34 protein-coding genes and 2 pseudogenes (1 of these 36 running past the window's edge) are annotated in these 57,671 nt (G+C 43.5%); 34 read left to right on the top strand and 2 right to left on the bottom strand.

The window, feature by feature from the left end; genetic code table 11:
* Positions 1-279 carry the start of a tetratricopeptide repeat protein gene (locus tag N5O98_RS03405; RefSeq protein WP_008642433.1) on the bottom strand. The gene continues 1,416 nt to the left of window position 1, outside the view, so 279 of the gene's 1,695 nt are visible here — the first part of the coding sequence; the start codon lies at positions 277-279; its stop codon lies beyond the left edge, outside the window.
* Between the two features lie 135 nt (positions 280-414).
* Positions 415-1,374, bottom strand: coding sequence for a site-specific tyrosine recombinase XerD (gene xerD, locus N5O98_RS03400; RefSeq protein ID WP_022199412.1), 960 nt, complete (start codon positions 1,372-1,374; stop codon positions 415-417).
* Between the two features lie 62 nt (positions 1,375-1,436).
* Between xerD and aroQ the strand changes: the two genes are divergently transcribed.
* The 34 genes and pseudogenes from aroQ to N5O98_RS03230 all read left to right on the top strand — a co-directional run bounded on the left by aroQ (position 1,437) and on the right by N5O98_RS03230 (position 57,392).
* A complete protein-coding gene (aroQ, locus tag N5O98_RS03395; RefSeq protein WP_004311171.1) occupies positions 1,437-1,856 on the top strand; it encodes a type II 3-dehydroquinate dehydratase in 420 nt (139 codons plus the stop codon).
* 36 nt (positions 1,857-1,892) lie between these two features.
* On the top strand, positions 1,893-3,350 hold the full coding sequence (gene pyk / locus N5O98_RS03390) for a pyruvate kinase (RefSeq protein WP_004311172.1): 1,458 nt from the start codon (positions 1,893-1,895) through the stop codon (positions 3,348-3,350).
* A 20-nt stretch (positions 3,351-3,370) separates the two neighbouring features.
* Positions 3,371-4,027 carry an O-methyltransferase gene (locus tag N5O98_RS03385; RefSeq protein WP_004311173.1) on the top strand — a complete coding sequence of 219 codons (657 nt, stop codon included), beginning with the start codon at positions 3,371-3,373 and terminating at the stop codon, positions 4,025-4,027.
* Positions 4,028-4,042: 15 nt separating this feature from the next.
* On the top strand, positions 4,043-4,375 hold the full coding sequence (gene rbfA, locus N5O98_RS03380; protein ID WP_004296522.1) for a 30S ribosome-binding factor RbfA: 333 nt from the start codon (positions 4,043-4,045) through the stop codon (positions 4,373-4,375).
* A 17-nt stretch (positions 4,376-4,392) separates the two neighbouring features.
* Positions 4,393-5,619 (top strand): FtsX-like permease family protein, encoded by a 1,227-nt coding sequence (locus N5O98_RS03375; protein WP_004311174.1) that lies wholly within the window; start codon positions 4,393-4,395, stop codon positions 5,617-5,619.
* An 868-nt stretch (positions 5,620-6,487) separates the two neighbouring features.
* Positions 6,488-7,039, top strand: coding sequence for an RNA polymerase sigma factor (locus tag N5O98_RS03370; protein ID WP_004311175.1), 552 nt, complete (start codon positions 6,488-6,490; stop codon positions 7,037-7,039).
* A 161-nt stretch (positions 7,040-7,200) separates the two neighbouring features.
* The gene (locus tag N5O98_RS03365) at positions 7,201-8,319 is read left to right on the top strand and encodes a FecR family protein (RefSeq protein ID WP_004311176.1); all 1,119 of its coding nucleotides are present in this window, start codon (positions 7,201-7,203) and stop codon (positions 8,317-8,319) included.
* A gap of 162 nt (positions 8,320-8,481) precedes the next feature.
* Entirely contained in the window at positions 8,482-11,868 is a 3,387-nt protein-coding gene (locus N5O98_RS03360; RefSeq protein ID WP_032849369.1) for a TonB-dependent receptor, read from the top strand.
* A gap of 12 nt (positions 11,869-11,880) precedes the next feature.
* The gene (locus tag N5O98_RS03355) at positions 11,881-13,827 is read left to right on the top strand and encodes a RagB/SusD family nutrient uptake outer membrane protein (protein WP_004311178.1); all 1,947 of its coding nucleotides are present in this window, start codon (positions 11,881-11,883) and stop codon (positions 13,825-13,827) included.
* A gap of 26 nt (positions 13,828-13,853) precedes the next feature.
* Entirely contained in the window at positions 13,854-15,155 is a 1,302-nt protein-coding gene (locus N5O98_RS03350) for a SusE domain-containing protein (RefSeq protein WP_050428039.1), read from the top strand.
* Between the two features lie 72 nt (positions 15,156-15,227).
* A complete protein-coding gene (locus tag N5O98_RS03345) occupies positions 15,228-16,799 on the top strand; it encodes a hypothetical protein (protein ID WP_004311180.1) in 1,572 nt (523 codons plus the stop codon).
* Between the two features lie 37 nt (positions 16,800-16,836).
* A complete protein-coding gene (locus tag N5O98_RS03340; RefSeq protein WP_374938877.1) occupies positions 16,837-18,375 on the top strand; it encodes a DUF4832 domain-containing protein in 1,539 nt (512 codons plus the stop codon).
* Between the two features lie 81 nt (positions 18,376-18,456).
* A complete protein-coding gene (locus N5O98_RS03335; protein WP_004311182.1) occupies positions 18,457-20,514 on the top strand; it encodes an alpha-galactosidase in 2,058 nt (685 codons plus the stop codon).
* 154 nt (positions 20,515-20,668) lie between these two features.
* Positions 20,669-22,462 (top strand): annotated as a pseudogene (locus N5O98_RS03330) (glycoside hydrolase family 2 protein).
* A gap of 93 nt (positions 22,463-22,555) precedes the next feature.
* Entirely contained in the window at positions 22,556-23,833 is a 1,278-nt protein-coding gene (locus tag N5O98_RS03325; RefSeq protein WP_004311184.1) for an alpha/beta hydrolase family protein, read from the top strand.
* Positions 23,834-23,853: 20 nt separating this feature from the next.
* Positions 23,854-26,583, top strand: coding sequence for a sugar-binding domain-containing protein (locus tag N5O98_RS03320; RefSeq protein WP_004311185.1), 2,730 nt, complete (start codon positions 23,854-23,856; stop codon positions 26,581-26,583).
* Between the two features lie 7 nt (positions 26,584-26,590).
* Positions 26,591-27,355 (top strand): hypothetical protein, encoded by a 765-nt coding sequence (locus N5O98_RS03315; protein ID WP_004311186.1) that lies wholly within the window; start codon positions 26,591-26,593, stop codon positions 27,353-27,355.
* A gap of 15 nt (positions 27,356-27,370) precedes the next feature.
* Positions 27,371-29,575, top strand: coding sequence for a glycoside hydrolase family 3 N-terminal domain-containing protein (locus tag N5O98_RS03310; RefSeq protein ID WP_032849403.1), 2,205 nt, complete (start codon positions 27,371-27,373; stop codon positions 29,573-29,575).
* 18 nt (positions 29,576-29,593) lie between these two features.
* Complete coding sequence (locus tag N5O98_RS03305) at positions 29,594-30,706, top strand: glycoside hydrolase family 88/105 protein (RefSeq protein WP_004311188.1); 1,113 nt, start codon at positions 29,594-29,596, stop codon at positions 30,704-30,706.
* Between the two features lie 241 nt (positions 30,707-30,947).
* The gene (locus tag N5O98_RS03300) at positions 30,948-31,490 is read left to right on the top strand and encodes an RNA polymerase sigma factor (RefSeq protein ID WP_004311189.1); all 543 of its coding nucleotides are present in this window, start codon (positions 30,948-30,950) and stop codon (positions 31,488-31,490) included.
* Positions 31,491-31,637: 147 nt separating this feature from the next.
* Positions 31,638-32,564 (top strand): FecR family protein, encoded by a 927-nt coding sequence (locus N5O98_RS03295; protein WP_004311190.1) that lies wholly within the window; start codon positions 31,638-31,640, stop codon positions 32,562-32,564.
* A gap of 147 nt (positions 32,565-32,711) precedes the next feature.
* A complete protein-coding gene (locus N5O98_RS03290) occupies positions 32,712-34,268 on the top strand; it encodes a DUF4832 domain-containing protein (RefSeq protein WP_195664343.1) in 1,557 nt (518 codons plus the stop codon).
* Positions 34,269-34,324: 56 nt separating this feature from the next.
* Positions 34,325-37,714: a SusC/RagA family TonB-linked outer membrane protein gene (locus N5O98_RS03285; RefSeq protein ID WP_004302517.1), complete on the top strand. Its 3,390-nt coding sequence runs from the start codon at positions 34,325-34,327 to the stop codon at positions 37,712-37,714.
* Positions 37,715-37,731: 17 nt separating this feature from the next.
* Entirely contained in the window at positions 37,732-39,453 is a 1,722-nt protein-coding gene (locus tag N5O98_RS03280; protein WP_004302516.1) for a RagB/SusD family nutrient uptake outer membrane protein, read from the top strand.
* Positions 39,454-39,473: 20 nt separating this feature from the next.
* On the top strand, positions 39,474-41,117 hold the full coding sequence (locus tag N5O98_RS03275; RefSeq protein WP_008646518.1) for a SusE domain-containing protein: 1,644 nt from the start codon (positions 39,474-39,476) through the stop codon (positions 41,115-41,117).
* An 88-nt stretch (positions 41,118-41,205) separates the two neighbouring features.
* Entirely contained in the window at positions 41,206-42,807 is a 1,602-nt protein-coding gene (locus N5O98_RS03270; protein ID WP_022199016.1) for a hypothetical protein, read from the top strand.
* Positions 42,808-42,827: 20 nt separating this feature from the next.
* Positions 42,828-44,708 (top strand): FAD-dependent oxidoreductase, encoded by a 1,881-nt coding sequence (locus tag N5O98_RS03265; RefSeq protein WP_008646516.1) that lies wholly within the window; start codon positions 42,828-42,830, stop codon positions 44,706-44,708.
* Positions 44,701-46,767 carry an alpha-galactosidase gene (locus tag N5O98_RS03260; RefSeq protein WP_004302512.1) on the top strand — a complete coding sequence of 689 codons (2,067 nt, stop codon included), beginning with the start codon at positions 44,701-44,703 and terminating at the stop codon, positions 46,765-46,767. Before N5O98_RS03265 ends, N5O98_RS03260 begins: the two co-directional genes overlap by 8 nt.
* Positions 46,768-46,792: 25 nt before the next feature.
* Entirely contained in the window at positions 46,793-48,094 is a 1,302-nt protein-coding gene (locus N5O98_RS03255) for an acetylxylan esterase (protein ID WP_004311196.1), read from the top strand.
* 28 nt (positions 48,095-48,122) lie between these two features.
* The gene (locus tag N5O98_RS03250) at positions 48,123-49,916 is read left to right on the top strand and encodes a glycoside hydrolase family 2 protein (RefSeq protein WP_004311197.1); all 1,794 of its coding nucleotides are present in this window, start codon (positions 48,123-48,125) and stop codon (positions 49,914-49,916) included.
* Positions 49,917-49,924: 8 nt separating this feature from the next.
* Entirely contained in the window at positions 49,925-51,745 is a 1,821-nt protein-coding gene (locus tag N5O98_RS03245) for a DUF4886 domain-containing protein (protein ID WP_118161541.1), read from the top strand.
* A 27-nt stretch (positions 51,746-51,772) separates the two neighbouring features.
* Positions 51,773-52,627, top strand: coding sequence for a DUF4886 domain-containing protein (locus tag N5O98_RS03240; protein ID WP_004311199.1), 855 nt, complete (start codon positions 51,773-51,775; stop codon positions 52,625-52,627).
* A gap of 67 nt (positions 52,628-52,694) precedes the next feature.
* Positions 52,695-54,902, top strand: coding sequence for a glycoside hydrolase family 3 N-terminal domain-containing protein (locus tag N5O98_RS03235; RefSeq protein WP_004311200.1), 2,208 nt, complete (start codon positions 52,695-52,697; stop codon positions 54,900-54,902).
* Positions 54,903-54,939: 37 nt separating this feature from the next.
* Positions 54,940-57,392: pseudogene (locus tag N5O98_RS03230) on the top strand (beta-glucosidase H).
* Positions 57,393-57,671 lie beyond the last annotated feature (279 nt).

The raw sequence follows: 57,671 nt of genomic DNA, 5'->3' as shown, positions 1-57,671 counted from the left end.
ACCTTCCACTTTTTCACCTTGGAAAGTAGCTGGTTGGCCTTTAGCTTCGCCGCCATTCCATTTCAAAACCGGAGTAACTTCTACAACCGCTTTCTTGTTGAAATACTTTTCAGGAAATTTACCATTGATGGTCGCAGGAACTTTACCACCTACTGCCTCCAGCACTTGCGGAGTAACAGTGAAGTAATCAGCTGATAATTCACCCATTTTTTTGCTGCAAGAAGAGAATAATGCAACAACCATTGCCATGAGTAAAGGCAAGTACAACTTCTTAGTCATTTTAGGTATAAATTAAATGTTTGTAATTGAAATATCGTCTATTTGCCAACCTCCTTCTGCTCACACAGAAAAAGTAACGCAAAGATATTAATTCTTAATATAATTATATAGATAAGGGGGCGATTTTATCATAATTTAATGAAATAACTCCTCTTTTTCTTTCCGGTACTTGATATTTCGCGGGTGATGCTCAATAATCTCACTACGAAGCATGTTGCGGTCAATGTGTGTATAGATTTCCGTTGTCGCAATAGATTCATGTCCGAGCATGCATTGAATGGCTCGCAAATTGGCTCCACCTTCCAGTAAATGAGTGGCGAAGGAATGCCGGAAAGTGTGCGGACTGATGTTTTTGGTAATGCCTGCTTTTTCCGCTAATTCTTTTATCATGTGAAAGATCATAATCCGGGAAAGGCCTTTGCCTCTCCGTTGGCTGACGAAAACGAAATCCTCATGCCCTTTTTTTACTTCAATTTGGTTACGGTCTGGTATGTAAAGTTTTATTTCATTAATAGCCCGGGGGGAGATTGGTACGAGTCGTTGTTTGCTTCCTTTTCCTTCTACTTTGATAAAGCCTTCATCAAAATAGAGGTCGGATAGTTTAAGGGTGATAAGTTCTGATACCCGAAGTCCGCAGCTGTATAGTGTTTCTAAAATAGCTCTGTTTCGCTGTCCTTCAGCTTTGCTGCGGTCGACGGCGGAGATAATCCGGTCAATGTCCTCCACAGTCAGTACTTCAGGAAGTTTGAAACCTATTTTAGGGCCTTCTAATAGTTCACTGGGGTCTGCTTCCAGATAGTTTTCGAGGATGAGAAAACGGAAAAATGATTTGATTCCTGATAAGATGCGGGCTTGTGAACGGGGATGAATACCGATGTCATGTAATCCGGCCGCAAAACGTTGAAGATCGGACAGGCATACGTCCAATACGTTAATCCCTTCCAATGTCAGAAAGCTCATCAGTTTGTCCAGATCCGTCAGATAGGCATCCAGCGTATTAAGAGATAAGGACTTTTCCAGTTTGAGATACTGCTGATACTTCCTGATTATCAGCTCTTGTTGTTCCTTCTTATGCTTTTTTTCGTTGATTTCCATTTCTTTTTTCTACCTTTGCACATTCTTTCAGATACAAAGGTATAAAAAAACAGGATTGCGCGATGAAGATACAAATTATTAATGGCCCGAATATTAATCTGTTGGGTAAGCGTGAACCTTCCATTTACGGAAGCGTTACATTTGAAGATTACTTGGCTGATCTTCGCAAAAGATACGTTGACGTGGAGATCGACTATTTTCAATCGAACATCGAGGGAGAAATGATAGACTGCATACAGCAGGTGGGATTTGATGTGGATGGTATAATCTTGAATGCAGGTGCGTATACACATACTTCCATAGCTTTGCAGGATGCTATTCGTTCTGTGACATCTCCGGTGATTGAGGTGCATATTTCCAATGTGCATAGTCGCGAGTCTTTCCGGCACGTATCGATGATTGCTTGTGCTTGTAAAGGAGTGATTTGTGGCTTTGGGCTAAATTCGTACCGTTTGGCTTTGGAGGCTTTATTGGATAGATAATAAATAAGGTAATAATATATAATAGGTAGAAAGACTATGTTATTGAAACAGACTAAGATTGTGGCTTCCATCTCGGATAGACGTTGTGATGTGGATTTTATAAAACAGTTGTTTGAAGCTGGGATGAATGTAGTGCGTATGAATACAGCGCATGCTAGCCGTGAAGGTTTTGAAGCTTTGATTGCAAATGTACGTGCTGTGTCCAACCGTATTGCGATTTTGATGGATACAAAAGGTCCGGAAGTTCGTACGACGGCTAATGCAGAGCCGATTCCATATAAAATAGGAGAGAAAGTAAAGATTGTAGGTAATCCGGATTTGGAAACAACTCGTGAATGTATTGCTGTTTCATATCCGAACTTTGTGTCTGACCTGAATATCGGTGGTACGATTCTGATTGATGATGGCGATCTGGAACTGGAAGTTATTGATAAGACGGATGGTTATTTGCTGTGTGAAGTTAAGAACGATGCTACTTTGGGAAGCCGTAAAAGCGTAAATGTCCCGGGTGTTCGCATCAATCTTCCTTCATTAACGGAAAAAGACCGTAACAATATTCTTTATGCTATCGAAAAGGATATTGATTTTATCGCTCACTCTTTCGTGCGCAACCGTCAGGATGTACTTGACATACGTGAAATTCTGGATGCACATAATAGTGATATTAAGATTATTGCTAAGATTGAGAATCAGGAAGGGGTGGATAATATCGATGAAATTCTGGAAGTGGCAGATGGCGTAATGGTTGCCCGTGGTGACTTGGGTATCGAAGTGCCTCAAGAACGTATTCCGGGAATCCAGCGTGTATTGATTCGCAAGTGTATTCTGGCAAAGAAGCCGGTAATCGTTGCTACTCAAATGCTCCATACAATGATAAATAATCCTCGTCCGACTCGTGCGGAAGTGACTGATATTGCCAATGCAATCTACTATCGTACAGATGCTTTGATGTTGAGCGGAGAAACCGCTTATGGTAAGTATCCGGTAGAAGCGGTGAAAACAATGACTAAAGTTGCGGCTCAGGCAGAAAAAGATAAACTGGAAGAAAATGATATCCGTATTCCGTTAGATGAGAATAGTAATGATGTTACGGCGTTCCTTGCTAAACAAGCAGTAAAAGCTACTTCTAAGCTAAAAATACGTGCTATTATCACTGATAGTTATAGCGGACGCACTGCTCGTAACCTGGCTGCTTTCCGTGGAAAGTATCCAGTGCTGGCTATCTGCTATAAAGAAAAGACAATGCGTCATTTGGCTTTGTCTTATGGTGTGGAAGCTATCTATATGCCGGAATTGGCTAACGGACAGCAATATTACTTTGCGGCATTGCGCCGTCTGTTGAAAGAAGGCCGTTTGCAGCCTTCCGATATGGTAGGATATTTGAGTAGTGGTAAGGCAGGAACAAAGACCTCATTCCTCGAAATTAATGTAGTGGAAGATGCTTTGAAGCATGCAGAGGAGACTGTATTACCTAACAACAACCGTTATCTTTAATTTTTAAAGAGGTAAGTTTTATGCAGGAAACCGAATCGATAGACGAATATATTTTGCAGCATATTGATCCCGAGAGCGATTACTTGAAATCGCTCTATCGGGATACGCATGTAAAGCTCCTTCGTCCTCGTATGGCTTCCGGGCATTTGCAGGGACGGATGCTGAAGATGTTTGTAGAAATGATTCAGCCTCGTCAGATATTGGAAATCGGAACGTATAGCGGCTATTCTGCCCTTTGTTTGGCGGAAGGTCTGCCGGAAGGTGGACTGTTGCATACGTTTGAGATCAATGATGAACAAGAGGACTTTACCCGTCCATGGTTGGAGAAATCACCGTTTGCCGATAAAATTCGTTTTTATATAGGTGATGCTTTAGAACTTGTTCCGCGTTTAGGTGTTACTTTTGATATGGCTTTTATTGATGGCGATAAACGTAAGTATATTGAATACTACGAGATGACATTGGCGTATCTTTCCGAAGGCGGATATATCATTGCTGATAATACTTTGTGGGACGGACATGTGCTTGAACAGCCTCGTAATACGGACGCTCAAACAATTGGTATTAAAGCCTTTAATGATTTGGTAGCACAAGATGTGCGAGTGGAAAAAGTAATACTTCCTTTGCGTGACGGATTAACGATCATAAGGAAGAAAATAGTAAGTAGTAAATCGTAAAACAGTAAATAACTTATGGAAACAACCAGACAGAATAAGATATCTCGCCTGTTGCAGAAAGAGCTAAGTGAGATATTCCTGCTTCAAACAAAGTCCATGCCGGGTACATTGGTCTCTGTTAGCGCAGTTCGCATTAGTCCTGATATGAGTATTGCCCGTGTCTACCTCAGTGTTTTCCCTTCAGAGAAAGCAGAAGAGATGGTGAAGAATATCAATAACAATATGAAATCCATTCGTTATGAGCTTGGGACTCGTGTACGTCACCAGCTACGTATCATTCCTGAACTGAAATTCTTCGTGGATGATTCATTGGATTATATTGAGAAAATAGATTCATTGCTGAAGTGAAATAACTCATTGCAGAGGTGAACTTCCCTTTTTATATAGCCAGGCGTTATCTTTTTTCAAAGAAAAAGCATAATGCTATTAATATCATATCCGGCATTTCCGTATGTGGGGTGGCTCTTGCTACGCTTGCTTTGGTTTGCACTCTTTCTGTTTTTAATGGTTTTCAGGATATGGTGGCCAGCTTTTTTACGGCTTTTGATCCGCAGTTGAAAATTACGGTCCGTGAAGGAAAGGTTTTTGATGCACAAGATGAACGGATTCGTGCCGTTTGTGCGCTTCCTGAAGTGGAGGTGTTTACAGAGACGCTCGAAGAGAATGCAATGGTGCAATACAAGGACCGTCAGGCTATGGTTGTACTAAAAGGGGTGGAAGATAATTTTGAAGAGTTGACGGCCATAGACAGCATACTTTATGGCGCGGGAGAATTCGTTCTTCATGATTCGATCGTGAATTATGGCGTCATGGGAGTGGAATTGGTTGCGACCTTGGGAACTGGTTTGGAGTTTGTCGATCCTCTTCAGGTATATCTTCCCAAGCGAAATGTCAAAGTGAACATGGCAAATCCCGGCGCTTCTTTTAACCGTGATTATCTGTATTCTCCAGGTGTCGTATTTGTGGTGAATCAGCAAGAATATGATGGAAAATATATTCTGACTTCTCTCGATTTTCTTCGTCAGCTTCTGGATTATACAACAGAAGTCTCTGCGATGGAATTGAAATTGAAACCTAATGTAAATACTTCATCGGTACAATCTAAAATAGAAAACATACTAGGTGATGATTTTGTTGTTCAGAATCGTTATCAGCAACAGGCAGATGTTTTCCGTATTATGGAGATAGAGAAACTAATCTCTTATTTGTTCCTCACTTTTATTTTAATGATAGCCTGTTTTAATGTGATAGGCTCTCTTTCTATGTTGATCTTGGATAAGAAGGATGATGTAGTAACTTTGCGGAGTCTTGGAGCTAGTGATAAACTCATCTCCCGAATATTCCTCTTTGAAGGACGTCTCATTTCTCTTTTTGGCGCTATCTCCGGTATTGCCCTGGGCTTAATCCTATGTTTTATCCAACAGAAATTTGGTATAATTTCATTGGGAGGCGGTGGTGGTACTTTTGTTGTAGACGCCTATCCTGTCAGCGTTCATGCTTGGGATGTGGTACTTATTTTTATCACCGTTTTGGCAGTCGGATTCCTTTCTGTGTGGTATCCTGTACGTTATTTAAGTAAGAGGCTTTTATAAATCAATATTTGGGTCTTTCAAAAGTCCCGATGCTTTCTGATTGCTAAAAGCATCACTTTAAGTGACCATACAGGAAATGTTGAGAACATACCCTTCACTCTTCACCTTTTCTTCGAAATCCTTTATTCATCAGCGATAGCGGGTGAAGGGGCACTCCTTCACCTCGTATTTAATTAGAAAAATGAATTGTACCGGATGCAAATGCATGAATGATGATTGAGTCATTCTTTTATGTAATTTAGTAATAGCTTACATGTAGTCTATTACTGGATAAGTTGCTTTTGCTCCTATGCAAACTTCTTTTGGTCTAGGAGTAAAGTTGTTTTTCAATGGATGCAAACTATAAATGCAAGTTTTGTTTTTATAAATGAAACTTGCGTTTATAAAAACAAAGCTTGCATTTATATGATCAGAATTTGCGTTTATAGTTTCCGTACTATCGGAAATAACTTTACTATTAGACGAAAGTAACTTTACTCCTAATGAAACAGAACTTATCTATTAATAGATTGGAGATGAAGTAGTGGGTTACAATGACTAGTCAACTAAATTGAAAAAGAACCACTAGAGTAAGGACGATACAGCATTCAGAGAGAAAAATTCGGTGAAAAGAAGAGCCTTCACCCGCTACCATCGATGAATAAAGGGTTTCGACGAAAAGGTGAAAGGTGAACCCCATGTTTGAAAACTTATTGCGTGAGGCGTAAAAGAATCTGTCTCTGATGGCACGTCCTACCAAGTTACTTTTTAATCTTTCGTAATTGATAACTTTTAATTCGTTTTTGTGGTTTTTTATTTTTATAATTGCTAATATACTACTATATTTGGCACAATTTTGTTAATTAGAAATAATCTGTAAAACACTTCCGTGAAACCTGAAAGTAATGACATAGACAGAATTATAAACAGTGATGAAGCGGCTTTTTGCCGTTTTATGGAACGTTATTCTTCACGTCTATATCATTATGTTTTTGCTTTGATTGGTCAAAAGGAACCGGCTGAAGAGGTTGTAAGTGATGTTTTCTATGAGGTTTGGAAAAACAGAAAAACCTTGGGTGGTATAGAAAATATGAATGCCTGGATACAGACGATTACTTATCGGAAAGCTATTTCTTATTTGAGGAAGGAAACGGGAAAAACTGAATTATCGCTTGACGGTATAGGGGATTTTATATTTGCTCCTATCCAGTCACCTGACGAGGCGATGATTAGTAAAGAGGAGATGGAGAAAATAAACAATGCTATCCAACAGCTACCACCTAAATGTAAACATGTCTTTTTCTTGGCGAAGATAGAAGGGTTACCTTATAAAGAGATTGCAGACATATTAAATATATCTGTGAAGACTATCAATAATCATATTGCTTTTGCTTTAGAAGAAATTGCTAAAAATCTGAATCTGGTTTTGCGTAAGAAATGATAGAAGGTATACTGTTAATTGTCTGTATTTTAATGGCTTAATTGTTTAAAAGAGCTTCTTGCTATTTTTACTTTTCGAGAAAAATAAAAAAGGTTCATTTTTAACTAGGAGATTTTTTTTAATGTTGCGTCTTTATTTATAAAACAACATTAAAGAAGATTATGGACTTAAAAGGATACCATTGCCTTGCTGATTTATTTGGTAAACTGAATTCTCAAGAAAAGCTTGAGGATGATTTTACTACTATACCTGAAGGCGGGAAACTGAAATTCTTTTGGGAAAAATGCGGGCATGAAAAGATTGATGCTTCTTCTATAATAGAGCGAACCAAACAAAAGATCCGGAGAGATGTAATGAGGCGTCGAAGAAATTATTTCTTAGTAGCTTCTGCTTCTGTCGCAGCTTCTATTTTAATTTGTATTTCAACCATCCACTTCTTAACTCATAGTGAAAACACTAATTTAGATTTTCAGGCTATTGCCGAACAGATGGACAGCCAGTCTGTTGAAGAAGTGACTCTTATCACTGCTAAAGAACAGCTCAATTTGGATGAGGATGCTTTTGTTACCTATTCAAAAGAAGGAAAGGTTACTGTTAATTCTAAAGTAATAAGAGAAAAAGAGGAAAAGAAAGTAAAGGCCGAACCGGAATATAACCAGTTACTTGTTCCTGCAGGGAAAAGAGTGCGGGTTGAACTGTCTGACGGAACCCGATTGGTTGTCAACTCTCAATCAAAGGTGATTTATCCTTGTCGTTTTAATGGAGATATTCGTAAAATATATGCCCAGGGAGAGGTGTTTCTGGAAGTTGCTCATGATAAGCAACACCCTTTCATTGTAGAATCTGAAGATTTCAAATTACGGGTATTAGGTACGAAGTTTAATATTTCAAACTACAAGGGGAGGGCAACTAATATTGTATTGGTGGAAGGTTCTGTTGAGGTGACCGATAGGAATGAGAGAAAAGCGCAACTGGTACCTAGTGATTTGCTGAATATAGCCAATGGCGCAATTGCCTATCAGAAGCAAGTGGACGTAGCCGAATATATTAGCTGGGTGGATGGTGTCATGTTGTTAAATGGTAATGATTTATCTCATATCATTCAGAAGTTGAGTATTTATTATGGCATTCCTATTCAATGCGATCCGATGGTAGGTAAAGAAAAGGTTTATGGAAAACTGGATTTGAAAGATGATATTGATGAGGTGATTGAATGTATCCGGCAGACAATCCCTATTGAAGTAGAAAAAAGTGATACTAGTATATACTTGAGTAAATAATGACAATTTAATTAATCTTATAAAACCAATATAGCCTATGAGAAACAGATAATACTATTCATGATACACAAAAAAATCGGATAAATATTGGCGTATTTACCCGATATTAATTCCTTCGTTAAATCAATAAATCCAAAATTGTTAACCTAAAAAGAAATTTTTATGGTAAAGAAAAGTATTTTTTTACACTTAAAGAAAAGACTTAAGCTTTTTTGCATTATAAACGTCTTTTTTATGATTCCATTTTCTTCATTCGGTGCTAATTCTATTAGTTGGAATTCCGAAGAAGATCTATTCTCAGTACAGTATGAGAATGCTACAGTTAAAGATATCTTAGATTATATCGAGAAACATAGTAAGTACATATTTATTTATTCAGAGAATGTGAAAAAGAATCTGAATAACAAAGTCTCCATTTCAGTTTCCAATAAGAAAATAGATGCTGTATTAAATGAGCTGTTCTCAAAAACGGGGTTGAATTATAAAATGTCGGGAAGACAGATTACGATTTCAGTGCCGGAACAGGCTCCTGCGATAAAGCAAGTTCGAGGTTTTAAGATTGTGGGTAACGTTACCGATGAGAAGGGTGAACCTTTGATTGGTGTTTCAATCTTTATGAAAAAAGACTCTACGGTGAATGCGATAACAGATATGAATGGTGCATATAGCATTGCTGTGCCGGATAAATATGCTGAACTTTCCTTCCGCTATATCGGCTTTGTCCCGAAAGATGAAAAGGTCAATAATCGTAGAGTACTGAATGTGATAATGGTAGAAGATGTTGGTCAGTTAGATGAAGTTGTTGTTGTGGCTTATGGCGCACAAAAGAAAGAGTCTGTAGTGGGTTCTATCACAACTGTTGAACCGGCAAAATTGAATGTTTCTACTTCCCGTTCATTGAGTAACAATTTGGCTGGCACAGTGACAGGTGTGATTGGTGTGCAGCGTTCCGGAGAACCGGGATACGATAACTCTTCGTTTTGGATCCGTGGTATCAGTACCTTTCAGGATGTGGGTAAAGACCCATTGGTGCTGGTAGATGGTATTGAACGTAGCCTGAATAATATTGATGTAGAAGAAATCGAGTCGTTCTCCGTATTGAAAGATGCGGCTGCCAGTGCAGTGTATGGTGTACGTGGTGCGAATGGTGTGATTTTGATTAATACCAAGCGCGGACATGTGGGTAAGCCTCGGGTAGTGGTGAAATCGGAATTTGCGTTCACGCAACCGATAAAACTTCCCAGCTATATCGGGGCTGCCGATTATATGCAGTTGCTGGATGATGTATTGGATGATACCGGACAGTCTCCGATGTATGCCGACCGGATTGCCAAAACACGTGCGGGATATGACCCCGATTTGTATCCTGATGTAAACTGGATTGATGCTATTTCTAGAGACCATGCTGCCAACCAACGTATTACAGTAGATGTATCCGGTGGTTCGGAAAATTTGCGTTATTCGTTTGTGGCTGCGGTTTACAACGAACGTGGCATTCTTACACGCGACAAGAGCCTGGATTGGGATCCTACTATCAAATTGCAACGTTACAATGTACGTTCCAATGTTGACTTGAAACTCTCTCCCACCACTCAAGTTCGTTTTAATATCGGGGGATATCTTCAGGATCGTAACTCTTCACCTGAAAGTACGGACCAAATTTTCAGCCGTGCGTTCCGTTTCACTCCCTTCATGTTTCCCATCCGCTATTCATCCGGTGAGATTCCTGCTTGGCAGGAAGAGGGTAATCCTTGGGCAATGGCTACTCAGAGCGGTTTCGCCCGTTCCACTGCCAGTAAGATTGAGACGCTGTTTTCTCTGGAGCAAGACCTGAAATTTTTGACTCCCGGTTTGAAAATAAAAGGAACTTTCTCATTTGACCGTTATTCTACCGGCAAAGTGACTCGTTCCAAGAAAATAGAATATTGGAATGCCGCTAGCGGCAGAAACGAAGAGGGCGAATTGATTCTGGCCCAAAAACAACAAGGTGGTAACTTCTTGGGTACTTCCAAATCGGCAGAATATGGTGACAAGAGTATCTATATGGAAGCCAGCCTGAATTATGACCGTACCTTTGCTGACAAACATGCCGTATCTGCCATGCTACTCTTCAACCGTCGCCATTACGATAAGGGGGAATCGCTGCCTTACCGTAATCAGGGATTGGCCGGACGTGCTTCATATACCTACAGTGGAAAGTATGTAGCCGAATTCAATTTTGGGTACAACGGTACTGAAAACTTCGCCAAAGGAAAACGCTATGGTTTCTTTCCGTCGGCTGCTGTTGGCTGGATTGTTTCGGAAGAACCTTTCATGCAGCCTTTTCGCAACACGATTTCTAAATTGAAGTTGCGTGCTTCCTACGGACAGGTAGGTAATGCTAATCTGAAAGGACGTCGTTTCGCCTATATATCCACTATCCTTGATCAATGGAATGATGTGCCTGACTTATACCGTTGGGGGTTGGACGGAGATTATGGACGTAATAACATGGTAGAGGGCGACTTCGGTATTCCTGACTTGACTTGGGAAATTGTAAACAAAGCCAACGTTGGCTTGGAACTGGGTCTGTTCAATGGTATGGTAGACCTTCAGGTAGATTTTTTCGACGAACGCCGTAACAACATCCTTGTAGAGTTGAACTCTATTCCTGCTACCTCCGGTTTCTATAGGAACCCATGGGGCAACCGTGGTAAAGTGAAGAATCAGGGAGCGGAAGTAACGTTGAATGTCAACAAGCAAATCGGCAAAGATTTCTTTATCGGTCTGATGGGTAGCTTCACTTATGCCCATAATGAAATCATCGACAAAGATGAACCTTTGGGAACCATTGGAACAACTCGTGCTGAAACCGGTCATCCGGTAGGGCAGATTTTCGGCTATGTCCACGACCGTTTGTTTACAGAAGATGATTTTAAAGATGTGGAGAACGGAGTTTTGAAAGATGGTGTTCCGAAACAAACTTTTACAGCAAAAGTTCGCCCGGGTGATATCAAGTATGTGGATCTGGACAAGAACGGATTTATCGATACTTATGACCAAATGGCTATCGGAGGTACCGAGAATCCGGAGATAGTTTACGGATTCGGAGTGAATTTACGCTGGAAAGAGCTTGACTTTGGAGCAATGTTTCAGGGTATTGGACGTACTTGGCGTATCCTTTCTTCAAATATTATGCCGGCATCCAATAAAGGCTCCATGTATAATATCTTTGATAACTATCAAGACCGTTGGACGGTGGATAACCAAAGCCAGGATGTATTCTATCCGCGTGCCGATTACGGACCGAATGCCAATAATAGCCAGAAGTCTACCTGGTGGTTGCGCAATATGAGTTTCCTGCGTCTGAAAAATTTAGAATTAGGATACTCCTGTCCGAAGAAATGGTTGCAGGGGTTTGTGATTTCCAATGCCCGTGTTTTCGTGCGTGGAACGAACCTGCTAACCTTCTCCAAGTTCAATCTGTGGGATCCGGAGCTGGCAACCGGTGACGGTGCTAAATATCCGGCTATGAAATCAGTATCAGTAGGTTTTGACATTACTTTCTAAAATAAATATGATATGAAAAACAGAATTATTACATATATATTATTGGGCGTTTTGGGTGTATTGCCTTTAACTTCATGCTCTGATTATCTGGACAAAATGCCGGATGACCAGCTGACATTGGAGAATGTATTTTCCAACAGGGGCAATCTGGAACGTTGGCTTTCCTATCTCTATTCTGTAATGCCGGAGTTTTATATTTATGACGGTCCGGACGCCATTGGTGACGAACTTGCACCTTCTGTAGGGTGGGAGTCACAGGGATTTAAGGCGATTCAGTATCAGAATGGAAACTGGACGCCTATCAGTCCGGGAGTAGTGACTTATTGGGATAAGTATCCAAAGGCAATTCGTCAAGCATACACTTTGATTAAATATGCGCATCCTTTGTCCGATGTATCTGAAAAGGAGATTAATTATATGAAAGCGGAGTGTCGTTTTTTCATTGCTTACTACCACGCTATGATGGCGATGACGTACGGAGCAGTTCCTATTATTCGGGAAGCGGCTGTAGAACTATCGGGGGAATCTTTATTACTGAAACAAGAACCTTTTGATGTTGTTGTAGACTGGGCGGCTAACGAGTTGTTGGAAGCTTCCCGACAGTTACCCGCTTCTTATGACGAAGCCAATAAATACGGTCGTATCACTTCACTGATTTGTCTTGCTATGCGTGCCCGTTTGCTGACGTTTGCTGCCAGTGATTTGGTGAATCCTAGTCCTGGGAAAGATATGGATCCTGAAATGCAGGCTATGACTAATGTAGATGGAGTGAAAATCTTTAATTCCACTTTCAATGAAAATCATTGGAAACGGGCAAAAGACGCCAATAAACTGCTGATTGAAGAAGCCGAGAAAGCGGGACACGCTTTATATAAGGAATATTTGTCTGATGGAGTAACTATTGATCCGTTCCTTTCTTATCAGAACATGATGATGCTTCGTTATAAGGAAGGCAATACGGAAATTATTTTCCCGCGTACTAAGGATAATGCAGGTTGGTTTGACGACCAAGCTCTTCCTCGTGGTGCTGGTGGGTCTGGTTCGCTAGGTGTTACTCAGTTGCTGGTGGACGATTTCTTTATGAAAGACGGTAAAATGCCTATCTTAGGATACAACAATAGTGGTGAAACACAAACAGCCATTGTTGATTTGGAGTCCGGATATAGTGAAACAGGTTATTCTACAGAAGATGATGTGCGTGCTACTAATTGGCATTATGCCGTAGCCGGTTCCAAAGCTAGTGGAGACCGTCATGTCGTTGCTCCAAAGAATACGTTCAATATGTATTGTAATCGTGAACCTCGTTTCTATATTTCGGTGGTCTACAACGAACAGTACCATTGGGGGAAAGGGAAAGCGACCAACTTCTTTTTTAATGGTGAAGATGGGCAGCCGTCGCACGATAACCCGTCAGCCGGTTACCTGATTCGGAAGCATGTTGATCCTACTTTCGTTCATTCAACGAATACCGGTAGCTATAAGTCGCGTCAAGGTATTCTTTATCGCCTTGCTGAAGCCTATCTGAGCTATGCAGAATCAGCACTCGAGTATAGTATTGCTAAAGGTACTTATGATGCCGACAAGACAGATATTGTGAAATACATTGATAAAATTCGTGAAAGAGCCGGCATTCCGCAATATGCAGCAGGAGAAAAAAAGCTCGGAATTCCTACCGACCCGGAAGAGATGCGTAAACTGATTCGTCGTGAGAGAAGAGTTGAGATGAACTGCGAAGGTGGTTTGCGCTGGTTCGACCTGCGTCGCTGGAAAGAGGCGGAGAATGTGCTGAATGGTAACTTCTATGGTATGAACATGCTGGCTGAAAAGGGGAATAGAGATGAGTTTTATAAACGTGTGCGTTATCAAACTCGTAAGTTCAAAAGTTATTGGTGGCCGATACCTCAGGATGAGATAGACAAGAATCCGAACTTGAAACAGATGCCGGGTTGGATGAATTGATTAACACTATAAAATCAATAAGAAATATGAGAAACAAACTATTTTATGCATATCTGCCATTGGTAGTACTGTTTATCCTTGGCGGATGTAAAGATGATAAAGAAGCTGATTTGACATGGCTCACCAACCCCGGTGAGAAGATGGAACTGACTGTTTCGGCTACCGATATAGAATTAGATAGGGACAGACCGAATGAAGTGGCGGTGAGTTTTGAGTGGACACCGGCTCGTGAGATGCCCGAAGACTATGCTATCTCTTATGTGACTAAAATAGATATTGAAGGACACGAGTTTGAAAGCTGTGTACGTGTTGATGAGGACTATGGAGTATTTAATAAGAGTTATACCACTGAAGAGCTGCAAATGTTGCTGGTGGATAAGTGGGGACAGAACTACTCCAAAGTGGTGCCCGTGCAGTTTCGTGTCATTGCAAAATGGGAGGGTGGTCCCCGTTATGCTATGCCCGAAGTGCGTACTGTTACTGTAAATGTGCGTCCTTACCGTCCATTGGTATGGGAAGCCAATCGCATTGTTCTTTCCGGAACTTCTACCGACAATGATAAGCTGGTAATGAGCAAAACCATGGAGAATGAGTTCCAATATGCGTTTGTACAAGATTTAGTGCAGGGTGAGATGGGGATTGCTTTGGAAACAGAACAGGGTGAATCTTATATCCAACTGGCAGAAGGCGTTAACAACTGGGTAGACGGTGAAGAGGTAGATGTTGTATTGGGAGATGAGCCTGCGATGCTGAATTTGCCTAAAGACGGAGAATATCGTGTAATATTGAACACGGAAACCCGGAAACTGAAAATTTACTCACCGGATAAGAAGCTGGAACCATATAAGGCGCATTTTAAGGATAAACTTAATGGATGGCATGATGTAGATGTTACCAACCTTTGGGCATATGGCGACATTACCAAGTGGGGGAATGATCTGAAGGGCGGCGGCTTCAAGCCGAGTTTGGTCGATCCGCAACTGCTTGTCGGCAAGATTTCATGGACTTCCGCTTGGGGAGGCGGTTCGGATAAGAAAGAAAACGGTAAGTTTGTTCTTGATGTTCCGCATTTCGAAGGCGGTTATCCCGGTGGTCCCCATTTCTCATGGTGTCTTGTTCCTGTAATTCCTGACGATATACTTGCGCTGGACAAGAGTGATAGCCGATGGAAATACAAGCAAGAGTTGAAACTGAACACCTGGACACCTATCCATGCGGAAAGCGAAGCTCGTGAACAGTATCGTGAAGCTATGTTCACATGGTACATGAGACCGTTGCTCACCATCGTCGACTTAAGAAATATGCGGATATACATGAGCGAATATTAAAGTCATTTACTGAAGAGGGTGTGCCTGCCCTGTTTTTAGGGCGGCATATCCTTCTTTTTAAAGAATAATTATATGAGAATGAACTGGAAACGAATAATGATGCCTTTGGGAGTGTTGCTCTTCGGGGCTATGGTAGCAATTGCCTGCTCGGATAGTGAAAGTGAAACGGGAAATACCGGTGATGGGGATTTGCCTGCCGAGAATGTAACGGTGCGGATTAACCCTAATAAGACACGTGTTCTTCGGAATCCTCTGAATGGCTGGGTACTGTATCTGGCGCGTGAGAAAAACGAGACATTTTGGGAAGAAAGAGGCTATGACCACATGTATGTACCCGATCTGGCAAAATACGTAAAAGTCTCCGATTACGCTTCTTCCTGCTACTTGCGTACGAATTGGAAGACATTGGAGCCCCAAAAGGGAAAATATGCTTGGGATGACCCTAGCTCCGATATCTCACGTATCATTAAAAGTGTACATGATAGAGGATTACGTATCGCCTTGCGTGTACTGGTGGATGGGCGCGACCAAAAACAGAATACTCCTGAGTTCGTATTCGATGAAGGCTGTAAATGGTATAATACAGCAAACAATAAGTGTCCTTATCCTGATGACCAAGTGTTCCAAAAGCACTATGGAGAGTTTATCGAGGCTTTTGCCCGCCAATACAATGACCCCGATAAGGTAGATTTTATTGACGGTTACGGATTGGGTAAATGGGGAGAGTCGCACGCTATGATTTATGCTAACGATGGAAATAAGTTTCAGGTAATGGAGTGGATTACAGCGTTGTATGCACGTCATTTCACGAAAGTGCCTCTGGTGATCAACTATCACCGTATGTTGGGCGATACTTATCAGGATTCTTGGCAGGAAACAGTGCCGCCTGATGCGGAGCCGTTGCTGAACATAGCCCTCAATAACGGATACATCCTGCGTCACGACGCTTTTGGTATGAGTGGCTATTATAAAGATTGGGAGAAAAATATTGCCTTGAAATACAGATATAAGCTTCCTATCATTATGGAAGGTGGATGGGTGACCGACACGCACCGTTATTGGTATTTCGATGATGCTTATCGTTATCGGGAAGGTCATCCCGAAGATGTCCGCAAGGGAGAGTTTGAAGATTCCATGCTGGCATGTGTCAATACGATGGACTTCCGTTTGGGTGAAACGGAATCATGGTTTGAAAAAACGTTCTCTTATGTACAGCGTTTTATAGCGGAAGGCGGTTACCGTCTCTATCCGGACATGGTTTCTTTGCCTGTTTCGGCAAATGGTGGTCAGGATGTTACTGTTGTTCACCGCTGGCGCAATATGGGTTGGGGATATTGTCCTACTAATATCAGAACTTGGAATCAGAAATATAAAGTGGCTTTTGCATTGCTGAATGATAATAATGAAGTGAAAAAGATATTTGTGGACGAGCAAACCGACCTGTCGACTTGGCTGAAGGAAGCCCCGACTACTTATACCACCAAGTTGAATCTGAAAGGCGTTTCTGTTGGTGCCTATTCATGGGCGGTAGGTTTGGTGGACGTTACCAAAGACAATGAAATCGGACTCGAAATGGCCGTGAACAAGGATGCCAACCTACTGGATTCCGGTTGGTTGAAATTACAGACACTTACGGTAAAATAAGTAAATACGTATAATGAGTTGTATGATTAAAGGTAAAATGAGATCAGGACTTTTGATGCCTATATTTTTAGGGTCGTTTGCGCTTCAAGCCGCTGCCATAAGCGGCGGGTCGGATGCCGGAACCTTGAAACAGAACTTGGCACGGGATAACAAGATAATAAGAATAGAACCAGACAGGCAGCGCTTGTTGCGTAACCCACAAACCGGCTGGGTGCTTTATGCCACCCCCGGTGTGAAGGAAGATTTCTGGGAGAAGTGTGACAATATGCAGGTACCCGGTGTGGGAACGGTAAAGGTGTCCGATTATGCCCATACTCTTTATATCCGTACCAGTTGGAGGAAGTTGAATCCTGAAGAAAACGTTTATGGCTGGAATACGGATCCCATGCTGAAAATGCTGATTGAGGGAGCACGTGCAAGAAAAATGCGTCTTGCTTTCCGGGTGGTGGTCGACAGCCGTGATAAAGGCTATGACTTTACGCCCGACTTTGTGCGGGAGGCTGGTACGAAGGGCTTCGTGTGGAGAGGAAGATGGTCACCTTATCCTGATGACCCTATTTTTCAAAAGTATTATGAAAAATTCGTTTGGGCTTTAGCCAAAGACTTTGGCAATCCTGACGAGGTGGACTTTATCGACGGAACAGGTCTGGGAAAGTGGGGCGAGTATCACACTACGCTTTATTCTACGGGAGATGAAAAGCCCCGTAAACCTGTACTTGACTGGCTGGCAGACTTGTATCTGAAAGCATTCAGAGACGTTCCGGTTGTCATCAACTATCATCGTTTTGTGGGTGCCGGTAAGGACTGGGACGATAATAAGTATGACCTTGACAGTGAGTTCTTGCTTGATGAAGTAGTTGAAAAAGGATATTCTTTGCGTCATGACGCATTCGGTATGGGGCTGTATTATGATGAATGGGAACGTGACTTTGCCAAGAAATATTTCGGCGTTCGCCCCATACTGATGGAAGGCGGATGGATTACAGGCAAAATCCACAGCTTTTGGGTGGATCCCCGCAATTATCGGAAGGGACATCCCGAAGATGTGCGTCAGGGAGAATTCGATGATAGTAAAGAGGCGCGTGTCAATATGATGGACTTCCGTGTGGGTGAAACGGAATCGTGGTTTCACAATACATTCCCTCTTGTGCAACGGTTTATTTCGGAAGGCGGCTATCGTCTCTATCCGGATATGATTTCTTTACCTACAGATGTGGCAAAAAATCAGAAACTTCGGATTATACACCGTTGGAATAATCTTGGCTGGGGATATTGCCCCACCAATATTCCGCAATGGAACCAAAAATATAAAGTGGCTTTCGCGCTGATGGACAGTCGGAATAGGGTGCAGAAGGTGTTTGTGGACAAACAGACAGACTTATCCAAATGGATGCAAGGCATCCCTGCAGTTTACACTTTTGATTTACGTCTCAAAGGAGTAACTCCGGGGAGTTATTATTGGGCAGTGGGGCTTGTTGATACTACCAAGGATAATGCGATCGGCTTGGAAATGGCTGTGCCGGAGAACATGTTGAATGCCGGATGGGCTAAATTACAGGAAGTAACCGTAAGGTAACAGGCAATCAGCTACTTGATGGGGTTAACGAAAGGTTACAGGATTCGTGTACCTTGAAGAAATAATAATAACTTTTTAGCCATGAAAAAACTATTGATAGTATTGGCCTTGGCCTGTACTCTGTCTTCTCTTTATGCACAGAAAACCTGCTATAGTGAGTTGAAGGGAGATACATTAGTGATTGGAAATGAGTGTATTGAACGAAAATTCATTTGGAATGACGGTAATCTTGTCACTTATAGTCTGAGCGATAAGGCAAACCGGAAAACAACTTTCACGGTAAAGCAGGCACCGGACTTCTTTATCTCCAAAGATACCCGGGAAGCTTCCAAAGGAGCTTGTCGGGTAGAAAAGGTGGCTGCGACTGATATTCATCCGGCCTACTTGAAGACGATAGTTACATTCTCTTTGGGAACATTGGATATACAACGGATTTATCGTATATATGACGGTTGTCCGGCCATAGCATGTGACACTTATCTGAAAGGGAGTGTTAACAGCGTTTTTGGCGGACGGGAAGAAAATGCGGCTGACCGGAAAAACATCGAGTTCGTTGAAGACATGAAATCCAAATCCGTTACGGCTATTTTGGATCAATTATATCTTAAAGGGCAGCATTGGCATGCCAAGGCTGTTGAATTTTGGGATGTGACAGATTGGAACAACAATTTGTTGGCAGAGAGGGATGTTATAGCCTATCGTAAAAACAGTTATCGGGGGAATTTGCTCTTTGTTCGAAACGGGGAAGAAGGCACCGGCTTTTTCTTTCTGAAAGAATCCCCTTGTTCCAGTGTCCAGTTAGCCTATAAAGGTGCTGATTTCATCGCAGAATTCGGAAAATTCATGATTACAGGACTGGGAATTACTGAAAAGAATATTCAGGAAGATACATGGACAAGAACATATAGTTGCGTCACAGGGGTATATGGCGATGGTGAATTGCAGGCACTGACAGCGCTCCGCAGTTACCAGAAGAATATTCGTCGTCATTTCCGGAATCGTGATGAAATGGTTATGATGAACACTTGGGGCGACCGTAGTCAGGACACAAAAGTCAATGAGGCATTTTGCCTGCAAGAGTTGGAACGTGCCGCAAAACTGGGAATCACTCATTTTCAAATAGATGATGGATGGCAGGTGGGCAAGAGCCCGAACTCAGCGGTAGCTAAAGGTTCTTTTAAGAATATCTGGGACAATAAGGACTATTGGAAACCGGATCCTGTCAAATATCCCCGCGGATTGGCTCCGATAGTAAAGAAAGGAAAGAAACTGGGCATTGAAATTGGTTTGTGGTTTAATCCGAGTGTGCAGAATGATTTTGTCGACTGGGAGAAAGATGCCGAAACACTGATAGGATTGTATCGTGAATATGGTATCCGTATTTTTAAGATTGACGGATTGACTATTCCTACCAAGAAAGCGGAGATTAATCTCCGGAACTTGTTTGATAAAGTATTGGCGGAAACGGATAATAAAGTCATGTTCAATTTGGATGCGACAGCCAGTCGGCGGGGAGGTTATCATATGTTCAACGAATATGGAAACATCTTTTTAGAGAACCGTTATACGGATTGGCAGAATTACTATCCGTACTGGACGCTTCGCAACCTGTGGATGCTGTCCAAATATGTTCCGGCAGAGAAATTACAAATCGAGTTTCTGAATAAATGGAGAAATACGGAGAAATATGGAGATGATCCGTTTGCCCCGCACCGATATTCTTTTGAATATTTGTTTGCGACCACTATGGCGGGGCAACCATTGGCATGGTTTGAGGCTTCCAACTTGCCGGAAGAAGCATTTGGCATTAGAGACTTAATGGAGAAGTATAAGAAAGTGCAGTATGATTTCCATCAAGGAACTATTTTACCGATTGGTGAAGAGCCTTCGGGGCGCTCGTGGACTGGATTTCAGTCTCTTTGTCATTCAAAAAACGGTTATCTCCTTATTTACAGGGAAGATAATGCACGGGAGGAGACATGGGTGGAAACATGGTTGCCCGAAGGTGCAGAAGTTATGTGTACGCCGATACTGGGGAATGGGAAACTGATGGCAACGACTGTCGGCAGAAAAGGAACAATAAAAGTCTCTCTACCTGAGAAGAATGACTTTATGCTATATCGCTATGAAATAAGATAATTATCCTGTTTACAGGCCATATATATACAGCGTGGTGGGTATATAGATACACCACGCTGGATATATATACTCACCATGCTGGATATATATACTCAGTAACGTGAGCGTAAATCGTTGATAGTTAAGAATATTAATCTTATAAATAGATAATTTAATGCAAATCAGAAAAAAGACAATCGTGTGTATGTTGCTGTTTATCCTTTTTGTAGGGAATGCAGTAGCTCAAAACCTGATAACTAATGTATATGGTCGGGATATCCGTTCTTTAAACGGCAAATGGAATGCTATCATTGACTTGTATGACCAAGGTCGGGGAATGAAGGTATATAGAAATCAAAGTCCTAAAGGAAACACTGATTTCTATGAATATTCTTTTCAAGGAGGATTGCGGCTGAATGTTCCTGGTGACTGGAATTCACAAACGCCGGAGCTTAAATACTATGAAGGCACAGTATGGTATGCACGTCATTTTGATGCAAAGCGTTTGACACATAAACGTCAGTTCCTTTATTTCGGAGCTGTCAGCTATCGTTGCCGTGTTTATTTGAATGGGGCAGAGATCGGAAGTCATGAAGGAGGATTTACTCCCTTCCAGATAGAAGTGACGGACTTGCTGAATGAGGGAGAAAATTTTATTGCCATTGAAGTAAACAACCGTCGTACCAAAGATGCCATACCTGCCATGTCATTTGACTGGTGGAATTATGGCGGTATCACACGTGATGTATTATTGGTCACTACCCCACAAACTTATCTGGAAGACTATTTCATCCAACTGGATAAGGAATCTCCCAACCGGATGATTGCCAAAGTCGCTCTCTCGGACAAAAAGGCAGGTGAGAAGATTACGGTTTCTATCCCTGAACTGAAAACAAGCATTGATATGCTGACTGATGCCGAAGGAAAGGCTGAAACGGTATTCAATATAAAGAAGTTAGAACGTTGGTCGTCGGAGAATCCTAAACTTTATGAAGTAATCGTTTCCTCAGCCAATGATCGTGTAGAAGAACAAATCGGCTTCCGCAATATCACGGTGAAAGGAACGGATATTTATCTGAATGGCAAGCCGACATTTATGTGCAGCATTTCCTTTCATGAAGAAATCCCTCAGCGCATGGGGCGTGCTTTCTCGGAAGCAGATGCGGCGATGCTGCTGAATGAGGCAAAAGCGCTTGGCGTAAATATGATTCGGCTGGCACATTATCCGCAAAACGAATATACGGTGCGACTGGCAGAAAAGATGGGCTTTATCCTTTGGCAGGAGATACCTGTCTGGCAGGGTATTGACTTTACGAACAACAATACCCGTAAGAAAGCGCAAAGGATGTTGTCTGAAATGATAAAGCGTGACCAGAATCGCTGTGCAGTCGGATATTGGGGAATTGCCAATGAAACGCAGCCTTCCAAAGCACGGAATGAATTTCTTACCTCTTTGCTGGAAACAGGCAAACAATTGGATACGACCCGTTTGTATGTGGCTGCTTTCGATTTGGTACGTTTTAATCGTGAGAAGAAACGTTTTGTGATGGAAGATTCATTTACCTCACAACTGGATGTTGTAGCGGTCAACAAATACATGGGTTGGTATCATCCGTGGCCCATCGAGCCGGAAAATGCGGTATGGGAAGTAATACCGGATAAACCGCTGATTATATCGGAGTTTGGCGGTGAGGCATTATACGGGCAGTCGGGAGATGAAAATGTAGCAAGCTCCTGGAGTGAAGAATACCAAGCCCGGCTTTACAGAGACAATATCCGTATGTTCGACAATATACCGAATCTTCGGGGGGTATCTCCATGGATTTTATTTGATTTCCGTTCTCCGTTCCGTTTTCATCCGACCAATCAGGATGGCTGAAATCGTAAGGGATTAGTCTCGGATCAGGGAATACGCAAAAAGGCGTGGTACTTGATGAGGGAGTATTATAAAACAAAGTTTGGTGAGTAGAAATTAATTAGGATGTAATCTTAAATATCCATGAGACAAAATAGCTTTCGGTTTGTATGTTTGCTTTTTGGGCTTTCATTTCTTGGAGGAGAAATGAAAGCCCAACAGAAATCGGCCCATGAAACAGGGCTTCGCTCCAAGTCTACATCAGAACTTGCGGAACTGGAACAAGTTATCACAAAAGTAAATTATGATGAGAGTAAGGTGCCTGTCTATACGCTTCCTGATGTCCTGACCCTGACTAATGGCAGAAAAGTGACGACTAAAAAAGAATGGGTGGAAAAGCGGCGTCCGGAACTGCTCCGCCTGTTCGAAACTCAAATATATGGTAAAGCTCCAGTTCGCTCGAAGGACTTGCATTTCCGGCTACTGAACGAAGATAGAGAAGCTTTGGGCGGTTTGGCTACCCGTAAGGAAGTAGCCGTTTATCTCACAAAAGATGAGAAGCATTATCTGACAGTACTTATGTATCTGCCTAATCGGCGAAAAGGGACTGTTCCCATGTTTTTCGGAATAAATTTCAAAGGTAATCATGCCATTCACCCGGATGAGGGCATCACTTTCCCGTCAGAAGAGAGAATGATTGCTTATGGCAGAAAACGTATGTTTCCCCGGGGTAGTGCAGCTTCCAGATGGCCGGTAGAGATGTTGATGGAACATGGATATGGACTGGCCACTTTCTACCGTGGGGACATTGATCCGGATTTTGATGATGGTTTTCAGAACGGAGTTCATCCGTTGTACTACAAAAAGGGACAGACACGGCCTGCTGAAGATGAGTGGGGAACTCTGGCTGCCTGGGCATGGGGAATGAGTTGTGCGATGGATTATTTTGAAACGGATAAAGACATTGACGCCAAACGTATAGCCATCTTCGGACATTCACGTCTCGGAAAAACGACTTTATGGGCCGGTGCGATAGACCCACGTTTTGCTTTGGTTATTTCTAATGATTCCGGTTGTGGTGGTGCGGCATTGTCGCGGAGAAAGTTCGGAGAGACTGTACGGGCTGTGAACTGTCAGTTTACACATTGGTTTTGCCGGAATTTCTGGCAATACAATGATAAAGAAGACACTCTTCCTGTCGACCAGCATGAATTGATTGCTCTGATGGCTCCCCGTCCGGTCTATATTGCCAGTGCGGAAGAAGACCGCTGGGCTGACCCGAAAGGGGAATTTCTTTCCGGTGTATATGCCTCTCCTGTTTATGAGTTGTTCGGGCTGCCGGGATTGCCGGTAAAAGAAATGCCGGCTGTTAATCAGCCTGTATTGTCAGGCACTATAGGTTATCATATCCGTTCGGGAAAACATGATATTAATCTGTATGACTGGACGCAGTTTGTGAAGTTTGCCGATAAACATTTGAAGTAAGATCACTAATAGATATTTATATGAAGAACAAGTTTATAAAGTTAGTTTTTGTTGCATTTGCGCTGATAACCCAATTATCACCTTTGAAAGCGCAGACGCAGGAAATAGATTTATCCGGTAAGTGGGGATTTCAGACGGATGTGATGGATTTCCGGCGTGGTTCGTTAGATGTGCGTTATATACATCGTTTGCAAGAATCGATTGTCCTGCCGGCCATTACGGATGATTACAAGATAGGTTACAAATCTCCGTATCGGCATATTGACCGTCTGACCCGTGTATATGAATACATGGGGCCGGCTTGGTATCAACGTGAGATTGCTATTCCGAAGGAGTGGAAAGGGAAACGTATCTTCGTGTATTTTGAACGGACACATTGGCTAAGTTCCATTTATGTGGATACGAAAGAGGTTAGTAAGATTGATTATGTCAGTGTTCCTCATAATCATGAACTGACAGATTTTGTGAAACCGGGTAAGACACACGTTATTACCGTATGTATTGACAATCGTTATCAGTATGATACCCACAAATGGGATCATGCTCATTCCGAATTTACGCAAATCAACTGGAATGGCATATTGGGTGAAATGAAGTTAATGGCTGTAGACCCTGTGTACATTGATGATATGCAGTTATATCCGGATGTGTCAGGCCGTTCGGTAAAAGTGAAAATGAAAATACTGAATCATACTCATAAACCGGTTACCGGAAAAGCGGCTTTTACAATATCAGGCAATTCGTATGATTTGAATAAAGAGATAACCGTCAGTGGAAATGATTCTGTCTTTTATGTAGAAGATGTTATCGCATTAGGAAAGAATGTCCGGTTGTGGGATGAATTTACTCCCAATCTTTATACATTGCAATGTGACCTGACTATCCGTGCTGACAATGCAAACTATCAACATAGCCGTTCTACTACTTTCGGAATGCGTGAGATAACGGCGGATAAGGATAAAATCTATCTCAATGGTAACCGGATACACTTACGTGGAACAGTAGAGAACGCTGTCTTCCCTAAAACAGGCTATGCGCCGGTGGATGATGCGTCTTGGGAACGTGTGCTGACTATCCTGAAAGACTATGGAATGAATCACATGCGTTTTCATTCTTGGTGTCCGCCTGCGGCTGCATTTCGGGTGGCTGATAAATTGGGAGTATATCTTGAAGTGGAAATGCCGATGTGGGGAAAAGATGCTGAACCGGACGAAGCCCGTTATAATTTCTTCCGTCGCGAGCAGAAAGCCATTCTGAAAGAGTATGGCAATCATCCTTCCTTTGTTCTCTATTGCAATGGTAATGAGATTACCGGTAATTTTGATTTTATCGAAGAACTTACTCATTATGGACGTACCACTGACAGCCGCAGACTGTACAGCGGTTCGACGGCCCGTACCCGTGTCAAGTCCGACCAATTCTATATCACTCACCAGACTACCAAAGGTCACATGGCTATTTATGAAGGACGACCATCTACCGACTGGGATAAAAACAAAGAGTTGGGTATTGACGTACCTGTCATTTCCCATGAATCGGGACAACGCTGTATCTATCCTAATTTTAAGGAGATTCCTAACTTTACCGGCCCTGTACAAGCACGCAATTTTGAAGTGTATCGTGATTCCTTGAAAGCACATGGCATGTTGGATCAGGCAGATGATTTCTATCAGGTTTCCGGTGCGCAAACCGTACTCGAATATAAAGACGTGATTGAAGCTCAACTGCGTACTTATCTGAAATCCGGTTTCCAGCTTTTGTCTATTAATGACTTTACGGGGCAAGGATATGCGCCTGTCGGTATCCTCGATCCTTTCTGGAACTCTAAAGGACTGATTACACCGGAGAAGTTCCGGGAATTCTGTGCTCCGACTGTGGCTCTGCTGCGTTTTTCGAAACGTTCGTACTATAACGACGACGTATTCACAGGAAAAGCGGAAATCTATAATTATAGTCCCTCTGCCCTGAAAAACGCTAAGTTTAAGTGGTGGGTGACAGATGCGGACGGCAAGGTGCTGAAAAGTGGAAAGCTAAAAACACAAAATATCGGTAATCATGGTGTTTTTTCCGCAGGAGAATTTAGTTATGCACTTAACGGTATCACCGCTCCTCAAAAGCTGACTGTTCATTTATCGGTGAATAATACAATCAATAATAGCTGGGATATTTGGGTATATCCTCGTCGGGAACTGAAAGAACTGATGCAGTCTACGGCGGATGTTCTCTATACGACGGTATTTGACGACAGGGCTAAACAATTCCTTAAAGAAGGAAGGAAAGTTGTCCTATGCCCCATGCCGGCTAAGGTTATAGGGCGTAGTTCCAATTTCCATAATCATTTCTGGAATCCTATCATGTTCAAATGGAAACCGATGACACTGGGTTGTCTGATTCATACAGACAAGGCGATGTTCGACGATTTCATTACGGAAAAACACCTTGACTGGCAATGGTGGGACATCTTAACGCATGCCAAAGTAATCGAAATGGATGAGGCGCCACGTCAGTTGCGTCCGTTCATTCAGGTGATAGACAGTTATGAAACTAACCACAAACTGGGAATCGGTTTTGAAGCCAGAATAGGAAATGGGAAGCTGATGGTGTTGGCACTGGATACAAAGAAAGAAATGGAGAAACGGCCTGCCACTCAACAACTGCTGGTTAGTATCGACCGCTATGTGAAGAGTGACCGCTTCAACCCGCAAGTAGATGTAGAAGCGTCGTTTATAGAATCGTTCTTAAGAAAATAGGGAAAGAATGAGAAGTTTTAGTTTTATTCTAAGTCTTTTGTTTCTGACATCTGTATCGGCACAGGAAATACAGATGTCGGAGACGGCTTCTTTGGAGCAAATTTACGGAGAAGTGCAGGAGGCAGAGGAATTGCTGCCGATGAATGAGTTGGGACTTGAGTTCGGATACGCCCTTTATGAGGCCACAATCACGGCAGAGGAGGAGAACCCGGTATTGACGGTGGAAAATGTAAGAGACTATGCCGCCGTATATGTAGATGGAAAGTTACAGGGATGGATGACGGAAGAGAAGAAAGCAATCCCCTTACAGGTGCTTGCAGGCAAGCACACCTTGCAATTATATGCGGAAAATATCGGCCGTATCACCTATGGGCCGGAGATATTGGATAATTCCAAAGGGCTTTTTGGCAGTATCACCTTGTCGGATACGGAAATAGGGAATTGGAGAATGATTCCTTTGGCGGTACGCGATTGTGCAGTCGGTGAACTGACTTTCGCACCACAAACGGACGGTGGTCGCCCTTGTTTCTATAAAGGGACTTTTACAGTAGAAATCCCCGCTGATACTTATCTGGATGTCTCCGGTTGGGGAATGGGAGAAGTATGGGTGAACGGACATTATGCGGGCTCTTACTGGGAACAGAATGCGCAGCAATCTATACAACTTCCAGCAGAAACATTGCAAAAGGGAGCAAATTCCCTGACCGTTTTTGAACTGAAAAGTAACGGCAAGCGCACCATGCGCCTGTCAGATAAAGCTATATTTAATTAAATGAAAGAAACCATGATGAAAAAAAGGTTGATAGCGTGTGGGGTGTGCCTTTGGACGGCGTTTTGCATGCTTGAGGCGAGGAATGAGAAGCCTGCCGTATATAAAGACGCGAAAGCTCCGACGGAGAAGCGTGTGGAGGATTTACTCTTGCGCATGACAATGGAAGAGAAAGTGCTTCAACTGAGCCAGTATGTTGCGGGACGGAATACGAACGCGAACAATATTGGTGAGGAGGTGAAGAATATCCCTGCGGAAATCGGTGCGCTTCTTTATTATAGCACTAGTCCCCACCTGCGTAACAACATACAGAAGAAAGCTATGGAAGAGTCGCGGTTGGGGATACCTGTACTGTTCGGGCACGATGTGATTCACGGATTCCGTACTGTTTACCCGATTTCCATTGCGCAGGCTTGTTCGTGGAATCCGGCTTTGGTGGAGAAAGCTTGCGCCATGGCTGCCAGGGAAGCGCGTCTGGCAGGACTGGACTGGACGTTCTCGCCGATGATTGATGTGGCACGCGATCCTCGCTGGGGGCGCGTTTCCGAAGGATATGGGGAAGACCCGTATACGAACGGAGTTTTTGCTGTCGCTTCAGTGAAAGGATATCAAGGTAATAATTTGGCGGACGGGGAGCATATTGCCGCTTGCCTGAAACATTATATCGGTTATGGAGCTTCGGAAGCGGGACGTGACTACGTATATACGGAAATCTCTCCGCAGACTCTTTGGGATACCTATATGCTTCCCTATGAAATGGGAGTGAAGGCGGGTGCCGTTACCCTGATGAGTGGCTTTCATGATATAAGCGGTGTACCCGCCTCTGCCAATCATTATACGATGAGAGAGGTATTGAAAGGTCGTTGGAGTCATGACGGATTTGTAGTTTCGGATTGGGGTTCCATTGTACAGTTGATTTCCCAGGGAGCGGCGGAAGACCTGAAGGAAGCCAGCGAAAAAGCAATCATGGCAGGCGTGGATATGGACATGATGTCCCGCGGATATGACAAATACCTGAAAGAACTAGTAGGGGAGGGCAAGGTGCCGGTGGAGATTGTGGACGATGCCGTTCGCCGCATCCTTCGTTTGAAGTTCCGCCTGGGCTTGTTTGAGAATCCTTACATAAGAGAGACGACAGAAAAGGAGCGCTTCTTGCAGCCGGAAGATATAAAAATAGCAGAGAAATTGGCGGAAGAGTCTTTTGTGCTGTTAAAGAACAAGGAGAAACGTTTGCCATTGGCGGCGGATACAAAGGTGGCGGTCATAGGTCCGTTAGGTAAAAATCGCTGGAACTTGTTAGGCTCCTGGACTGCTCACGGCAAGGACGGTGATGTGGTAGGAATTTATGACGGGCTGAAACTGGAACTGAAAGACTTGTCACAACTGCTGTATGCCAAAGGATGCGACTTTGACGGTAAGGATGAATCGGGCTTTGCCGAAGCTGTCGCTACGGCCGGGAAGGCGGATGTCATCCTGCTTTGTCTAGGTGAAAAGCGGAACTGGAGCGGGGAGAATGCTTCGCGTGCTTCCATTGCCTTGCCGAAGATACAGGAGAAATTAGCGATGGAACTGAAGAAGACCGGCAAACCGATTGTGCTGATTCTCTCCAACGGACGTCCGTTGGAACTTTGCCGTCTGGAGCCGGTTTGTGACGCCATTGTTGAAATCTGGCAACCGGGCATTGCCGGAGGCAAACCGCTTGCGGGCATTTTGACAGGAAGAATCAATCCTTCCGGCAAGTTGCCCATTACTTTTCCGTATGCAACCGGACAGATTCCCATCTATTATAATCGGCGGCAGAGTGCCCGTCCTCATCAGGGCAAGTATCAAGACCTGACGATAGAACCGCTCTATGAGTTCGGACATGGATTGAGCTACACTACTTTTGAGTATGGCGACCTCAAGGCATCTGCTACTCAACTAAAAAGGGGAGATAAACTGTCAGTAGAAGTTGCGGTGACCAACACAGGCGACAGGGATGGTGCGGAAACTGTCTATTGGTTCATTACAGACCCTTATTCAACGATTACCCGTCCGGTAAAAGAATTGAAATATTTTGAGAAGCAAACGATTAGGGCCGGTGAAACCAGAACTTTCAGATTTGAAGTGGATTTATTACGTGACTTGGGCTTTATTGATGGAGACGGTAAACGCTTTTTGGAAAAAGGTACTTATTATGTACAAGTGAAGGATAAAAAGGTGAAATTGGAATTGATAGACTGAAAGTAAAGAATTGATAATATGAGAAAGATATTCTTGTTAAGCGCATACCTTTTATGCAGTGTTTTCGTGAGAGCGGTAGAAATCCCTTTCCAAAAGTCCGAAGTTAAGTCTATCATGAGAAAGGTTGCGGATTGGCAAATTGCCAATCCACATCCGGCTCCTGAACATGACGACCTGAACTGGCCGCAAGGTGCTCTCTATGTCGGTATGGTCGATTGGGCTGAATTGGCAGAGAAAGAAGACGGTGATGATACTTACTATAAATGGTTGACCCGTATAGGTCGCCGGAATTGCTGGCAGCCGGACAAACGGTTTTATCATGCTGATGATATTGCCGTGTCACAATCCTTTTTGGATTTATATCGCAAATATAAGGATGAAGAGATGATTGTACCAACATTGGCTCGTACGGAATGGATTATCAATCATCCTTCTAAAGGCAGTTTCAAATTAGTGGAAGGTGACTTGAAAACTTTGGAACGGTGGACTTGGTGTGACGCCCTCTTCATGGCTCCCCCTGTATATGCCAAACTGTATATGCTGACCGGAGACAAGAAATACATCAAGTTTATGAACCGTGAGTATAAAGCGACTTATGATTACTTGTTCGATAAGGAAGAAAATTTATTCTACCGTGACTGGCGCTATTTTGATAAGCGTGAAGCTAATGGCAAGAAAGTCTTTTGGGGTCGTGGTAATGGTTGGGTGCTTGGTGGTCTGGTTGAAATATTGAAAGAGTTACCTCGAAAAGACAAGAACCGCAAATTCTATGAGGAACTGTTTGTGAAACTGGCTACACGGATTGCCGGATTGCAGCATCCTGATGGCTTCTGGCACGCAAGTCTGTTAGACCCTGCTTCTTATCCGTCACCGGAAACCAGTTGCACTACTTTTATAGTTTATTCCATAGCCTATGGTATTAACGAAGGGTTGTTGGATAAGGTGACTTATCTTCCTGTGATGATAAAGGGATGGAAGGCATTGTTATCGGCAGTGGAACCGGATGGGAAACTAGGCTATGTGCAGCAAATCGGTGCTGATCCGAAGAAAGTGACTCGTGATATGACGGAAGTTTATGGAGTCGGCGCTTTCTTGATGGCGGGCAATGAAATCTATAAAATGGCAAGATAATTTGTGTCTTTATGGAGAAGAACTGTAGCAAAACTAAAAAGCTCGTTCTGTAAGGTCCAGATGGTAGCTGTTAAGTGTGGAAGAGCTATATCAAACTCCGTTTTCCGAGTGATGATATAGCTTTTCTCATTGTTGGGGGAAAATAGGCTAATTGATAAAGAAAGTTAATATTATGAGACTTGACCTATATAATACATAAGAATTCTGCGCCTGTCAATATATAAAATAGTAATCTAATTAAATGGAAGACCTGGAAAGAGAACTTTTGTTGATTTCCAAAGGGGATGAACTGGCTTTTAACAGTTTTATGAACCGATATTCGAAGAGGTTATACTATCACGCTTTTGGTATCCTTAGTAATAAGGAAATGGCGGAAGAAGTGGTAGGCGATGTTTTCTTTGAAGTGTGGAAACTACGTAGTACGCTTTTGGAAATTGCCAGTATGTCGAGTTGGTTGAATACGATTGTTTATCGTAAATCAATCTCTTATTTGCGTAAAGAGGTGAAGAGTAATCAGGAGATCTCTTTTGAGGAACTTCAGAATTTCTCTTTCCCTGATATGCAGACTCCGATGGATGATATGCTTTCGCGTGAAGAGATACAGTGTTTGAATGAAGCAATCAATAGTTTGCCGCCCAAGTGCAAGCATGTATTCTTCCTGGCAAAACTGGAACAAATGCCTTATGCGGAAATTGCGCGTATGTTGCAAATTTCACTTCCTACAGTGAACTACCATATAGGGTATGCTATGAATGCTTTGCGAAAGAGACTTGTAGGCGGGTGATTCAGAAAAAAACAGCACTGAAAGAAAAAAAGTGGAAATTAAACCTATAGATAAATTCAACCTCTGCGTCTTTATAAATAGAAAGAAGTTTTAGGTGAAAAGATTGTTTGCAGGAAAAAGAAATTGAAAGGATAAAAAGAATTGAAGATGGATAAAGATATAAATGATTATAAATATGGTGATTTGCTGGACGACATCAAGTTGAAGTCGTTCATACAACATAGCACTCCGGCTGAGATAGATATCTCCGCCATTAAGAAAAGAGCTTTTTTGAAAATGCACCAACAAGAGCGTAAATCTAGGCAGAGACGCATTATGATGTATGTTGGCTCGGTGGCTGCGACGCTGCTTCTTTTAATAGGTATTAAATATATAATCGGGGAGAATACAACGGACGGTTTGTACCGTGCGGAAGTTATGGAAATGATGGCTGATGTTTACGATGAAGAGGTCGAAGTGCCTGTTGGCGAAAAGATGACGTTGATGTTGGCAGATGGTACCAGAATCATAGCCAATTCGCGTACCGTTGTCCGCTATCCCAAACGTTTTAATGGCGAGTATCGTGAGGTATACGTGAAAGGTGAAGCCTACTTTGATGTGGCACACGATGCGGAGCATCCTTTTTTAGTTAATTCTGATAATTTTAGAGTGAAGGTGCTTGGAACTAAATTTAATGTGAACAATTACGATGCTTCGGATTCGCAGGTTGTGTTGGTACAAGGTTCGGTAGAACTCAAAACGTCCAACAATGACAGGGTTCGCATGAAACCGAATGAACTGGTAAATTTGCAGGAGGGTGGTTTTGCTGAGAAACGGTTAGTGAATACCGATGAATATACTTGCTGGATGCAAGGGATGATAAACCTTGCCGGTGAAAGTGTAGAGTCTGTAGCCCAACGGCTCAGTCATTATTACGGAGTGACTATTCTGTTTGATGATAAGATGTCGGCTAATAAACTTTATGGCAAACTAGTACTTGACGATCAGGTAAAGGATGTATTGAAAGCCATTGAAACCATGACGCAAACCCGAATGAAAATTCATGGTGATACGATCTACTTAGTGAAGGAGTAATTATATTTGTTATTGATTATTCCTGAATAAAATAATTACATAGAAACTTATTATTAACCAATTTATAATGCCTTCATAGCAAGGTAGAGGAAACTTATACGCCTTCTCGTAAGGAGAAGCTATGCTTTATTAATACCAGTGAAAAATATGAAAAGATACACTTTGTTACGCACATTTATGCTTTTTATAGCAGCTCTGATACTCTGTGGATGGTCTTCGGCACATACACAAATATCTATAACTAAAGGACTAAAAGCGCCCGAACAAACAGTATGTTTTGAGCCTGATACTACCTCTGTACTCAAAAATCCCCTTACAGGTTGGGTGATGTATTTGGGACGTGCATGGGATGAAAACTTTTGGCAAACTCACCATTATGATGCTATGCCCGTAAATGGTGGGGATTCCACTGTTCGCGTGAGCGATTACGCCGGTACATGTTACATTCGCATCAATTGGAATATGCTTGAGAGTAAAGAGGGAGATTATGTATGGAACGATCCGGACTCACGTATCTATAAATTGCTTGCTTCGGTGCGTGAACGTGGTATGCGACTGGCTTTCCGTATCAATGTAGACAGCCGCGACCAAGGACAGAACACACCTCTTTATGTAAAGGAAGCCGGTGCGAAAGGTTTTCAAGATCCTAATAATCCCCAAATATGGTCGCCTTATCCTGACGATGCCGTGTTTCAACAGAAATACGAAAAGTTTCTTCAAGCCTTTGCTGTTGCTTTTGACGATCCCGATAAAGTAGATTTTATTGATGCTTATGGGCTTGGTAAATGGGGAGAAGCACATGGCGTGAAGTATAATAACTACTCAAATAAAGTAGAAGTATTCGAATGGATTACCGATACCTATGCAAAAGCTTTCAAACGTGTACCATTGGTGATAAACTACCATCGTTTGGTGGGAGATACCATCAGCTGGGCAGAACCACACCCTGATAGTAAAAGATTGCTCGAAAGAGCCATTGCCAAAGGATACACCATTCGTCACGACGCTTTTGGCATGACTGGTTACTACGAACAGTGGGAAAAAGATTTTGCCCGTGCTTACCGCTTTCGCTTGCCCATCATTATGGAGGGAGGATGGATTACCGGAGCGCACCACCGTTACTGGATTGATCCTAGTGGCAAGTATCGCCAGGGGCATTCGGAAGATGTGCGCTGGGGCGAGTACGAAGAAAGCCGTAATGCCCATGTCAATATGATGGATCTTCGCATTGGTGATGAAGTAGCCTCGTGGTTTAATCGCTCTTTCGATTTGGTGAAGCGTTTCGAACGTGAGGGAGGATACCGGCTCTATCCCACAGAGGTCAGTTTTGTAAATAAAGCCCGTTCAGGCGAGCGTGTGAGCGTGCAACACAATTGGCGCAATCTGGGTTGGGGATACTGTCCTACCAATATTCCTCAATGGAAAGGAAAATATAAAGTCTGCATCGCTTTGATGGATGACAATCATAACATTGTGAAAAAACAGCTTGCAGATGAGGCTGATCTCTCAACTTGGGTACAAGGGCGTGATGGTCATTATACCACAACTGTCAAATTGGATGGACTTCAAAAGGGAAACTACACTTGGCTTATTGGTTTGGTTGATACAACCAAAGCATGCCAGCCGGGCTTGAAAATGGCGATCGACAAGAATCTTCTATTTGAGGGATGGTGCAAAGTCGGTAAACTTAAAATCAACAATTAACTGGTAGATTACTCATAAATCGTTATGCAATAAATATTAATTATTAATCTTATATTATGAATCGAAAAACAATCACAACTACGGTGGTAAGCTTGGCAAAAGCTTTCTGTTTGGCTGGACTACTGTCTGTGCCCGCTTATTCTAGTGCGTCGACTGTTTCGTTCGAAAAGGTAAATGGGATGTATATCCTTAAAGCCGAAGATTCGACAGTGAAACAAGTGTTCGACTACATTGAAAAACATAGCCAATATGTTTTTGTCTATGATCAACCTGTAAAAGATCGTCTCAACAACAAAGTGAACATCGAGTTGAAAGGAAAGTCGATCGATGCTATTTTGACGGAAGTATGTCGGCTAGCCGATTTGAAATATACCATTCAGAACCGTCAAGTAACCATCACTGCTAATCCTTCTAAAAAGGCTACTACTCAAGTGAAAAAGGCGAAGCGCATCTCTGGTCAGGTAGTCGATGCAACTGATCTTCCGATGATTGGTGCTACGGTTCGTGTGAAAGGTAGTGATGCAGCTACTATCACCGACCTTGATGGTAAGTTTCAGATAGACGTTCCCGAGGGTAGCGAATTGCTCATTAGCTATGTGGGCTTTGTGGATAAAATCGTGCGGATAGATAGCAAAAATATGTATGCCATAGTAATGGAAGAAGCTAGCAGAGCGCTCAACGAAGTAGTTGTTATCGGTTACGGTGTGGTAAAGAAGAAAGACCTTACCGGTGCGGTGGCAGCCGTGAAGGGAGAAGAGCTGGTGAACAAGCGTACAGCCATGCTTTCCAATGCATTGCAAGGATCACTCTCTGGTGTGATGGTGACGCGTAATAGCTCTGCTCCCGGTGCAGGAGCCGCCTCTATTCGTGTGCGTGGTATTACCACTATGGGTGAATCGAGCCCGTTAGTGATTGTAGACGGTGTGCAGAGTTCGCTCGACTATGTGAATTCTAATGATGTAGAGAGCATATCTGTATTGAAAGATGCTGCGGCTGCCAGTATCTATGGTTCGAAAGCTGCTGCTGGTGTTATCTTAGTTACTACCAAGCGCGGTAACGATACCGGTAAAATCAATCTGAAATATAATGCTGAATTTGGTTGGGAAATTCCTACTAAACAACCTAGTATGGTGGGAGTCACTCGCTACTTGGAGATGAGCAACGAGTTGAAATACAACGATAACCCTACTGGTGGTTTTTTCCAAGAATATACGGCTGACAAAACCAAGAATTGGGTGAAGTATAATGCTACTGATCCGAACAACTACCCCATTACCGATTGGACTGATCTGATTTTGAAGTCAAGTGCTCCCCGTATGACTCATACTCTCTCTGTATCAGGCGGTAACAAAGCGGTAAAGTCGGTAGCTACCCTTTCGTATGACGAAGTAGACGGTCTTTATGACGGTCGTGGTTTCCAACGCTACATGTTCCGTTCGAACAACGACTTTAATATCAATGATAAACTTAGTGCTCAAATAGACGTAAATATCCGTCATGCTAAGAGTACTGCCACAAACTATGACCCTTTTGATACCATGCGTAAAATGCCCGCCATTTACCCCGCAACCTGGGATGATGGTCGTTTAGCTTCGGGTAAGAGTGGTGCAAATCCTTATGGATTGCTTGTAGCCGGTGGTAATTCGGTAGCTCACAGTACGCAGGTGGCAGGTAAAGGTTCGCTAACCTTCAAGCCTATCAAGGGGCTAAGCATCTCGGGTATCGTATCTCCTTTTATCAACTATCAAAAGAAGAAAGCGTTTAAAAATTCATGTGGATACACCTTGCCCGATGATCCCGAAACCTTTGGCGGTTATTTCGACTCCGGGAGCACTTGGACTACCAATTCGCTCACAGAAACTCGTAACGATGATTATAATGTCACTAGCCAGGCAATTGCCAACTATATGGGAACCTTTGGCAGTCATAATCTCACAGTAATGGCCGGTTTCGAAAACTACTATATGAAGAGCGAAAGTCTCGGTGCTGCGCGCGATAAATATGAACTGACCGGTTATCCTTACCTCAATATCGGTTCGGAAGATTTCCAAACCAATAGCGGTACAGGTTCAGAGTATACTTCAAACTCTGTTTTTGGCCGTGTTATTTATTCGTATGCCGATCGTTACCTGTTCCAGGCTAACGTGCGTCACGATGGTAGTTCACGTTTTGCCAAAGGTTATCGTTGGGGTACTTTCCCTTCATTTTCAGCTGGTTGGGTAGCGAGTGAAGAGAAGTTCATGAAGAACCTCAAATGGGATTGGCTTTCATTCTTGAAGTTGCGTGGTTCATGGGGTATGTTAGGTAACGAACGTATCGGCAGCAACTACTTCCCCTACATTGCTTTGATGAGTTTTGGTAATTCACTTTTCTATATGGCTGATGGAAGTGTAGTTTCTGATAAAACTGCTCGTCCTGCTGTGTTGGCTGTAGAAGATATTACTTGGGAAACGACTACCAGTACTGACTTAGGTCTGGATGTCAACTTTTTGAACAACCGTCTGCAGTTTCATTTCGATTACTATTGGAAAGAGACCAAGGACATGTTGCTGAATATCGAAATCCCTTATTTTATGGGATATAACAACCCTAGTACGAATGCAGGTAAGATGTCCACTCATGGTTATGATATTGAAGTGGCATGGAACGACCAGATAGGAGATTTTAAGTATGGTGTAAATGTGAATTTCTCCGACTTCCTTTCAAAGATTGATTATATGAATGATGGTGAGCAAATCAGTGGTGGTAAGATTAAACGTGCCGGCGTGCTCTTCAATGAATTCTATGGTTATGTGTGCGAGGGCATCTATCAAACTCAAGAAGAAGTGAACAACTCGGCTCGCACTAGTACTACCGTTACAGTTGGTGACTTGAAGTATCGTGACATCAGTGGTCCCGATGGTGTACCCGATGGCGTAATCAGTCCCGAATACGACCGTGTACCTTTGGGTAACTCACTGCCTCGTTTCCAGTATGGTGGTAGCCTTAACGCTTCGTACAAAGGCATTGACTTCAGTCTTGCTTTCCAAGGCATCGGCAAGCAAAATTCTTACCTCTCTACTTCTATGGTACAACCTTTGCGTGATAACTATGGTAACGTACCAGCCATTCTCGAGGGTAAATATTGGAGTCCTTTCAATACTACTGAAGAGAATTTAGCAGCCAAGTATCCCCGCCTTTCGAATGTGTCGAAGAGCAATAACTATGCTACCTCTAACTTCTGGATGTTCAACGGTTCATACTTCCGTTTGAAGAATATCACATTAGGCTATACCCTGCCTAAGAGTTGGACACAAAAAGCCGGTATAAACCGTGCCCGCTTCTATGTGAGTGGTAGTGACCTCTTCTGTTTGAGCAATTTCCCTAGTGGTTGGGATCCTGAAATGGGTACATCGGATTATCCTATTACCACCTCTTTAGTAATGGGCATACAAGTTAACTTTTAAATAAATAGGAATAGAATATGAAAACAAAGATATTATTAGCCGGAATGTGCCTGAGTCTTGCTGCTTGCGAGAGCATGGACTTGGTACCCAAATCGCAAGGTAATACCGAGTCTTGGTACACATCCGAAACAGAATTGCGTTTGGCTTCCAATGATTTCTATATTTTAGGTTATTGGCAAGAACCTCTTAGCTCATCCGAACAATGGTCGGACAACACAACCTATCGTCAGACGAACCGTAACCCGGGAAGTGGTGGAACCGTGCTTGATGGAACCCTGAACGGCCAGCAGTATGAAGTATATGCTTTGTGGCAGCAATCATTCAAACTTATTGCCCGCACCAACACAATGCTCGAAAATATTCACAAGGCAAAGGGTGCTGTGACCGAGGAAGTTTATAATCGTTATGCCGGTGAGGCTTATTTCTGTCGTGCCTGCAAATATGCTGAACTGATCTTCTTTTATGGTGATGTGCCCTATCAGGAAGAGACTATAACCATTTCCGAAGCTTTGCAACGTGGTCGCAGACCTAAAGCGGAAGTGATTCCTTTGGTGTATGCTGATTTCGATAAAGCCATTGCCGGTTTGCCTGAAAGCTATGGAAAAGACGAAAATATCCATCCTACCAAAGGAGCAGCCCTGGCTATGAAAGCGCGCTTTGCCCTCTATATGGGTGATTATGAGATAGCTGCACAAGCCGCCAAAGCTTGTATGGATCTTAAACTCTATTCTTTGGAACCTGACTATGCTAAACTTTTCAAGCAGAGCACCAAACTGAATGACGAGAAAGTGTTCGTGATACCTCGCTCCATTGAAAACGAAGTGATGCTCGATTCCTGGATTGTGAAGAACGGTCTTCCTCGTAATGCCGGAGGATATGGCTCATACAATCCCTCATGGGACCTCTTGGCCTCATATCTCTGTACTGACGGGCTACCTATTGACGAATCACCGTTGTTTGATCCTCGCAAGCCTTTCAAGAACCGTGACCCGCGTTGTACAATGACCATCGTTGAATTCAATACCGAGCACTGTGGTTTCGAATACGACCCCAGTCCTGCAGCTAAAACTGTAATGAACTATACCACAGGTAAGACACAAAGCAACCAAGATACCCGTATCGTGAATCAATATAGTTCATATACAGGATTGTTGTGGAAGAAAGGTATTGATGCTACGTGGACAGTAGACCAAAAGGTAGAACAAGACTATATCATAATGCGCTATGCTGACGTACTGTTGATTTATGCTGAAGCCATGATAGAACAGAACCTGATTGACGACAGCGTGCTGAAAGCCATTAATATGGTACGTGCTCGTGCTTATGGTGTGAATGTAACAGCTACTGATAGTTATCCTGCCGTGACCACTACCAACCAAACCGAACTGCGACGTGCCCTGCGTATAGAGCGCCGCATGGAGTTTGCTATGGAGAACCAACGCCTGCAAGACTTGATGCGTTGGAAATTGGCAGGAAAAGCATTGAATGGTTACAATTACATCATGCTTATTGACCCCACAGAATTGCTGAACAATATCGTGAACAAGAACCTCTGGTTCTGGGGAATGACTCCGCAAATCGACGAAGATGGTTTAGCAGACTTTGCAGCTCTCTTTAATGCCGGTTATTGTTCGCAGGGTGCTAAACGCATCTTCCCCGAACGCGAATATTTGTGGCCGCTGCCTACACATGATGTGGAGTTGTGTCCCAACTTGTTACCCAACAATCCGGGTTATTAATCCTATAAACTATTACGAACATGAAAACAATGCATTTATATAGAAACCTTGGAATGGTGGCTGTGGGAATGATGAGCATGCTTGCCACCTCGTGCGAAGAGGAGATAGACAATACTGCCTCACGCAACCAGTCGGAGATTGAGTTGACTCCTTCGGGCGAATATATTAAGCTCGATGAAAGTAAACCCAACGAGACAGCTTTTACGCTGAAGTGGAGCACCGCTCACAATTTTGGTGAAGATTATATCACAACTTATAAATATGAGATGCAGCTTATCGGTAGCGATGTTGCAAATATCAAGGAATTTGATGATGATGGTGAATTTCTTCGCTCGTACACCAACAAAGAGATGCAGGATATATTGGTCGATTACTTCGGTCTAACCACCAGTACCATTGGCGAAGTCCTTTTTACTGTTACAGCCAACTTTGAAGGTCCCCGTCTTATGGTGCCCGATATTGCTACTGCAACGGTGAAGTTCAAAACTTATGGCCCCAAACAGTATAAAGCTGATAACCTTTATGTGGGAGGTACTGCCGTAGGCGATGATAATATTAAGATGACGTTGAAAGACGAGACAAACAGAATTTATAGTTACGAAGGAGCTTTGGTTGCCGGTAAGATAAACTTCCCCGTTGACTATGCCGACGAATTGAATGCCATTGGCCCGGAAACCGCCGATGCCCCTATCACCACAGGTGAAATGGCAGGCGTCATATCCGATCGCGCTGAAGCCAATTCGTGGTTAATTCCATCTGCAGCTACCTATCGTATCACTGTGAATATGAGTAAACAGACGGTGAAGATAGTAGAAGCTGGTGCTGTAGTTGAAGCCGATCAGATATTCCTGGCTGGTAGTGCCGTAGGTGGGGAACAGATTGAGATGGCTCAAGTCCTCGAAAATGACCAGATTTATGCTTGGCGTGGTGCACTGAAAGCTGGTAACCTTTACATCCCGCTCACCTTCGAAGGTGAACAAGCGATGGCCATTGTACCGGAAATAGCTGATAGTCATGACATCGAAGATGGTCAATTGTCAACATTCGGACAAGTACTCATTAGCAAAGTGGATAAACAATATTGGACAATTCCGGCCGATGGAACTTACCGCATTGTATTGAATAAGGAGGAGAAATCTATTACCATCTATTCGACCGCTACCGATCTGAAACCACTCACCGTATCGTTCAACAATACCGAACTGGGGAAAAACCCATGGAGTCAGGAAGTCAATGTACTGCACATGTATGGTGGTTTCAATAGTTTTGCTTACGATTCGGGTATTGATGAAGAAACCGGAAAAAGCTTCAAGTACTGTCAAGTGAAGTATAATCTTATTCAGAGTGTTGCCAATCCGAAAGTATTCGTTTATAAAGGTGATGTATTGCCACGTAATGAATATAAGGATAATTATGGGAAGACAAATGCCGGTTGGGTGAACTTCAGCACGCTGCGATATGCTAATAACGGATGGTTCGTTGGTTCTACTGCTGATGCTGTTCGTAATAGCTACAATGGATACACCACAGTAACAGCGGGTAAGATAGAAGGAGCCGTAACAGGTCAGGGCAATAACCGCTATGCTTATTTCCTCATCCCGGAGGGCTGTAACTATGTGGTAGTGGACCTGGAGAACAACACTGTACTCTTTGATATTAAATAAATCCAAAATGAAAGAATAAGAGGTGGAGCTTTTATCACTTCACTTCTTATTCTACCTTTAAATGATAACAATAAACGAGATATATTTTATGAACAAAATAATAAAAAACAGCATCAAGACCTTGTCGATGTGTCTGCTGGCTACTACGTCTTTCATTGGCACTGCTTGTTCAGACGATGATGCCCCTATAACCGATTATAGTTGGAACATTGAAGGCAACACGACCGTCAATATCATGCCCGAACGCTACCAACTGCAGCGTAACCTTATGAGTGGATGGGTCATTTACGCGGGTATTGGAAGTGGTATGATGATGGATTTCTGGGATCTTTATGATAACTTCGAGTCGTCAGAAGGTACTGTGAAGGTATCTGACTATGGCAATACGCTCTACGTACGTGGTCTTTGGAGTAACTTTAATCCTGAAAAAGGCAAATATGTATGGGATGAAAGTGTACAGACCGAACCTGCCAAGCGTTTTCGTATGCTGGTGGAAGGAGCTAAAGAACGAAACTTGAAGCTCGCCTTTACCTTTGTGTGTGATAGTCGTGACAAACATGAAGATGCCTGTCCCGATTATGTAAAAGAGGCCGGTGCTGAAGGATTTACCACTACTACCGGTAGTGTAAACGTATGGACACCTTATCCGGACGATCCCATTTTCCAGAGGGAGTATGAAGAGTTTCTTACTGCTTTTGCAGCCAAATACAATGATCCTGATGTCACTCAATTTGTGAGTGGTTTTGGATTAGGCAAATGGGGCGAGACTCACACCCTGAAATACTCTACAGGTGATGAAGCTCCTAGACAAGCAGTATTTGAATGGATTACAGACGTAATGTCACGCCTTTTCACTAAAGTGCCTATCATGATTAATTATCATCGCTGTTTGCTTAGTGGCAAAGAGTTTAGTGATACCGATACCGATGTAGCTGCCGATATGGTGAAACGTGCCGTAGCTAAAGGCTTCTGTTTGCGTCACGATGCTTTCGGCATGAAGCAATATTATAAGGATTGGGAGCGTGGCATCAGTACTACCTATCATGGTATCGTACCTATTACTATGGAAGGTGGTTGGGTAGAATCATCACACGGTGGTTCTATTGCCGGCGATGGTTACAAGAATTTTGCCGAGGTGCGCCAGGGAGAATATGATGAAGCCAAGGGTGGTTATGTCAACATGATGGACCTCCGCTTTGATACCAACGTGAACAAAGGTGAAACTCATTCTTGGTTCAATACAGCTTTCCATTTGGTGAAGGAGTTTATTGCCGAAGGTGGTTACCGTCTCTATCCCGACCGTCTGTCTATTCCTACTATAGCTCGTAGTGGCAGTAGTGTATCACTTACTCACCGCTGGTCGAACTTGGGTTGGGGTTACTGTCCTACCAATTTGCCGCAGTATGGTGACAAGTACAAACTTGCTATCGCTCTGCTCGATAAGAATACAGAGGAGCCCGTCCGCATCTATATAGAAGACAAAGCAAACATTGCCACTTGGATGAAGGGAGCTCCCAAGACTTACACTACTAATATCAAACTCACTGATGTAGCCGCAGGGAATTACATTTGGGCAGTAGGATTGGTAGATACTACCAAAGAGAATGCCATTGGTATCTTAATTTCAGCCCGCGATGAGTATCAAACCTCCAAAGGTTGGGTGAAAGTGGGTGATATAACTATTCAATAATTAAAAAACGCTGTGCTATGATGAAAAAAATCTTACTGACATGCATAGCCGTAGCCTGTAGCCTTGTGGCTGTAGCCGGAGAACTGCTCATCGAAGCAGAAAGCTTCAGCCAGCGAGGCGGCTGGGTGCTCGACCAGCAGTTCATGGATCAAATGGGTTCACCCTATCTCATGGCACATGGCATGGGTATTCCTGTGGCCGATGCTACGGCAGAAATCAATATTCCCCAGGCGGGCACTTACTATGTATATGCCCGCACCTACAACTGGACTTCACCTTGGACCGATGCCGAAGGACCCGGAAAGTTTCGTCTGGCTTTAGGTGGTAAGTTACTGAAAACTACGTTGGGACACACCGGTAATTCCTGGCAATGGCAGTCCGCCGGTAAGGTCGTATTGAAGGCAGGTACTATTACCCTTGCTTTGAAAGACCTTACAGGTTTTAATGGTCGTTGTGATGCCATCTATCTCACGACTGATATGAATGCGCAACCCACTGCATGGGGCGAGGCAGAGACAGCTGCACTTCGTGCCCGCTTGCAACAACAACAAACGGTGCCCACCCATCAGTACGACTTTGTGGTAGTGGGAGGAGGCGTAGCCGGCATGTGTGCCGCTACGGCTGCTGCCCGGTTAGGTTGTAGGGTGGCATTAGTGAACGATCGTCCTGTACTGGGTGGTAATAACTCGTCGGAGATACGTGTACACCTGGGTGGTATTATCGAAAAGGGACCCAACGAGGGGTTAGGTCGTATGATACGCGAATTCGGTCATGAACGTTCCGGTAATGCCCAACCGGGTGACTATTATGAAGATCAGAAAAAGGAAGACTTTATAGCTGCCGAAAAGAATATCACCCTTTATGCTTCGCAACGTGCTGTGGCCGTAAAGATGCAGGGTGATCGCATAGCATCAGTCACTATTCAACACATTGAGACAGGTGAACAAACGGAACTTACCGCTCCTCTTTTTAGTGACTGCACTGGCGATGCTACCATAGGCTACTTAGCCGGTGCCGATTGGACTATGGGACGTGAAGGCCGCGATGAATATGGCGAAAGTCTCGCTCCCGAGCAGCCCGACTCGCTAGTGATGGGCGCATCGGTACAATGGTATAGCAAGGACATGAAGAAGAAGACCTCTTTCCCCCGCTTCGAATATGGTATGCGCTTTGGCGCTGATAATTGCGAGCCTGTAACTATGGGCGAATGGAAATGGGAAACAGGAATGAACCGTAATCAAATCACCGAGGCTGAACGCATACGCGACTATGGACTTTTGGTGGTATATTCCAATTGGAGCTATCTGAAGAATCACTATGCGGATCGTAAAAAGTATGCCAACCGTTCACTCGATTGGGTGGCGTATGTTTCCGGTAAACGTGAATCTCGCCGCCTTCTGGGCGACTATGTGTTAGCACAAGACGATATAGACAAAAATGTGGCGCACGAGGATGCTTCGTTTACTACCACTTGGAGTATCGACCTCCACTTCCCCGATAGCGTGAACAGTGTGCGTTTTCCTGATAATGAATTCAAGTCGGCAACGGTGCATCGTTGGATTCATCCTTATGCTGTCCCTTATCGTTGTCTTTATTCGCGCAATGTGGATAACCTCTTTATGGCAGGTCGTAATATGAGTTGCACACACGTAGCCTTGGGTACGGTGCGTGTGATGCGTACTACTGGTATGATGGGCGAAGTAGTAGGTATGGCAGCCGGACTCTGTCATAAGCATGGCGTAGAACCGCGTGATATCTATCATCATCATCTGCCCGAATTAAAGCAGCTTATGCAGGCAGGCTTGGGCAAACACAATGTACCCGATAACCAACGTTTCAACGAACCCAACAAATTGTTGGAGGCTCCGGCTTACATCAAACCGCAGACAAACTATGAGTAAAAAAAGTATTATCACGATATTTCTCTCAACCATATTGGGATTGCCGCTTTGGGGGGGACAACACTATTATGCTTTCCTGAAAGGTGATACACTACGTATGGGCAATAACTACATGGAGCGTACCATGCTGTGGAATAATGGTACACCTGTCACCATTAGCCTCACCGATAAGCTATGTGGAAAAATAATCCCGGCTCAAGGCAAAGAGCCCGACTTCTCGATTGTGAAAGGCATCTCTACAGCTGCTACTTTCACTGTGAATGAGATTCCAACGAATGGTATACATGCCAGCTATCTGCAAGCCACTGTGGCTTGCACCATCGGTTCTCTAAGTATAGAACGTCGCTATCGCATTTATGCAGACTGTCCCGCCATTGCCTGCGATACCTATCTGAAAGGACAAGTAGAACTTTACCAGAATAAAGATGACAATCGTTCTAATGCCGATCGTAAAAATATAGAGCACACAGCCGATATGACTACGGGGGTGAAAACTCCGACGATTGACAGATTGCAACTCTCCGGTAATCATTGGCGTGCCCGTACGGTAGAGTTCTTCGACTATACTGATTGGAACGACAATCTGGTGACAGAACGTACCTGGCTTCCTTACCGTCGCAATACCTATCGTGGTAATCTGCTTTTTGCTCACGATGTGGCTACCCGGCAAGGTTTCTTTTTCTTGAAAGAGGCTCCTTGCAGCAGTACCCAATTACATTATAATGGTTCCGACTTCGTGGCCGACTTTAGCGATTTTATGGTAGTGGGTCTGGGCATTGCATCTGATGATGTGAAACCGGATAGCTGGACTCGTGTTTATGGATGCGTTACCGGTGTCTATACCGGAGATGAACAAGAAGCACTAACAGCATTGCGCCTTTATCAAAAACAACTGCGCCACCACACTGCCGCACAGGATGAGATGATTATGCTCAATACCTGGGGTGACCGTAGTCAGGATGCCAAAATAGATGAGGCTTTCTGTCTGGCTGAGCTGGATCGTGCCGCACGTCTGGGTGTCACCCTCTTTCAACTGGACGATGGTTGGCAGAGCGGAAAAAGTCCCAACTCAAAGACAGCCGGAGGCAGCTTTAAAGATATTTGGAAAAATGCCGATTACTGGACGCCCAACCCCACGAAATTCCCTCATGGACTGAAACGCATTGTAGAGAAAGGAAAGAAATTGGGTATTCGTATCGGATTATGGTTCAATCCTAGTATACAGAATGATTTTGCCGATTGGCAAAAAGACGCGCAAGTCATTATCGGGCTTTACAAGGAGTATGGCATCTGCTGTTTCAAGATAGATGGCTTACAAATACCTACTAAAACAGCCGAACAGAATTTGCGCCGGTTGTTTGATGCCGTGTTAGCACAAACCAACCATGAGGTGATTTTCAACCTCGATGCCACTGCCGGTCGTCGCGGTGGATATCATTATATGAATGAGTATGGCAATATCTTCCTGGAAAACCGTTATACCGATTGGGGCAACTATTATCCCTATCGCACCTTGCGTAATCTTTGGATGCTGTCTCGCTATGTACCGGCCGAGAAGATGCAGATAGAATTCCTTAATAAATGGCGTAATGCCGATAAGTACAGCACTACCGATCCATTTGCTCCCGCTCGTTATAGTTTCGACTACCTCTTTGCCATCACCCTGGCGGCACAGCCATTGGCTTGGATGGAGGCTTCGAACCTGCCCGAAGAGGCTTATGCTACGGCAACTCTGCTCAAGGAATATCAACCCTTGCAACTTCAATTTCATCAAGGCATCATATTACCCATTGGTGAAGAACCTTCGGGACGCTCGTGGACAGGATTTCAATCAATAGTCTCTGACACGCAAGGTTATCTCATTATTTACCGCGAAGACAATGATATAGCCAAAAGAACCATTGATACTTGGCTTCCGGAGGGCAAGAAGGTAACTTTTACTCCTTTGATGGGAAATGGCAAAAAGTTTGTTGCTGAAGTCGGTGTACAGGGTAAAGTAAGTTTCGAGTTGAATGATAAGAATTCTTTCACTCTTTATCAATACCAGGTAAAACCATGAAAAGACTATAAACAATAATGGAATTATGATAAAAAGTTTGCGTTCTGTTTTTCTTGCTTTGTTTGTTGCCGTGCAATTCGTTGTGTACGGGCAACCGGCGGAAAGGCTGATTCAAGTGCTGGTCACTCCCGACCACACCAATTGGTTGTATCAACCGGGAGAAAAAGTGAAATTCAAAGTAGCTGTACTGAAATGCAATATTCCACAGGATCATCTGGAAGTGCGTTATGAGATTTCGGAAGATATGATGAAACCTCATCAGACAGGTAAACAACCTTTGAAGAATGAAAAGCTCGAAATTAATGCAGGTACAATGAAAAAAGAGGGTTTCCTGCGTTGCCGTGCTTTTGTCAGTTATCAAGGGCGTGAATATGAAGGTGTAGCTACCGTCGGCTTTGATCCGGAGAAGCTACAACCGACTACTCCGTTGCCCGCCGATTTTCTTGAATTCTGGAAGAGCACCAAAGAAGCCGCTGAAAAGTGGGCGCTGGAACCTATAATGACTTTATTGCCGGAAAAGTGTACGGACAAAGTGAATGTATATCATGTTTCTTTTGCGAATAATGACTATGCATCCCGCATGTATGGCATCCTTTGTGTGCCGAAAGCTCCCGGAAAATATCCGGCCATCTTGAAAGTACCGGGTGCGGGTATCCGCGCATATAACGGGGAGCCCGAACGTGCCGGAAATGGTTTTATCATTTTGGAGATCGGTATTCACGGCATTCCGGTCAACCTGACGGGGGATGTATATCACCGACTTTATAACGGGGCCTTGAAGAATTACCATTCATTCAATACGGACGATCGGGATAAGTATTATTATAAACGGGTTTATACAGGCTGTGTAAGAGCCATTGATTTCATTTACACACTTCCCGAATTTAATGGTAATCTGGCAACTTTCGGTGGAAGTCAGGGCGGAGCACTTTCCATAGTGATTGCCGGACTGGATAACCGTGTCAAAGGATTAGTTTCTTTCTATCCGGCTTTGTGTGATATTGCAGGCTATGCTCATGGTCGCGCAGGAGGTTGGCCGCACATGTTTAAGGATGAAAGGAACCGGACACCGGAGAAGATTAAAACCATTCAGTACTTTGATGTAGTCAACTTTGCCCGGCAGGTTAAAGTACCGGGATTCTATACTTTCGGTTATAATGATATGGTCTGTCCGCCTACCACCACTTATTCGGCTTACAACATGATTAATGCTCCGAAAGAGTTGTTCGTGGCCGAAACGACTGCCCATTATGCCTATGCAGAGCAGTGGAGTGCTGCCTGGAACTGGGTGATGAATTTCCTGAAGAATGAATCGAGAAACGAATAATGTATAAATACCACAAACTAATAGATAAATGAAAATAGGTAAGAAATTAAATCTATGTCTGTTGTTGCTGATCGCTTTTGCAGGAAGCGTTGCGGCACAAGAACTGATAACGAATGTCTACGGTCGTGACATTCATTCACTGAATGGTAAATGGAATGCCATTATCGACCTGTACGATCAGGGACAACGAATGAAAATCTATGAAAATCAGCAACCGAAAGGAAATACTGATTTCTACGAATATGCATTCGAAGGCGGCTTGCGTCTTAATGTCCCGAGAGACTGGAACTCGCAGTCGCCCGAACTGAAATATTATGAGGGTACTGTATGGTATGCGCGTCATTTTGATGCCAAACGTCTGGCAGACAAGCGTCAGTTTCTTTATTTTGGTGCTGTCAGCTATCGTTGCAAAGTCTACCTGAACGGAAAAGAAATAGCAGAACATGAAGGTGGCTTCACCCCTTTCCAAGTAGAAGTGACGGACCTGTTGAAAGATGGCGATAACTTCCTGGCAATAGAAGTGAACAATCGTCGTACCAAGGACGCCATTCCTGCTATGGCGTTCGATTGGTGGAATTATGGCGGCATCACAAGAGATGTGTTGCTGGTGAAAACTCCCCGCACATTTATAGAAGATTACTTCATCCAACTGGATAAAAATGCTCCCGACCGGATCATTGCCCGTGTACGTCTTTCTGATAAAAAGGCAGGTGAAAAGGTGACAGTCGCCATCCCCGAACTTAAAATCAATGCGGAACTTACCACTGATGCGGAAGGAAAAGCGGAAACCGTATTGAATGCAAAGAAACTGCAACGCTGGTCGCCCGAAGAACCGAAACTCTATGGTGTGGCCATTTCTTCAAGTACCGACCGCGTGGAGGAACAAATAGGCTTCCGTAACATCACAGTGAAAGGAACGGATATTTACCTGAACGGGAAACCGACATTTATGTGTTGCATCTCTTTCCATGAGGAGATTCCGCAGCGCATGGGACGTGCTTTCTCGGAAGCCGATGCAGCTATGTTGCTGAATGAAGCTAAGGCGCTTGGTGTGAACATGATTCGTCTGGCACATTATCCGCAGAATGAATACACGGTACGCTTGGCAGAAAAGATGGGTTTCCTTCTCTGGCAGGAAATTCCTATTTGGCAAGGCATTGACTTTACAGACAAAGATACCCGTAAGAAAGCACAGAAGATGCTTTCTGAAATGATAAAGCGCGATCAGAATCGTTGTGCAGTAGGTTACTGGGGTGTTGCCAATGAAACACAGCCTTCCAAAGAACGGAATGATTTTTTGACTTCCCTGCTTGAAACAGGCAAACAACTGGATACTACCCGTCTGTATGTCGCCGCTTTTGACCTTGTGCGCTTTAACAGTGAGAAACAGCGTTTTGTAATGGAAGATTCCTTTACTTCCCAATTGGATGTCGTAGCAATCAATAAATATATGGGCTGGTATCATCCATGGCCTGTTGAACCGAAAGATGCAATCTGGGAAGTAGTGACGGACAAACCGTTGATTATTTCTGAATTTGGTGGTGAAGCACTGTACGGTCAGTCCGGCGATGAGAATGTAGTCAGCTCCTGGAGTGAAGAGTATCAGGCACGTCTGTATAGAGACAATATCCGTATGTTCGACAATATCCCTAACCTGCGTGGAGTATCTCCCTGGATTCTGTTCGACTTCCGTTCTCCGTTCCGTTTCCACCCCACTAATCAGGATGGCTGGAACCGCAAAGGGTTAATATCCGATCAGGGAATGCGCAAGAAGGCATGGTATCTGATGAGAGATTATTACATGAAAAAAAGAAATAACTAAAAGTACTTATGATAAAGCATTTCAGAATAAAGAATAATTTTCTGTTGAGCGGATTATTCTTTTTAGTAACGTTATTTTCTGTTGGCAGTTCGTTGGTTTCCTGCTCGGACTCGGAGAAGATTGTAACCCAGACAGAAGAAAAAATAGTATATGTAGATGGAAACTGGATGGTGGTTGCTTCTAAGGAAGTCACTGTCATGACTGGTGAATCTGTCACTCTGAACGTATCGGTTGGTGGTGAAGAAGAGCTGAAACCGGAATATACCTGTACTTCCAAAGATGCAAACATCGCTACAGTAGCTGTCAGCGAAGATAATAATAGCATTATTATTACGGGTGTTGCGGATGGTAGCACAGCGATTTCTATCGAATGTCCTACAAATACAAAACCGCTAGTTGCTACAATTCCGGTGACCGTAAAGCAAAATGCTATACGAATACTGGCAATTGGCAATAGTTTCTCGCAGGATGCCGTTGAGCAATATCTGTATGAACTGGCAGAAGCGGCAGGCTATGAGTTAATTATCGGAAATATGTATATTGGCGGCTGTGACCTGGATAAGCATTGGGCTAACTTCCAGTCGGATGCCGCTGCTTATGAATATCGTAAAATAGTAAAAGGCGAGAAAGTAGGTAAAACCGGTTATAAACTATCACAGGGATTGGCGGATGAAAACTGGGATTATATCAGTCTGCAACAGGCGAGCGGTAAATCCGGTAAATACGAAACATATACGGTATTGGCTGATTTGATTGCAGGAATAAAGGAACGTTGTCCGAAAGCTAAACTGCTGTGGCATCAGACTTGGGCATACACTTCCAGTTCCACTCATGAAAGTTTCCCGGATTATGATAGCAACCAGATGACGATGTATTCTTCTATCGTAACGGCTGCACGACAGGCTATGACGAATCATACGGATTTGAGCCTGTTGATTCCTTCGGGGACAGCCATACAGAACGGCCGCACCTCATTCCTGGGTGATGCATTCAACCGTGACGGTTATCATCTGGAGGTTACTTACGGGCGATATACTGCTGCCTGCACCTGGTTTGAGATGATTACGGGACAAAACGTTGTTGGCAACCCGTATGCTCCCGAAACGATTGACCCGCAGGTAGTGAAGATTGCACAAAATGCTGCCCATTACGCTGTGCAGAAACCTGATGAAGTGACCGATTTGGTTGACTTCAAGCAACCGGAGATATCTGACACCGACTTGAAAGCCCCCATCTATATTGATTTCGGTCCGACTTCACTTTCTGCCACTCCGTGGAATAATATAACTTCTCATCAGGAAAGTTCAACCACCAGCTGGATAAAAGATGTGGAAAACAATTATACGAATATTGGTGTCAGAGTGCTTGACGGATTTACTGCGACTCATGCTGGAGTCGGTTCCGAACCGGCTAGCCCAGTGACGGTGGATGGCGTGGAATTTCCTCTGACTGCATGGAAAGACGGTTTGTTAGTGAAAGGAGAGAAAAACCAGGGTGATGTAGGTCCAGGAAGAATAGAAATCTCTCAACTGGATGTAGCCCGGAAATATAATTTCACTATTTTAGCCATCCGTTTCAATGGAAGCAAAGACGCCCGTATCTCTTCTTATAAATTGGTAGGTAAAACGGAGAGTGCGGTTAAAGAAGTGAAGACAGGTATCAAGGATGCTGCCTCGTTTGCTGCCGCAAACTTCGAGGAGTACATTGCCAAGTTTGAGAATGTAGAACCGGATTCGGAGGGAAAGGTCATTGTCGAGGTGAAAGGGCTTGATACCGGTAGTGCCGCGGAAGGACATATCAATGCACTATGCATTAGCCTGGCGAAATAAGGTTTGTTTTTTATCATATTGATTACAATGAAGCAATATAGAAATATAGTGATTTGTATGTGCATACTGCTCCTTCTTGCCGGAGGAGCATATGCCCAGCAAAAAACGGTCAGAATACTTGCCATTGGCAACAGCTTTTCCCAAGATGCCGTTGAGCAATATCTGCATGAACTTGCGGAAGCCGAAGGCATTTCAACCATAATCGGCAATATGTTTATTGGTGGCTGTTCTCTGGAACGCCATGTGAAGAATGCACGTGAAAATGCTCCTGCCTATGCCTACCGGAAAATCGGTACGGATGGAAAGAAACGGGAAAAAGGCAAGATGTCTTTGGAAATGGTGTTGGCGGATGAAGACTGGGATTATGTCAGCCTGCAACAGGCAAGTACTTTTTCCGGAATGTATGAGACGTATGAAGCCTCTCTTCCCGAGCTCATAGAGTATGTAAAAGCCCGTCTTCCCAAGAAAACAAAGTTGATGCTGCACCAGACTTGGGCCTATGCATCCACTTCCAATCACGGTGGATTTAAAAACTACAACCGCGATCAGCTGACGATGTATCACGCAATTGTAGATGCAGTGAAAAAAGCAGGTAAGGCATATAAGATTAAGATGATTATCCCTACGGGCACTGCCATACAGAATGCCCGTACCTCTTTCATTGGCGATCATATGAACCGGGACGGACATCATCTGGATGTGAAAGTCGGACGTTATACTGCTGCCTGCACTTGGTTCGAACGTATCTTCAAACGCAATGTAATCGGAAATCCTTATGCCCCGGAGAGCCTGGATGAGGCTCGAAAAGCTGTTGCCCAGAAAGCTGCTCATGCAGCAGTGAAGCATCCGTATAAGGTGACTGATTTATCTGAAAGACGATAAAAAGAAGCCATGTTGTGGCTGTCTGATAAAGCTATATTTATATACTAATTAACCGACGAAAACACCGATGAGAAAGAAAGTATTGGTTTACGGATTATGTTTGCTAGGTTCTATATGCACCCTTTCGGCAAAAGATAAAAAAGATGTTGCACTATATAAAGATCCGAAGGCTCCGATAGAGAAACGCGTAAATGATCTCCTATCCCGCATGACTTTGGAAGAGAAAGTGATGCAGCTTAATCAATATACCCTGGGACGGAATAACAATGTGAATAATGTAGGTGAAGAAGTGAAGAAAGTGCCCGCAGAAATCGGTTCTCTGATTTACTTCGAAACAAATCCCGCACTGCGTAATAGTATGCAGAAAAAAGCAATGGAAGAGTCTCGTCTGGGTATTCCTATTATTTTCGGCTACGATGCAATTCATGGTTTCCGTACCGTGTATCCTATTTCGTTGGCACAGGCTTGTTCCTGGAATCCGGATTTGGTAGAGCAGGCGTGTGCTGTATCTGCACAGGAAGCGCGTATGTCGGGAGTGGACTGGACTTTCTCACCGATGATTGATGTGGCTCGTGATCCCCGCTGGGGACGTGTGGCAGAGGGTTATGGTGAAGATCCTTATACAAACGGGGTATTCGGTGCAGCTTCCGTCAAAGGTTATCAAGGAGATGACTTGTCAGCAGAAAACCGTATGGCAGCTTGTCTGAAACATTATGTAGGTTACGGGGCATCCGAAGCCGGGCGTGACTATGTCTATACCGAGATATCCAAACAAACTCTTTGGGATACTTATCTGCTCCCTTACGAGATGGGTGTGAAAGCAGGTGCGGCAACACTGATGAGTTCCTTTAATGATATCAGCGGTGTGCCGGGTTCGGCCAATCCTTACATAATGACCGAGATATTAAAGAAACGTTGGGGGCATGATGGATTTATTGTTTCCGATTGGGGAGCCATCGAACAGTTGAAAAATCAGGGATTGGCAGCGACCAAAAAAGAAGCAGCCTGGCATGCGTTTACTGCCGGTCTTGAAATGGATATGATGTCTCATGCTTACGACCGCCATTTGCAGGAGTTGGTAGAAGAGGGCAGAGTATCGGTAGCTCAAGTAGATGAAGCTGTACGTCGTGTTCTACTTTTGAAATTCCGTCTCGGCCTGTTCGAACGTCCTTATACTCCCGCAACAAGTGAGAAAGAACGTTTCTTCCGTCCGCAAAGTATGGATATTGCAGCCCGGCTTGCGGCGGAATCCATGGTCTTGCTGAAAAATGAAAACAAAACATTACCGCTGACTGATAAAAAGAAGATTGCCGTGATAGGACCAATGGCAAAAAATGGTTGGGACTTGTTGGGTTCCTGGTGTGGTCATGGAAAAGATACGGATGTTGCCATGCTCTATAATGGACTGGCTACTGAATTTGCAGGAAAAGCTGAATTGCGTTATGCAGCAGGCTGTGCTACGAAAGGAGATAACAAAGAAGGATTTGCAGAAGCATTGGAAGCTGCACGCTGGTCTGATGTAGTTGTTCTTTGTTTGGGTGAGATGATGACCTGGAGTGGGGAGAATGCTTCCCGTTCTTCTATCGCATTACCGCAGATTCAGGAAGAACTGGCCGCAGAACTGAAGAAAGCCGGAAAGCCTATCGTACTGGTATTGGTGAATGGACGTCCGTTGGAATTGAATCGTCTGGAACTAATTTCCGATGCTATACTGGAAATCTGGCAACCGGGTGTGAATGGCGCGTTGCCGATGGCCGGTATATTATCAGGACGTATCAACCCATCCGGTAAACTTGCCATGACATTCCCTTATTCAACGGGACAAATTCCTATTTATTACAATCGCCGCAAGAGCGGACGTGGACATCAAGGATTCTATAAAGATATAACAAGCGATCCGTTATATCCGTTCGGGCATGGATTAAGTTATACCGAATTTAAGTATGGCACCGTTACCCCTTCTGTTACTAAAGTGAAGCGCGGCGATCGATTGTCTGTAGAAGTGACTGTCACTAATGTCGGTGCTCGCGATGGAGCAGAGACTGTTCATTGGTTTATATCCGATCCGTATTGCTCGATTACCCGCCCGGTGAAAGAACTGAAACACTTTGAAAAACAGTTGATTAGAGCCGGAGAAACGAAGACTTTCCGTTTTGACATAGACCTGGAACGTGATTTCGGTTTTGTCAATGAGGATGGTAAACGGTTCCTTGAAGCCGGAGAATATCATATTTTGGTACAGGGACAGACCGTTAAAATAGAACTGATAGACTAGTTGGTTTTTAACAATGCTATATTAATACAAAATCACCATGAAAAAGAAAATAGGAGGCATAGGTTTATGTATGCTTGCATGGAGCATATTAACCTGTGCGCAGACAATCACTCCCCAAGCCGAACAACGTGCCAGGGAAATTGTATCTAAAATGACTTTGCAAGAGAAAATAGAGTATATCTCCGGATATACCAGCTTCTCGCTTCGTGCAATCCCCCGTCTGGGGATTCCTGAAATAAAACTGGCGGACGGACCGCAGGGAATTCGTAATCATGCCCCCAAGAGCACTCTCTATCCTTCCGGAATACTTTCCGCTTCTACCTGGAACCGGAGTCTGCTTTATCAACTGGGGCAAGGATTGGGCAGGATGCCAAAGCCAGAGGAGTGAATATACTGCTCGGACCGGGAGTAAATATCTACCGTGCTCCTATGTGTGGACGTAACTTTGAATACTTTGGCGAAGACCCTTATTTAACGGGTGAAACGGCTAAACAATATATCCTAGGCGTGCAATCGGAAGGAGTTATTGCCACCATCAAGCACTTTGCAGCTAATAATCAGGAATGGAGCCGTCATCATGCCAGTTCGGACATAGACGAACGTACTTTGCACGAGATTTATTTTCCGACCTTTCGGAAAGCTGTACAGGAAGCGAATGTAAGTGCTGTAATGAACAGCTATAATCTTCTGAACGGTGTCCATGCTACCGAACATAAATGGTTGAATATTGATATCTTGCGTAATCTCTGGGGATTTAAAGGTATCTTAATGTCGGACTGGACTTCCGTATATTCTGCCGTAGGAGCCGCTAATGCCGGACTTGATCTTGAAATGCCGAAAGGACGTTTTATGAATGTCGACAATCTTATACCTGCTATCAAAAACGGTACGGTGACAGAAGAAACCATCAATCTGAAAGTGCAGCATATCTTGCAGACCTTGATTGCTTACGGCATGCTGGATAAGGAACAGAAAGACAGTAACATCGCGCAGGATAATCCTTTTTCCCGCCAGGCTGCTTTAGAACTGGCACGCGAAGGTGTAGTCTTACTGAAGAATGAAGGAAATCTACTCCCCTTGAAAGGAAAGACTGCTGTGATGGGGCCCAATGCCGACCGCATTCCTACGGGTGGTGGAAGTGGTTTTGTAACTCCATTTTCTACGGTATCTGTTAGTGAGGGACTGGAAAAACTGAAAAAAAAGAACCTCGTTCTGTTGACGGACGATGTGATTTATGAGGATATTCTTCATGAATTTTACGCGGATGCCGCTCGGCAGACGAAAGGATTTAAAGCCGAATATTTTAAGAATAAAACGCTTTCGGGACAACCGGAGGTCATTCGTACAGAAGCATCAGTTGATTATGACTGGCAATATGGAGCACCACTGGAAGGTTTTCCGGAAGATGGATTTTCTGTCCGTTGGACAGCCAGTTATATGTCTCAAAAGGATGGATTATTAAAACTATCCATTGGTGGCGATGATGGTTATCGCCTGTTTGTGAATGATAAGCATATTACAGGCGACTGGGGTAATCATTCATATTCAAGCCGTGAAGTGGAACTGCCGGTTGAGGCAGGTAAAGAATACAGCTTCCGAATCGAGTTTTTTGATAATATCTCTTCAGCAATTATCCGTTTTAAAGCATCCAGGCTGAATGAAGAGAAACTTCGTCAAGGATTGGCAAAGGTGGATAATGTTGTATTCTGTACTGGTTTCAATAGCAATACAGAAGGAGAGGGGTTCGATCGCCCGTTTGCTCTGTTACATTATCAGGAATTATTCATTCAGAAAGTAGCTTCTCTGCATCCGAATCTGGTAGTAGTGTTAAATGCTGGCGGTGGAGTTGACTTTACCTCTTGGCATGAGGCTGCAAAAGCGATTTTGATGGCATGGTATCCCGGACAGGAGGGTGGACAGGCAATAGCCGAAATATTGACTGGAAAGATTTCTCCGAGTGGTAAGTTGCCGATTTCTATCGAAAAGAAATGGGAAGATAATCCGGTGCATGACAGCTATTATGAGAATCTGAAAGCGGAAATTAAACGTGTCGATTATTCAGAGGGTGTTTTTGTTGGCTATCGGGGATATGACCGTTCGGGTAAAGAACCTTTTTATCCATTTGGCTATGGGTTGTCTTATTCTACTTTCGCTTATAGTAATTTAGCTGTGGAGAAAACCGGTGAACATCAGGTGACGGTTAGCTTTGATATAAAGAATACAGGAAAAATGGATGCTTCGGAAATAGCCCAGGTATATGTGCATGATGTAGAATCTTCCGTTCCCCGTCCTTTGAAAGAACTGAAAGGCTATGATAAGGTGTTCTTGAAGAAAGGAGAGACACAACGCCTTTCTATTGTATTGAATGAAGACGCATTTTCTTATTACGATATGAATCAACACCGCTTTGTAGTAGAAAAGGGGGTATTTGAGATTCTTGTCGGTCCGGCTTCCAATCAATTACCTTTAAAGGCTGCGATTGAATTATAATTACTGAATAGTGAACTGACAAATAAATAATTAAAACTTAATCGACTCTATAAAGTTTGAAAATGCAAAAACATCTTGCACCTTACACTAATCGGATTCAATTAGCTGATATACAATTGTTTTATGCAGTGCAAGATACGGTTGCAGATGTGTGTAAGATAGTAAGCGTCTCCGCGATTCTATATAGTGTATTAAAATAAAAAGGCTAATGATCCCTTTTTAGTCATTAGCCTTTTCCCATCTGTCAGGAAGCAGTTCCCTGTATTTTTCAATTGGTGT

Source organism: Bacteroides sp. LFL-34 (genome assembly GCF_027257075.1).
GTDB classification, from domain to species: Bacteria; Bacteroidota; Bacteroidia; order Bacteroidales; family Bacteroidaceae; genus Bacteroides; species Bacteroides ovatus.
This window is presented reverse-complemented; position numbering and strand designations above follow the sequence as displayed.

What these genes read in the sequence shown, in the direction of transcription:
- N5O98_RS03360 (WP_032849369.1), top strand. Translation starts at nt 8,482, where the DNA reads ATGGTAAAGAAAAGTATTTTTTTACACTTAAAGAAAAGACTTAAGCTT.
- N5O98_RS03255 (WP_004311196.1), top strand. Translation starts at nt 46,793, where the DNA reads ATGATAAAAAGTTTGCGTTCTGTTTTTCTTGCTTTGTTTGTTGCCGTG.
- xerD (WP_022199412.1), bottom strand. Translation starts at nt 1,374, where the DNA reads ATGGAAATCAACGAAAAAAAGCATAAGAAGGAACAACAAGAGCTGATA.
- N5O98_RS03325 (WP_004311184.1), top strand. Translation starts at nt 22,556, where the DNA reads ATGAAAGCCCAACAGAAATCGGCCCATGAAACAGGGCTTCGCTCCAAG.
- N5O98_RS03240 (WP_004311199.1), top strand. Translation starts at nt 51,773, where the DNA reads ATGAAGCAATATAGAAATATAGTGATTTGTATGTGCATACTGCTCCTT.
- N5O98_RS03265 (WP_008646516.1), top strand. Translation starts at nt 42,828, where the DNA reads ATGAAAAAAATCTTACTGACATGCATAGCCGTAGCCTGTAGCCTTGTG.
- N5O98_RS03310 (WP_032849403.1), top strand. Translation starts at nt 27,371, where the DNA reads ATGAAAAAAAGGTTGATAGCGTGTGGGGTGTGCCTTTGGACGGCGTTT.
- N5O98_RS03235 (WP_004311200.1), top strand. Translation starts at nt 52,695, where the DNA reads ATGAGAAAGAAAGTATTGGTTTACGGATTATGTTTGCTAGGTTCTATA.
- N5O98_RS03290 (WP_195664343.1), top strand. Translation starts at nt 32,712, where the DNA reads ATGAAAAGATACACTTTGTTACGCACATTTATGCTTTTTATAGCAGCT.
- aroQ (WP_004311171.1), top strand. Translation starts at nt 1,437, where the DNA reads ATGAAGATACAAATTATTAATGGCCCGAATATTAATCTGTTGGGTAAG.
- N5O98_RS03340 (WP_374938877.1), top strand. Translation starts at nt 16,837, where the DNA reads ATGAGATCAGGACTTTTGATGCCTATATTTTTAGGGTCGTTTGCGCTT.
- rbfA (WP_004296522.1), top strand. Translation starts at nt 4,043, where the DNA reads ATGGAAACAACCAGACAGAATAAGATATCTCGCCTGTTGCAGAAAGAG.
- N5O98_RS03280 (WP_004302516.1), top strand. Translation starts at nt 37,732, where the DNA reads ATGAAAACAAAGATATTATTAGCCGGAATGTGCCTGAGTCTTGCTGCT.
- N5O98_RS03250 (WP_004311197.1), top strand. Translation starts at nt 48,123, where the DNA reads ATGAAAATAGGTAAGAAATTAAATCTATGTCTGTTGTTGCTGATCGCT.
- N5O98_RS03315 (WP_004311186.1), top strand. Translation starts at nt 26,591, where the DNA reads ATGAGAAGTTTTAGTTTTATTCTAAGTCTTTTGTTTCTGACATCTGTA.
- N5O98_RS03260 (WP_004302512.1), top strand. Translation starts at nt 44,701, where the DNA reads ATGAGTAAAAAAAGTATTATCACGATATTTCTCTCAACCATATTGGGA.
- N5O98_RS03350 (WP_050428039.1), top strand. Translation starts at nt 13,854, where the DNA reads ATGAGAAACAAACTATTTTATGCATATCTGCCATTGGTAGTACTGTTT.
- N5O98_RS03305 (WP_004311188.1), top strand. Translation starts at nt 29,594, where the DNA reads ATGAGAAAGATATTCTTGTTAAGCGCATACCTTTTATGCAGTGTTTTC.
- N5O98_RS03335 (WP_004311182.1), top strand. Translation starts at nt 18,457, where the DNA reads ATGAAAAAACTATTGATAGTATTGGCCTTGGCCTGTACTCTGTCTTCT.
- N5O98_RS03355 (WP_004311178.1), top strand. Translation starts at nt 11,881, where the DNA reads ATGAAAAACAGAATTATTACATATATATTATTGGGCGTTTTGGGTGTA.
- N5O98_RS03300 (WP_004311189.1), top strand. Translation starts at nt 30,948, where the DNA reads ATGGAAGACCTGGAAAGAGAACTTTTGTTGATTTCCAAAGGGGATGAA.
- N5O98_RS03245 (WP_118161541.1), top strand. Translation starts at nt 49,925, where the DNA reads ATGATAAAGCATTTCAGAATAAAGAATAATTTTCTGTTGAGCGGATTA.
- N5O98_RS03270 (WP_022199016.1), top strand. Translation starts at nt 41,206, where the DNA reads ATGAACAAAATAATAAAAAACAGCATCAAGACCTTGTCGATGTGTCTG.
- N5O98_RS03345 (WP_004311180.1), top strand. Translation starts at nt 15,228, where the DNA reads ATGAGAATGAACTGGAAACGAATAATGATGCCTTTGGGAGTGTTGCTC.
- N5O98_RS03365 (WP_004311176.1), top strand. Translation starts at nt 7,201, where the DNA reads ATGGACTTAAAAGGATACCATTGCCTTGCTGATTTATTTGGTAAACTG.
- N5O98_RS03320 (WP_004311185.1), top strand. Translation starts at nt 23,854, where the DNA reads ATGAAGAACAAGTTTATAAAGTTAGTTTTTGTTGCATTTGCGCTGATA.
- N5O98_RS03385 (WP_004311173.1), top strand. Translation starts at nt 3,371, where the DNA reads ATGCAGGAAACCGAATCGATAGACGAATATATTTTGCAGCATATTGAT.
- N5O98_RS03275 (WP_008646518.1), top strand. Translation starts at nt 39,474, where the DNA reads ATGAAAACAATGCATTTATATAGAAACCTTGGAATGGTGGCTGTGGGA.
- N5O98_RS03285 (WP_004302517.1), top strand. Translation starts at nt 34,325, where the DNA reads ATGAATCGAAAAACAATCACAACTACGGTGGTAAGCTTGGCAAAAGCT.
- pyk (WP_004311172.1), top strand. Translation starts at nt 1,893, where the DNA reads ATGTTATTGAAACAGACTAAGATTGTGGCTTCCATCTCGGATAGACGT.
- N5O98_RS03295 (WP_004311190.1), top strand. Translation starts at nt 31,638, where the DNA reads ATGGATAAAGATATAAATGATTATAAATATGGTGATTTGCTGGACGAC.